This is a genomic window from Borreliella burgdorferi B31 (assembly GCF_000008685.2).
Classification (GTDB): domain Bacteria; phylum Spirochaetota; class Spirochaetia; order Borreliales; family Borreliaceae; genus Borreliella; species Borreliella burgdorferi.
Window position 1 is genome coordinate 865,073 of sequence record NC_001318.1, and the last position, 45,652, is coordinate 910,724.

General features: G+C 27.5%; 28 protein-coding genes and 3 pseudogenes (1 of these 31 only partly in view). 17 read left to right on the forward strand and 14 right to left on the reverse strand.

The genetic code is table 11. The annotated features are described in order from the left end of the window. The 4 genes in view from BB_RS04150 to miaA are tightly spaced (at most 35 nt apart) and all read left to right on the forward strand, a layout consistent with a single transcriptional unit that may run on beyond the window. Positions 1-847, forward strand: the 3' portion of a protein-coding gene (locus BB_RS04150; RefSeq protein ID WP_010889828.1) for a YicC/YloC family endoribonuclease. The gene continues 20 nt to the left of window position 1, outside the view; only the last 847 of its 867 coding nucleotides appear in the window; the start codon falls outside the window, past its left edge; it ends in the stop codon at positions 845-847. Next, positions 844-1,386: a (d)CMP kinase gene (gene cmk / locus BB_RS04155; RefSeq protein ID WP_010889829.1), complete on the forward strand. Its 543-nt coding sequence runs from the start codon at positions 844-846 to the stop codon at positions 1,384-1,386. The genes BB_RS04150 and cmk overlap by 4 nt, the downstream gene beginning before the upstream one ends. A 35-nt stretch (positions 1,387-1,421) precedes the next feature. Continuing rightward, positions 1,422-1,622, forward strand: coding sequence for a DNA-directed RNA polymerase subunit omega (locus BB_RS04160; RefSeq protein ID WP_002557409.1), 201 nt, complete (start codon positions 1,422-1,424; stop codon positions 1,620-1,622). Beyond that, positions 1,609-2,529: a tRNA (adenosine(37)-N6)-dimethylallyltransferase MiaA gene (gene miaA, locus BB_RS04165; protein WP_010889830.1), complete on the forward strand. Its 921-nt coding sequence runs from the start codon at positions 1,609-1,611 to the stop codon at positions 2,527-2,529. The genes BB_RS04160 and miaA overlap by 14 nt, the downstream gene beginning before the upstream one ends. Positions 2,530-2,670: 141 nt before the next feature. Here the strand turns inward: miaA and BB_RS04170 are convergent, their stop codons facing one another. Then, on the reverse strand, positions 2,671-3,042 hold the full coding sequence (locus BB_RS04170) for a lipoprotein (RefSeq protein WP_002557412.1): 372 nt from the start codon (positions 3,040-3,042) through the stop codon (positions 2,671-2,673). 80 nt (positions 3,043-3,122) lie between these two features. Between BB_RS04170 and BB_RS04175 the strand changes: the two genes are divergently transcribed. Continuing rightward, positions 3,123-3,668, forward strand: coding sequence for a hypothetical protein (locus BB_RS04175; protein WP_002655947.1), 546 nt, complete (start codon positions 3,123-3,125; stop codon positions 3,666-3,668). On the opposite strand, the gene BB_RS04180 is transcribed toward BB_RS04175, so the two are convergent. The 4 genes from BB_RS04180 to topA all read right to left on the reverse strand — a co-directional run bounded on the left by BB_RS04180 (position 3,661) and on the right by topA (position 10,060). After that, the gene (locus BB_RS04180; RefSeq protein ID WP_002557414.1) at positions 3,661-4,443 is read right to left on the reverse strand and encodes a phosphodiester glycosidase family protein; all 783 of its coding nucleotides are present in this window, start codon (positions 4,441-4,443) and stop codon (positions 3,661-3,663) included. The two genes, BB_RS04175 and BB_RS04180, sit on opposite strands and share 8 nt — an antisense overlap. Continuing rightward, positions 4,436-4,951: a hypothetical protein gene (locus BB_RS04185; RefSeq protein WP_002656362.1), complete on the reverse strand. Its 516-nt coding sequence runs from the start codon at positions 4,949-4,951 to the stop codon at positions 4,436-4,438. Before BB_RS04185 ends, BB_RS04180 begins: the two co-directional genes overlap by 8 nt. A gap of 88 nt (positions 4,952-5,039) precedes the next feature. Beyond that, positions 5,040-7,511, reverse strand: a complete 2,472-nt coding sequence (locus tag BB_RS04190; RefSeq protein WP_002660733.1) for an ATP-dependent RNA helicase — start codon at positions 7,509-7,511, stop codon at positions 5,040-5,042. Between the two features lie 2 nt (positions 7,512-7,513). Next, positions 7,514-10,060 carry a type I DNA topoisomerase gene (topA, locus tag BB_RS04195; RefSeq protein WP_002657022.1) on the reverse strand — a complete coding sequence of 849 codons (2,547 nt, stop codon included), beginning with the start codon at positions 10,058-10,060 and terminating at the stop codon, positions 7,514-7,516. Between the two features lie 74 nt (positions 10,061-10,134). On the opposite strand from topA, the gene BB_RS04200 reads away from it, so the two are divergent. The 3 genes from BB_RS04200 to BB_RS04210 are packed head-to-tail and all read left to right on the forward strand — an operon-like array spanning position 10,135 to position 15,178. Beyond that, complete coding sequence (locus tag BB_RS04200; RefSeq protein WP_010889831.1) at positions 10,135-11,376, forward strand: exonuclease SbcCD subunit D; 1,242 nt, start codon at positions 10,135-10,137, stop codon at positions 11,374-11,376. Continuing rightward, on the forward strand, positions 11,363-14,209 hold the full coding sequence (locus BB_RS04205; RefSeq protein WP_020948810.1) for an AAA family ATPase: 2,847 nt from the start codon (positions 11,363-11,365) through the stop codon (positions 14,207-14,209). Before BB_RS04200 ends, BB_RS04205 begins: the two co-directional genes overlap by 14 nt. A 33-nt stretch (positions 14,210-14,242) precedes the next feature. After that, positions 14,243-15,178 carry an ROK family protein gene (locus tag BB_RS04210; protein ID WP_002660752.1) on the forward strand — a complete coding sequence of 312 codons (936 nt, stop codon included), beginning with the start codon at positions 14,243-14,245 and terminating at the stop codon, positions 15,176-15,178. Positions 15,179-15,194: 16 nt separating this feature from the next. On the opposite strand, the gene BB_RS04215 is transcribed toward BB_RS04210, so the two are convergent. From BB_RS04215 to BB_RS04230, 4 genes are read right to left on the reverse strand one after another with little or no spacing between them, the layout of a single operon-like run. Next, on the reverse strand, positions 15,195-16,019 hold the full coding sequence (locus BB_RS04215; protein WP_002662320.1) for a lipoprotein: 825 nt from the start codon (positions 16,017-16,019) through the stop codon (positions 15,195-15,197). Further along, a complete protein-coding gene (gene ileS / locus BB_RS04220; RefSeq protein ID WP_010889833.1) occupies positions 16,013-19,141 on the reverse strand; it encodes an isoleucine--tRNA ligase in 3,129 nt (1,042 codons plus the stop codon). Before ileS ends, BB_RS04215 begins: the two co-directional genes overlap by 7 nt. 14 nt (positions 19,142-19,155) lie before the next feature. After that, positions 19,156-21,375 (reverse strand): AAA family ATPase, encoded by a 2,220-nt coding sequence (locus BB_RS04225; protein ID WP_010889834.1) that lies wholly within the window; start codon positions 21,373-21,375, stop codon positions 19,156-19,158. A gap of 22 nt (positions 21,376-21,397) precedes the next feature. After that, positions 21,398-23,107 (reverse strand): phospho-sugar mutase, encoded by a 1,710-nt coding sequence (locus tag BB_RS04230; RefSeq protein ID WP_010889835.1) that lies wholly within the window; start codon positions 23,105-23,107, stop codon positions 21,398-21,400. A gap of 132 nt (positions 23,108-23,239) precedes the next feature. On the opposite strand from BB_RS04230, the gene uvrB reads away from it, so the two are divergent. Genes uvrB through BB_RS04245 form a run of 3 tightly spaced genes read left to right on the forward strand, consistent with a single transcriptional unit; the run spans position 23,240 to position 31,497 of the window. Further along, positions 23,240-25,246 carry an excinuclease ABC subunit UvrB gene (uvrB, locus tag BB_RS04235; protein WP_023003309.1) on the forward strand — a complete coding sequence of 669 codons (2,007 nt, stop codon included), beginning with the start codon at positions 23,240-23,242 and terminating at the stop codon, positions 25,244-25,246. A 3-nt stretch (positions 25,247-25,249) separates the two neighbouring features. Further along, positions 25,250-28,102 (forward strand): excinuclease ABC subunit UvrA, encoded by a 2,853-nt coding sequence (uvrA, locus tag BB_RS04240; protein ID WP_010889836.1) that lies wholly within the window; start codon positions 25,250-25,252, stop codon positions 28,100-28,102. Then, complete coding sequence (locus BB_RS04245) at positions 28,057-31,497, forward strand: LPS-assembly protein LptD (RefSeq protein WP_010889837.1); 3,441 nt, start codon at positions 28,057-28,059, stop codon at positions 31,495-31,497. Before uvrA ends, BB_RS04245 begins: the two co-directional genes overlap by 46 nt. 9 nt (positions 31,498-31,506) lie before the next feature. Here BB_RS04245 and BB_RS04250 read toward each other — a convergent pair whose 3' ends face one another. From BB_RS04250 to BB_RS04260, 3 genes are read right to left on the reverse strand one after another with little or no spacing between them, the layout of a single operon-like run. Next, entirely contained in the window at positions 31,507-32,055 is a 549-nt protein-coding gene (locus BB_RS04250) for a hypothetical protein (RefSeq protein ID WP_002657290.1), read from the reverse strand. Beyond that, a complete protein-coding gene (locus tag BB_RS04255; protein WP_002657293.1) occupies positions 32,024-32,623 on the reverse strand; it encodes a ribonuclease H family protein in 600 nt (199 codons plus the stop codon). Before BB_RS04255 ends, BB_RS04250 begins: the two co-directional genes overlap by 32 nt. An 8-nt stretch (positions 32,624-32,631) precedes the next feature. Next, complete coding sequence (locus tag BB_RS04260) at positions 32,632-34,248, reverse strand: lipoprotein (protein WP_002657295.1); 1,617 nt, start codon at positions 34,246-34,248, stop codon at positions 32,632-32,634. A gap of 178 nt (positions 34,249-34,426) precedes the next feature. On the opposite strand from BB_RS04260, the gene arcA reads away from it, so the two are divergent. The 3 genes from arcA (at position 34,427) to BB_RS04275 (ending at position 38,186) form a co-directional block, all read left to right on the forward strand. Then, complete coding sequence (arcA, locus tag BB_RS04265; RefSeq protein WP_002557431.1) at positions 34,427-35,659, forward strand: arginine deiminase; 1,233 nt, start codon at positions 34,427-34,429, stop codon at positions 35,657-35,659. A 67-nt stretch (positions 35,660-35,726) separates the two neighbouring features. Next, a complete protein-coding gene (argF, locus tag BB_RS04270) occupies positions 35,727-36,710 on the forward strand; it encodes an ornithine carbamoyltransferase (protein ID WP_002657012.1) in 984 nt (327 codons plus the stop codon). Positions 36,711-36,761: 51 nt separating this feature from the next. Then, positions 36,762-38,186 carry a YfcC family protein gene (locus BB_RS04275; RefSeq protein WP_010889838.1) on the forward strand — a complete coding sequence of 475 codons (1,425 nt, stop codon included), beginning with the start codon at positions 36,762-36,764 and terminating at the stop codon, positions 38,184-38,186. 670 nt (positions 38,187-38,856) lie between these two features. Here BB_RS04275 and BB_RS04280 read toward each other — a convergent pair. Next, entirely contained in the window at positions 38,857-39,828 is a 972-nt protein-coding gene (locus BB_RS04280) for a P12 family lipoprotein (protein ID WP_010889839.1), read from the reverse strand. A gap of 1,176 nt (positions 39,829-41,004) precedes the next feature. On the opposite strand from BB_RS04280, the pseudogene BB_RS04285 reads away from it, so the two are divergent. Further along, positions 41,005-41,220 (forward strand): annotated as a pseudogene (locus BB_RS04285) (helix-turn-helix domain-containing protein); the annotation flags it as partial. A 180-nt stretch (positions 41,221-41,400) separates the two neighbouring features. On the opposite strand, the pseudogene BB_RS04290 reads toward BB_RS04285, so the two are convergent. Next, positions 41,401-41,711: pseudogene (locus BB_RS04290) on the reverse strand (plasmid maintenance protein); the annotation flags it as partial. Positions 41,712-42,100: 389 nt separating this feature from the next. On the opposite strand from BB_RS04290, the pseudogene BB_RS07775 reads away from it, so the two are divergent. Beyond that, positions 42,101-43,192: pseudogene (locus tag BB_RS07775) on the forward strand (class I SAM-dependent DNA methyltransferase); the annotation flags it as partial. Positions 43,193-43,334: 142 nt separating this feature from the next. Further along, positions 43,335-44,519 carry a type I restriction endonuclease gene (locus BB_RS04300; protein ID WP_002665626.1) on the forward strand — a complete coding sequence of 395 codons (1,185 nt, stop codon included), beginning with the start codon at positions 43,335-43,337 and terminating at the stop codon, positions 44,517-44,519. The last annotated feature ends 1,133 nt before the right edge of the window (positions 44,520-45,652 follow it).

Consider the following 45,652-nt stretch of genomic DNA (forward strand, 5'->3'; position numbering starts at 1 on the left):
TTTTTATTTGGAAAAGATAATTGGTAACTATATGTTTAGTGTTAATTTGAAATCTTATAATGGAAAGTTTTTAGAATTTAAATTTAGGTTACCAGAAATTTTTTCTGGCTATGATCTTGATATAAGAAATTTGATTTCAAAATATATTAGCAGAGGCAATGTTTTTTTAAATGTAGGATATAAAGAATTGGTTCCTAGTGTGAATTTTACGATTAATCCCAATTATATTGAGGCTATTTCTAGGCTTAGAGATTCTTTGGCACATACCAATCTTAATATTAAAAACGAACTAAGTTTGGGCGATTTTTTATCATTAAAAGGAGCTTTGATAATTGATGAGGATAGTGAACATCAAGAAGAGATTTATGGGTTGTTTAAAGGTGTTCTAGAAGAAGCTTTATTACATTACAATAATGGAAGAAGTTTTGAAGGAGAAAATACCAAGTCAGACATAGTGTCAACCCTTGTGTTAATAGAGCGGGACCTTAAAATTGTTAAAGATGCTTGCAGTGATATAAATGTCAAATTATTTGCAAGTATTAAAGAAAATATTTCTAAATTAATGGATGAATTTAGAGATTTAAATATTGCAGAAGAGGCAGCTAAAATGGCAATTCGTCTAGACATTAATGAAGAGATCATGCGCTTAGATTCTCATATAGAAACTTTTTATAAAAATCTTGAATATGAGATATGTGGTAAAGCTCTTGAATTTATTTCTCAAGAAATGCACAGAGAAATAACAACCATGAGTAATAAGGCGGTTGATCTTGATATTAAGAATTTGATTTTGAATATGAAGTTAAATTTAGAAAAAATAAAAGAGCAAATAAGGAATGTTGAATGAAAATAGCACTTTCTGGTAAGAGTGGTTGTGGCAATACTACTGTAAGCGGGATGATTGCCAAACATTACGGTCTTGAGTTTATTAATTATACTTTTCATGATATTGCAAGAGAGCATAATATTCCTTTTTCAGAGTTTTATGAAAAAGAGATAATAGGCAGAAATGATTATTATTGGGATAAATACCTTGATAATAGATTGTCTGTGCTTTCTAGAAAAAATAATACAGTGCTTGCATCTCGTCTTGCTATTTGGATTTCTAAGAGTGCTGATTTAAAAATATATCTTTATGCTAAAATGGAAGTTAGAGCTGAGAGAATAATGACTAGAGAGGGGGGCATGTATTCTGACGTTTTAAGCAGTACTTTTATTAGAGATGAAAATGACAAAAAAAGATATTTAGCTATTTACAATATAGATATTGATGATTATTTTTCAGAGACCGATTTAGTGATTGATGTTACAAATATTAATCCAAATGAAGTTTTTGAATTAATTAGAGATGAAATTGATAAAAGAAACTTGAAAAAAAATAGCTAAACTTATTTAATATGTTTGGTTTATAAGGAGATTAAATGACTAAAGTGCCTTTAAAAAAAATACAAGATTTTGATGGAAATTTTTATGAACTTGTTGTTGCAACTATAATGCGCACTGAGCAAATTATAGACAATATTTCTTTAGCAGAACACGCTATTTTTGATGATAAAATATTAGGGCAAGCTTTTAATGACGTTTTGACTGGTAAATTTAGATATTCAATTGAAGGAAGATAGAGTAGTTTTTATTTTTGGCCCTACAGCTGTGGGCAAAAGCAATATTTTATTTCATTTTCCAAAAAATAAAGCAGAAATTATTAATGTTGACTCTATTCAAGTTTATAAAGAGTTTAATATAGCTTCTTCAAAGCCAAGTAAAAATTTAATGAAACATATAAAGCATCATTTAGTAGATTTTTTAGATCCCGAAAAGGATTATACTATTGGAATTTTTTACGAACAAGCTTTAAAAATAGTAAAAGAAATAAGACAGAAAAAAAAAATTCCTATATTTGTAGGAGGTACTGCTTTTTATTTTAAGCATTTAAAGGATGGATTTCCTTCAACACCCTTGGTTACTTCTAAAATAAGAATTTATGTAAACAATCTTTTAGAGCTTAAGGGTAAATCTTATCTTTTAAAAGAATTAAAAAATGTAGATCCCATCAGATTTAATATGTTAAATAAGAATGATATTTATCGCATTAAAAGATCGCTTGAGGTTTACTATCAAACAGGAATTCCTATTAGCCAATTTCAAAAAAAACAAAGTAGCGAATTTAAAAATATTGTGATTATAGGCCTTAAGAGATCTTTTGAAGATTTGAAAACCAGAATATCAATAAGAATTAATGAAATGCTTAATAGTGGACTACTTTCCGAGATTAAAGGTTTATTTAGCAAGGGTTACAATGAAAATACTCCGGCTTTTAAAGGAATAGGCTATAATGAGTTTTTGTTATGGAAAAGTAGACCTTGCTATGGTTTAAATGATATAATAGGTTTAATAAACAAAAATTCGTTTTTATATGCAAAAAGGCAAATGACCTTTTTTGCCAAAATTTCTGATGTTTTATGGCTTCATCCAGAGGATGATTTAGATAACATTTTGAATTTAATTTTTAAGGTTGATAAGGAGATTTAGGGAGTGCCTTGCGGAAGAAAAAGAAAATTAAAAAAAATTTCTACCCATAAAAGGAAGAAAAAAAGAAGAAAAAATAGACATAAGAAAAAAAATAAGTAATTTATTACATTGATCGGACTTTTGTCCGGTTATGTAGTAAAGCTATTTAGAATGATCAATTATTAAATTGTTGACTATATTGATGTCTTTGCTAAAGATGTATCTTTTAGTTCCCTTGTAATTGACTAGGATCCAATTTCCTTCAATTCCATAGCGCTCTGTTTTTTCTAGTGTTTTTTCAATTTTTACGACTTCGTCTTTTCTGAGTAGAATTGCGTAATCATAATCCAATTCGCTATTTTTCTTAGTGCTTTTACTAAGAAAAGCATAATCTTTTATTATTATGCCCATTTTATTGCTAAAGCCAAGAATGCTGCTTTTGGGCAAATCTAATTTTTGAATGAGAGGAATTTTGTTATTTTTATTGCAAGCTAAAAGAATTAAGGATATTAAATATAATGTTTTTGTATTCATAATTTCCCAGATTTTTTATATACTACTTTAGTGTGTTACTATAATAATATAGTATTTTTTAGAATTTTTAAGGATTGTTAATGAAGAAATATCTTTTTTTTATTTTATTTCTCATCTCTTCTAATAATTTAATTGTTTCTTATCCACTTTCTTTTGGTGGAGGTTTTTCTTATCAATTTACTAATTATACTGATAAAACAGGCGCCACTAAATTTGCTCCAAATTTTACCAGAGCAGATCATGGGATTAATTTGAATTTATTTTTTGATGCAAATTATGTACTTTTTGAAATGTCTTACAAAGAGGCTTTTGTTGTTACTCACAATGGGAGATATTTCTCGCTTGGGCTTTATGGAACATATCCAATGGTTTTCAAAGAGCAGGTTAGAATGCTTTTCCCATTAATTGGGTTTAAATATGCTTTTGATTTAAGCTCTAATAACTTCAATCTCTTTTTTTTAAGCATGGGGCTTGCTGCTGATCTTTTTATTCCCGATCTTGATGGTTTATATATTAGGCCTTTGTTTATGCTTTCTATTTCTCCATTTTCTAATTATAAAAATTTTTCTGGGTTAACAACTGAGATTATGCTTGGATTTAATATCGGTTGGAGATTTTTCAATTAGGAAGTTTTATTCCTAAATGAAATGGGACAGGTCTTTCCTGTCCAAAGATGTTTGCTGTGAAGTTTAATTTGTAAGGAGCGTTATTTGATTTTACAACAAGAGTGCTTGAGCCCCCCCCGTCTAGATTAATAGCGTTAGTCATGCCGTAGCTTAATGCAAAATCAATAGCTTCATTAAGAGAGGCCCCTTTGCTATTATTGACACCCCTTCCTTCTATTGTAACAAGAAATAAATGCTTGTTATTTTTATCAGTTCCTATTATTGTTCTTGGGTGCCTTGTTTCTTTAAAATTTTTTTTATACTTTCCGTTTTTGATTAAAACAAAAAATCCGCTAAATCCATAATCGCAGTTTTCTATTTCGTCTTCCTTGGGATTTAATATAATTTTGTTGTGCTTTATTACAATCTCTCCGTAGTTATTTATTTGTTTTGAAATCATTTTTTTATTATATATGTATAGTCCTTTTGGGAAAAACATGTTTTGTTTAACTTCGTATGGACTTGTGTTAATTGCAATGTCAACATTGTTAGAAATTAAGAAATGGCTTGTTGTTTGGCCTTTAAAGAAGTAATTATTTAGCTTTTTGTCGTAAATAGGTTTTGATATGGTAAATTTTAGATCTTTATTTTCAATTTTCACCAGAACATAATTGCTGTTTATGAAATAATCCCTAATAATTTTGTATTTGGATTTTTTGGTGATTGATTTGGACAGCATTAGTACTGATGAAATACTTAAAATCAATACTAGCAGTGTTAATATTTTTTTATTCATTTCTTTTTATTTTATAAGAATAAATGCTTTTGGGATAGTTTGTTAGTATTATGTTTTTAATTTTATTTGCTAATTTTTTATTTTTAAATTTTATAAGACTGAATATTTGATAAATTATTTTGACATCTATATTTTTTTCGTTATTTAAAATTTTTTTGATTTCTTCTTCATTAATATTATCTTCATTTATTCTTAATTTTAGCGAAATGATTTCGTTTTTTATTTTTTGATTTTTGATCTTTTTTTGGTTTATTTTTTTTAAAAAATCATTAGCTTCTTTATATTTTTTTATTTTTAGATAATATTTTGTAATTAGCAGATAATGTTGTTCTAAGTCAAAATTTTTAATTTTATTTATTGTTTCTAATTCTTTTGACAGGTTATTGGTTAAATCATAAAGCATATGTAGCTTTATTAAATTTTCTATATTTTCTTTATTATTACTCTGTAATTCAAAAGGAAAAATTAATAAAAATAATAAAACATAAAAAAAGGATAGCCAGTTCATAATTTATTATAAACTTCATTGCTGTTAACTTTGAATAATATTTGATTATTATATTTTATATTATAACAAGGCTTTCAAAGTTTAGTTTTTAAAAAAAGTAATTTAATTTTTTGTAAACCTTATTTATTAATTTTTTTATAAAATGTAACTTTTGTATGTATTCTTTGTTTTCTATAAGGCTTTTTATGCTTTCTATAGATTCTTCTATTGCCATTATGAAATTTTGTTTGGGTTTTAGTCTAAAATTTCCAGAATAATCTGTTTCCAACGATAAAAAAAGAGCGTTTTTTTTGGGGGGAAAGCTTATAAATTGCATTGTGCATTCTAAAAGATTTTTCATTTTTTCAGGTTCGTCAATGTTTACATTCTTTGTTTCATATTTTTTTATACAATGCCAATCTTTTCCCATGTTTTTGACTATTTCTATAGTTTCTAAAAATTTTTTGTTGTTAAAAACCGTTATATTTTTATGCATCAATTGTATTTTAATTTTTTTGAGATCTTCATTATTTTGATTGTTTAGTTCGTTTTTAAAAATTATTTCTTTTAGCGTTTCTAGGTTAATTTTTATTACATAAATGTTATTTTTGTATTCCGCTTTGAAAATTTTTTTCCCTATTTTGATTTCATTGATAATTTTTGTCTGCCCGGTATTTGTTATTTGGTTCTCTTTGCTAGATATGTCGTTATGTTTAAACTCTTCATTAAGGATAATGTCATCAATCCATTCTTTTTTTAAGACACCAATAGATCTTGCATACATTTTTGTAGTTTCTATAATTTCTCCTGCAACAAAATATTTCACAGAATCGGTGCTAATAAGTGATCCAGGATGAATTATTACGTTTTGAGCCTTGATGGTTTTATATTTCTTTTTTGAAGTTTTAAAGCAAATATAATCCCTCATTCCTCTCATTATTGATTTTAAATATCCTTCGTTGTCAAAAACACCTTTTTGTATTATTGGTATATTTAATTTGCTAATAATGTTTTCAAGCTGCATTTGCACATTTGCTATCTCTTCAAGTCCTTGTAGATCTAAATAATTTTCCTTTGTGAAAGCTTCTTTATTTAGAGCTTTTTTAAAATCTTCAAAGATATTAACAAACCCAATTAAATCTCCCATTGGATTTTTATATTTTAAGTGAGCTTGTCTAGCTTCCATTTCTTCATTTTGGGGTAGTAGAAAAATTCCACTTGTGGATAAAAATGATAGACCTATTGTGGTTTGATAGATCGCTTGTGGGTAATTTATCATTGCTTCGACTAATGCTCTTGAATGTGCTGGTATTAATGGGAATAGTATCATATATTTCCCAATTTCTGTAAGTTCGTTTTTATTGTTTATAGCATCCAGAGATTTTAATATTTTGCTTGCAGTTTGAATCGAATGCGTTGATGGTTTTGAGATAAAGTCAAAGTGGGTAAAATCTCTAATTCCAATATCTGCCATTCTCAACACTACCTCAGATAGGTCTGTTCTATATATTTCTTCTTTTTGATAATCTTCTCTTAATTGATAATCTTCTCTTTTGTAAAGTCTGTAGCAAGTTCCTTTTGAAAGTCTTCCTGCTCGACCAGCTCTTTGAGTTGCTGATGATTTTGAAATTGGAACTTCCTGGAGCGAATAGGTATGAGTTTTTGTTTGGAATTTATTTGTTTTAACTTTTCCACTATCTATTACTATTTTAATATTTTCAATTGTGATTGAAGTTTCTGCTATGTTTGTTGACACTATTATTTTTCTTTTATTTTTAGGAGTAGTCATAAATATTTGCTCTTGAGCTTCTTTGGGCATTCTGCCGTATAAAGGAAATATTATTAAATTTTTTTTTGAGTTTAATTCTTGTAATTCTTTTATAGTTTCTTTTATTTCTTTCTCTCCAGATAAAAATATAAGAATATCTCCCGCTTTTTTTTCTTTTATTACGTTTAAGACAATTTCTTTTATTTTTAATATCATTCCTTTTGATGTGTTTAAAAGAGGAGGATTGTATATTATTTGTACTGGGTAAGTGATAGTTTCAATACTAACAACCGGTGCATTATTAAAATATTTTGAAAATATTTTTGTGTTTATTGTAGCAGACGAAACTATGATTTTAAAATCATCCCTTTTCCTTGAAATGTCTTTGATAAGACCCAATATAAAATCAATGTTTAAACTTCTTTCGTGTGCTTCGTCTATTATTATTACATCATATTCATAAAGCAGTGTATCTTTTTTTAGCTCTTGCAGAAGCACTCCGTCAGTCATTAATTTGATTTTGGTTTTTGGGCTTGTAATTTCTTCAAATCTTATCTTATAGCCAACTTCTTCTCCAACATTTACGCCAATATGCTTGGCAATATATTCAGCTATTGATACTGTAGCTATTCTTCTTGGTTGAGTTACTCCAATTTTTCCTAATTTTGCAAAACCCGCTTCATATATTATTCTTGGTAGTTGGGTGGTTTTTCCGCTACCTGTTGGACTTTCTACAATTAAAACATTGTGGTTTTTTAGTACTTTAATTAATTCATCTTTGTATTTATAAATTGGGAGTTTGAAATCATTCATATTTATAACAAGCTGAATACATATTTCTCATTTATTTCTTCAAGATTAATGTTATCAGGTAAATCAATCTTCTTTCTTTTAATTTTAGCATAAAATTTGTCGTTTTTTTTGTAAATATATATTTTGTTGCCAATTTTGTTTTTAGAAAATGTGATTGTTTTAACGATTATACCCACTTTATTGGCTCTTTCGTTGAGTAGGCTGATGGCCTTGTCTAGTGTTATGTCATATGCTTTTAAATCTTTTTTTAGCGAGCAAGCAATGCTTCCGCTTTCAGTTTTAATATAATCCCCAAAAACACCAGTTGCAGCAATGATTTGTTCATTGGTTTGGGGATGTTTGCCAATTGGTTTTGGCAGTGAGAGCAATTTTAAAGCAAGCTCCAATGTTATGTTTTCAGGGTCAATTTTTTTAGTTGATGCTTTTTTTGCTTTTATTATTTTTAATTTTTTAGGTTTTCCTTTTTTTGTATATTCTTGAGGGGCATGGGTATCTTCTCCAAGTTGAACAATGTTTCCGTAAATTGTATTTTTAAAGATCACATTAAGTCCTGTTAAAGGATCAACCCCAAGTATATTGGGTTTTAGCTCTTTTTCATTTATTATTTTTTCTATTTCATCTTTTTTGTACAAATTTTCTAATGGAGTTTTTGCATTAATTGAGTAATTATGTCCTTTGAATATCAAATAAGGCCCATATTTACCAATGTTTATTGTGTAATTAATGCTATTTTTATTTTCTATTTTTTGACTTTCAATAACGGTTCTAAATTCAGAGGAATCAATTTTAGGCTCTAGTTGCATTACTGTATCTTTTAGTCCTTTTTTGCCATTATAAAATTTACTTAGATATTTTATTTTATCTAGTTTTCCTATTGCTATTTTGTCTAATTTTTCTTCCATATTAGAGGTGAAATTTAGTTCAATGAGTACTGGAAAATATTTCTCAAGAAGATTTATTACAGCAGCGCCTTTTATAGTTGGCATTAATGTGTTGTTAAGTTTGAATGCATATTCTCTTTCTAAAAGTGTTGATATAATTGTAGAATAGGTCGAGGGACGACCTATTCCTTCTTTTTCCATTTTTTGCACAAGAGACGCTTCTGTGTATCTAAATGGAGCCTTTGTTTCGTGCTCACTTGTTTTCATTTTAACTATGGAAAATGTATCTCCCTTTTTAATTAAGTCAAAATTTATGTTAAGATGTTCATCTTGTTCTTTAGTGTGTTTAAGAAATCCATCAAAAATTATTTTTGTAAAACTTGATCTGAAAATTAAGTTTTTATATTTAAAAGTCAGTTTTATATTTTCTTTTATTGCATCTTTCATTCCAGAAATAATGGTTCTATCCCATATTATTTTGTAAATTTCTTTAGCGGTTTTGCTTTCTATTTCTATGGTTTCATTTGGAATAAATATTTCAGAAGGCCTTATTGCCTCATGTGCATTTTGAGCCATTTTTTCTTTTTCATAAATTCTATCTTTTTCCTCTATATACTCTTTCCCATATTTATTTTTTATTATTTTTGTTATTTTATCTTTTGCAATTTTAGCAATATTATGAGAGTCTGTTCTCATATAGGTAATGTATCCGTGTTCGTAAAGTTTTTGAGCGTGTTGCATGATTTGCTTTGTTCCAATTTTAAGACGCTTATTTATTTCTTGTTGAAGTGTAGAGGTGGTAAATGGCTTTGGAGGAGGTATTTTTATTTTTTTAGTTTCTATTGAAATTAATTCAATTTTTTGTCCATTTTTTAATTCTTTTTCAAGCTCTATCATTAAATCTTGGGTTATTATTGTTGTTTTGGCAATATTTTTAAGTTTTCCAGTTTCATTTACAAAGTCTTTACCCTCTGCTATATTTTTGCCGTCAATTTCTTCTAATTTTGCTTCAAGCAACAAGTTTTTTTTCTCGTGTTTACATTGAAGTAAAATTGAATAATAATTTGCCTTTTTGAAATTTATTCTAGTTTTTTCTTTCTCTATTAATAATTTTAATCCAACAGATTGTACTCGCCCAGCAGAAAGTCCATAAGCTACTTTTTTCCAAAGTAGTGGAGAGATTGTATACCCGTATAGTCGGTCCAATATTCTTCTAGCTTCCCCGGCATTAACAAGGTTCATGTCTATATTTCTAGTATTTTTTAGTGATTCAGTTATTGCGGTTTCTGTGATTTCATGAAATATCATCCGTTTGTAGTTTTTGATTTTTAATACTTCTTTTAAGTGAAATGCTATAGTTTCTCCTTCTCTGTCTTGGTCGGTTGCAAGATATATTTCATTTATTGTTTTTACTAATTTTTTTAGTTTTGATACAATTGGTTTTTTATTGCTGGGAATAATGTAAATTGGATTAAATCCATTGTTATAATCTATAGAAATATTTGCCCATTCGTATTTTTTATATTCTTTTGGGATTTCTTTTGCGTTGTTTGGTAGATCTACTACATGTCCAATGCATGCTTCTACTAGAAATGATTCATCGAGAAACTTCTTTATTGTTTTGGCTTTTGTTGGCGATTCAACTATTATCAACTTTTTATTTTGCATAAATTCCCTATGTTTATATATTGTATTATAATATATAAATATAATTTAAGAATTAAAAAAAGTGAGAGTATTTTGTGAGCAATTATAAAATTCTGCATACTTCAGATTGGCACATTGGAAAAAAAATTGAAAATTTTTCAATTCTTAAGGAGCAGAAAAATTTTTTATATTTTCTTTTAGAATTTATTAAAAAAGAAAATATAGATCTTTTACTTGTTGCCGGGGATGTTTATGATTCCAAAAGGCCTGGGTTTGAAGAGCAAAGATTAGTGAATAATTTTTTTTATGAACTTTCTTTTACTTCTTGTAAATGGTGTGTGGTTATTTCTGGAAATCATGACAAAAAGGATTATTTGAGTATAAATAAAAAACTTCTCTCACGGTTTAATTTTTTTTTAATAACTGAATATGATTCTGATGAGCAAATAGTTTTATTAAAAGATAATGGAAATCTTAAGTTTATTGTTGTTTGTCTTCCGCATATAAATGAAAGGCTTATTTTAGGTCAAAATTTTGACAATATTTTTGGACTGGAAGATCAGTATTCCAGCAAACTATTTCTTGAAAATTTAGAAAATGCCTACAGAGAAAAAATATCAAATTTATCTAATTTTTTAGAAAACAAGTATAAAGGAATTCCTAAGATATTAATGGCGCATTCTTTTTTTGGCAGCAGTAAAAAGATTGACACCTTGGGAGGTAGTTATATTATCCCTTTTAATGTTTTTGGAAATGGTTTTTCTTATGTTGCTCTTGGGCATATTCATAAGTTCATGAAACTAAGAGATAATATTGTTTATTCAGGATCTCCTATGCAATATTCATTTAATGAGACCTGTGATAAATACATAAACGTTTTACATTTTAATGACAATAAATTAATCTTGCAAGAAGCATTTCCGGTGCCGATTTTCAATAAATTAATCTTTGCTAAAGGTTCTTTAAATGAAGTTCTTGATTTTTTGGCTAATTCCAAAAAAGAAGAGTCTTTTACTATTTATTTGAAAATTGAACTTAATGAGGCAGTTGATACTAGCGCTGAGGAGTCTATTTATGATTTAGCAAGGCTTAATTTTATGAATTTAGTTTCTATTTCCTATTCTTTACCCTCAAGTCAGGATTTGCAAGACGATTCCAACTTTATTGGAGAACTTGAAGTGCTTGAAATGGATGAAAAATATTTTTTTGAGAAAAAGTTGAGATGGGATTTTGAGAACGGTGTTATTAGGGATATCAAATTTAAGGAAGAAGAGCTTATTTCTCTTTTTAACGAGGTTTTAGCTAACGGATATTTGGGTGAATATGAGGATAAATAAGCTCATATTTAAAAATATTGCTTCTTATAAAGGCGAACATGAGTTGAATTTCGATACACTTCTTTTAAGACAATCGGGCATTTTTTTAATTTCTGGTAATACTGGATCAGGCAAAAGCACCATTTTAGATTGCATAACTTTGGCACTATATGCTCGTGTTTACAGACTTGGAAAAAAAATTGTAGATATTATATCAAAAGGCGAGACTAGCGCTTATGTTAAATTAACGTTTACTATTTCTGGGAAGATTTATGAATCTTTTGTTGAGCTTAATGTAAAAAATATAGAGACTCCTAAGAGCATGTTGCTTAATTGTTTTTTTGATAATAGGATTATAGAGGGTCGAACCGATGTTTTAGAGCATATTAAAAGTCTTTGTCGATTAGACTTTAACCAATTTTGTCAAACTGTAATTTTACCACAAGGCAATTTTCAAGAATTTTTAACGTCAACTCCCAAAGAGAAAGCTGCAATAATTGATAATATTTTTAATTTGAAAAAATATGATAATTTGGAATTTTATTTAAAAAGTGATTTTGAGCGCACAAAGTTTAATATAGATAAATTGTTGAATTCTGAATCTTATGAAAAATCAATTCTTGATTATGATGAGAGTGAGTGTAAATCCCTTAAAGGTTATTTGGATTTGGTTGATATTGATCGATTAGAAATTGATCTTGAAAATATTAGAAGAGCTATTTCTTTATGTAATCAGGCAATAGCGTCTAATGAGAGATATTTGGGCTTGGAAATTGAAATGTCTTCTCTAAACGATCAATTATCTTCTCAGATTAAATATTTAAATTCTTTAGAGAAGGATCATTCCCTTCAAAAGAAATTAAAAGAAAATTTGGATTTGGATCGAAAAGTTTATTTATGTTCAGATTTTTGGAGTTTGAAAAATTTAGTTGCTGTACAAGGCGAATTGTTTAATGATATTGGATTGCTTGATTTAGAACTTTCAAAAGTGATGAATAATTTAGAAGAAATTAAAGATTTGTATAGCAATGATTTTAATTTTAATTATGTTAAGGAGCTTTATAATAAAAATTGCAATCTTTTTAATTTAAAACTTGTTGAGAATGATTATCAAAGCTTGCTTTTAAGGAAAAATAGTCTTGAGGATGAAAAAAAAGAATTATTAAGATCTCAGAGCAAAAAAAATGATGAGATTAAAAGCATTTCTTCTGAGAAATCTAATTTTGATTTTGACAAATATGTTTACTATGAAGCATTAAAATTGTTCCAAACTTTTAATGATGAGTTGATTTCAAAATATAGAGATAGGCTAGAATTTTTATTAAAATCTACTGGCAAAGAAGATTTTAATAAAAATAAGGAAAAAAATATTATTAAGATTGACTTGTATAAAGAGTTGTTAAAATATCTTGATGATAAAAATTTTTCTATTGAGAGTGATAAAGAGAAGCTAAAATATATTGAGGCTGAATATAAAAATTATCAGCATAAAGATAAATTATCGCTTTGCAGTTTGAAAGAGCTTTACGCTTTAAATTCAAAGCTTCATTTGATACAAAATCAAATTGATGAGCTTAAATATCAGCTATCTTGTAGACAAGAAGAAATCTCTAAACAAGAGGTTAATGCTTTGGAGTTTGAAAAGAATAATGCTGAAATTTTAAGATTGATTGGAAAAAATTTATTTGACAAATACATAAATTATTTTGACAGAGAAAAAATTTTAGCATTTGAAAATAAATTAGAAAAGCTTGAACAATTTAAGGCTAAGAAAAAAGATTTAAAAATTGAAATTTCTTTGAAAAATAAAAATTTTGATCAAAATCTTTTAAAGATTAAGGATTTATTGTTAAAACTTAATTTAAATTTAAGTTTTAATGATTATTCTTCTTTGGAAAGGGAATTTAATGTTGTTTTGGCTAAGCAGAAAAGTGTGGAAAATGAATGGAATATGCTTGTTTTAAATCTTAAAAATTTAGAAGATTTAAAAATTAAAACCGAAACACAAATTAAATTTACAAAGGAATCTATATTGACTTTAAAAGCGAGATTAAATGAAGAGCAAAATAATTTTATTAATCTAATTTCAAATTTAAAAAATGTTTTTTTTAGTTCATTTTCTTTTGAATCAACAACTGACTTAGAGCAAATTAATAAGAATAGTCTGTCTTTTTTGCAAAAATTGAGTTTATCAATTAGTTCTAAGCTTGAATTTTTATCCAGAGATATTGAAAAGTATAAAATCAAGCTTTTAAATTTTCAAACTCTTCAAAAAAAGATTAATCAACAAAAAATTAATTTAGACTCGCTAAGGGGTGAATTAAATCTTGCTAAAGAAAGGAAAGATAAGCTAGATGTATTAAGGAAGGTCGTTATTAGATCTTCTGGATTGAAATATTATGTTCAAACTTTTTTAATTAATGATATTTTAAGACTGGCAAATGAAAAGTATTTAAGGTGGATTTTTCCTGATTTTGAGCTCAAAACGAACAAAGAGAGCAAAGAGTTTGATTTTTTAATTGAAGACAAAAAAGATGTTAATAAAATAAGAACGGTAAAAACTTTGTCTGGGGGTGAGAAATTTCTTGTGTCTTTAGCTTTGTCCTTAGCTTTATCTGATAAAATAAGGGATAGTGAGTTAAAAATAGAGGCTTTTTTTCTAGATGAAGGTTTTGGCAATCTTGATGAAGATACTTTGGCTCAAGTTATGCCTAAGCTTTCTAAGTTTCAAATGATGACTGGGCGACAAATTGGCATAATTTCCCATGTTTCTTATTTGAAGGAGATGATTAAAGCGCAAATAGTTATAAACAAGATTTCTAAAATTTCTTATATTGCTATAGAAAATTTATGATCATTTATGTACAATTAGGCCTTGAGGATAAATATGAAACATTATTTAGCGATTGATATTGGCGGGACTAGTACCAAATATTCGCTTTCAGATTCAAGCGGTGTTTTTTTTGATAAAAATGAAATAAGCACAGGTGCTACTTCTGACGAACAAGTAAATATTTTAGTTAATATTATTAATTCTTACAAAGAATCAAGTGATATTGCGGGAGTTGCAATTTGTATTCCTGGGTTTGTTGATCTTAAGGGAAATGTTCTTAGGGTAAATGCTATTTCTGGATTTGTTAATTATCCTTTAAAAGAGCGATTAGAATCTTTAACCGGAGTAAGTACAGAGATTGAAAATGATGCTAATTGTGTAGCCTTAGCAGAAAAATTTAAGGGTAATGCTATTGACTCTAATAATTTTATTGCTATAACTCTTGGCACAGGAATTGGTGCTGGAATTTTTGCAAATGGCAAGCTTTTAAGAGGAAATTCTTTTATGTCCGGAGAGGTTGGATTTATGATTACTGGAGGTATTAGCAACAATATTCCCTTTAATTGCAAATGGGAATCCATTGCGTCTGTTTCGGCTTTAAGAAAAAGAGTTGCTATGCGATTAGGAAAACCTTTAAAAGAGGTTTCAGGAGAATTTGTTTTTGATCTAGCTGAGAATGGGAATATTCATGCCAAAAATGAAGTTGATAGATTTTTTGAGAATTTGTCATTTGGTATTTTTAATTTAACTTTTATTTTGAATCCTGAAAAAATTTTGATCGGAGGAGGAATAAGCGCAAGACCCGATTTAATAGATAGAATATATGAAAAATTAGAAAATTTATGGTCTTTAGAAATGGCTTTTGATAATAATAATAATATAAAAAATCTTGTAGCACTTGAGCCTACTAAATTTAATAATGAATCTGGTAAAATTGGAGCTTTGTTTCATTATTTTACTTGCAAAAATCAAAATAATACCTCATTTTAGTGGAGTGGCAGAAATTTTAGGTTTGAATATTTGAAGCTAGTTTTTCTATAAGGCTTTCAACACTAGATTTTTGAATATTAAATTCTATTTCAACCGTATTTTGGTCTTTTATTGTGGTCTTTATGTGGCTTGATATTGTGAGGTTTGTCATGTTTGTCAAGACGGTTGGAATTAACTTTTTTGACAATATTTTTAGTATTGGTGGATTATTTGTTTTGATTAAGGATTTAAAAATATATTCTTCTTGATTTAAGCTGTTTATAGACAAAGTTCCACTGCTAAAGGGAATTAAATTTTTGCTGCTTACTATTTGGTTTGGGAGCAATAATGTTGGATCTTGAATCCAAAAAAACATTTCATTTTTTTCTATTTCCCCAATATATTTTGTTGTTAGCATATTATTGTCTTTTGCGGTTATATCTTTTTGGGTTATTGCAATGCTAGTTCTAGCTTTGTTTGGAATAATGTATATATTTGAATTTTTAAGTTTCCATTTTGGATTTGTAAATATATTGCCTATTGATTCTGTATTTCTATTTTTATGAATTCCCCAGAAAATATCTTTTGGGAAATTACCCATTATTAGTAGAGCAAAATCGTTATTTTCTTTTTTATAGCTAAAGTATAAATTGCTTATAAGCCCAAGAACTGATTTATATTTAGGGCTTAAAGAGTTATAAATAGACCTGTTTTTAATTAAATTTACATGGGCGTATAAATTTGCGCCAGGTAAAAGTTCCATTAAGTAATTTAGATTTTGTTTTGGAGGAGTGTAAGGCAGGCTTGCGCATCCCACTATGAGGCATGAAATGGTAATTATTTTTGTTAATGTTTTTAACATTTTTCAATTCCTATTAGTGTAAATATGTCATCGGCAAGGTTTATTTTTTTTTCTAGCTTACTTTTGTTTAATATGATATTTAAGGCTAATGTTTCAGTTTTAATGTATTTTTCAAATTTATTTAGCATTTCTTTCAAAGTTTCATTATTTTCTATGTATAAATTTATTCTATCGCTAACATCAAAATTTTTTTCTTTTCTTAAATTTTGTATTTGCCTTACAAATTCTCTTGTCAGCCCTTCCAAGTACAACTCTTTAGTGATTAGTGAGTCTATTCCTATTGTAATGGATTCTTCATTTATTACTTTTAAGTTCTCTTTTTCTTCTCTTTCTAATATTATATCATTTAATGATAAATAATGCTTTGCATTGGCTACTTTTATCTCGTAGGATGTTCCATTTATTATTTTTATTATGTCTTCATTTTTTAGCTTGCTAATTTCAGTAGATACCGCTTTCATATCTTTTCCAAGCTTTTTCCCAAGTTCTTTAAAGTTTGCTTTTGCTTTGTAAGTTATAAGCTCCTCTTCGTTAGCTTTTATTTTCATTTCTTTTGCATTTATTTCATCTAATATTATTTCTTGCATTTCCATTAGCATATTTTGTTCATTTTGATTTTTTGTGACGATATATATCGTACTAATAGGCATGCGTATTTTTATATTGTGCAATGATCTGAGTGATCTTGCCATTGAAGTTATTTTTCTTGCGAGATTTATTTTCTCTTCAATTGTTTTGTTAATGAAATTTTCATTTGCTTTTGGATAATCGTTAAGGTGTATTGATTGTTTGTCTTCATCAGTTTTTAAATTTTGATAAATCTCTTCTGTTATAAATGGAATAAAAGGTGCAAGTAAAATCATTAAAGTTTTGATTGCATAATATAATGTTTCGTAGGCATCATTTTTGTCTTTATCGTTTTCTGATTTCCAAAATCTTCGCCTTGATCTTCTTATGTACCAATTGTTTAATTTATCTATAAATTCAAGTAAAGATTCTATTGATTTTGTTAGATTGTATTTGTCTATTTCTGTATTTAGTATTTTTTTTAGACTTTCAAGTTCGCTTATGATCCATTTGTCAAGGTTATTGTTTTTAGCCAGGCTGAGATTTTTTGGAGGTTTGAATTTATCAATTATTGCATAAGTTGTGAAAAATGAATAAGCGTTCCAAATGGGTATTATTATATTTTTAAGAACGTCTCTTACTCCATTGTCGCTATATTTTAAATCATCAGCTTTAACTACAGGGCTCATTATTAAATAAAGCCTTAAAGCATCAGCTCCGAAGGTGTTTATTACTTGCATTGGGTCTGTATAATTTTTAAAGGATTTTGACATTTTTCTTCCATCGCTTGAAAGCACAAGTCCATTTACAATAACGTTTTTGAATGCTGTGTTTTCAAAAAGAGCAGTTCCCAGGATTGTAAGAGTATAAAACCATCCTCTTGTTTGATCTAGACCTTCTGCAATAAAGTCAGCAGGAAATATATTTTTAAAATTAATTTCATTTGTGAATGGATAATGGTTGCTTGCGTAAGGCATTGCTCCAGATTCAAACCAACAATCGAGAACCTCGCTTGTTCTGATAAATTTGCCACCGTCTTTGCTTGGCCAGGTTATTTTATCTATTTGGTCTTTATGTAAGTCTTCGATTTTTTGGCCAGATAGGTTTTCAAGCTCTTTTTTTGATCCAATGCAAATTTTTTTTCCTGTTTTTGAGCATATCCAAATTGGAATTGGATTTCCCCAAAATCTGTTTCTGCTTATTGCCCAATCTTTTGCATTTTCTAACCATTTTCCAAATCTTCCTTTTTTTAAATGGGCTGGCATCCAATTAATTTTTTCATTTACCTCTAAAAGTTTGGTTTTTATTTTTTCTACATTTACAAACCACGAACTTATTGGTCTGTAAATAATTGGGCAGTTTGTTCTATAACAAAATGGATACCTGTGTAGATAATTTTCTCTTTTGAATAAAAAATTGCGTAATTTTAGGTTTTCTATTATTTTTTTATCAGCATCTTTTACAAAAAGTCCTTTAAAATCTTTTACCTGATTTGTAAATTTACATTCAGCATCTAAGGGGTCTATTATATCGACATTTGTGTGTTTTTTGAGTATTCTGTAGTCTTCTTCTCCAAAAGGAGCAATATGAACAATTCCTGTTCCATCGTCAGTTGTAACATAATCAGCTGTGTGTACCTTGAAAGCCCCCTTATCTTTTTGTTCTAAAAAGTAGTTAAAAATAGGTTCATATTCTATGCCTTCAAGCTTGCTGCCTTTGAATTTTTCTATAATAGTATATGAATTTTCATCATCGTAATAGCTATTAAGCTTTTTTGATCCAAGTATTAAAATCTCTTCTTTTGTTTTGTCAAAAATTTTAGAATATTCTATTTCTTGTCCTACTGCAATTCCAAGGTTTGAGGGCAATGTCCAGGGGGTGGTTGTCCACACTAGTAAGTATTCGTTTTTATCTTTTATTTTAAATTTTATTGTTAATGATGGGTCATTGACTTCTTTATATTCTCCAAGATTCACTTCGAAATTTGAAAGCGGAGTTGCAAGCTTTGGGGAATAGGGTAGTACATAGTAACTTTCGTAGATTAAACCTTTTTCATAAAGATTTTTAAATACCCACCACACGGATTCCATGAAGCTTATATCCATGGTTTTGTAACCCTTTTCAAAATCTACCCATCGTCCAAGTCTCAAGATTATATTTTTCCATTCTTCTGTATATCTAAGTACTATTTTTCTGCATTCTTTGTTAAAATTTTCAATGCCATAATTTTCTATTTCGTATTTTCCAGAAATTCCCAATTTTTTTTCTACTTCGTATTCAACAGGTAGTCCGTGAGTATCCCATCCAAAATTTCTTTTAACATACTTGCCTTGCATTGTTTGATATCTTGGAATTATGTCTTTTATTGTGTTTGGAACAAAATGTCCAAAATGAGGAAGTCCTGTTGCAAAAGGCGGTCCGTCATAAAATGTAAATTCTTCACATCCTTCTCTCTGCTTTATTGATTTTTCAAAGATCTTATTGTCATTCCAAAATTTTAATATTTTTTCTTCTATTTTAGGAAAATTTGCCTTGTTTTCTACTTTTTTAAACATATTATAATTCCTCTTTATTCTATTATTATTTTTTCTTTTTCTAAATAAATCGTTATTTTATTTATGTTTTGATTTTCAGCTATTTTGGTGATAATATTTTCTTCTATTTTCCCCTTTATTGCAGCAATTACGCTTCTTGCTCCTGAATTTTTTTTATAGTATTTTGTGGTTATGAATTTGTCAACATCTTTTTTTATTTCTATCTCGATTCCTTTAGAGTGAAATTTTGTTTTAAGGGTGTTTAAGTAGTTTTTGCAAATTTCTTCTACATTTTCCTTTGTAAGGATATTTAGGATGATTTTTTTTTGAATTCTGTCTAAAAAGGATAATTTAAATCTTTTTTCAAGATCTTGGTTTATTTCTTCTTTAAAGCTTTTTGTTTCTAAGCTTTTTTGTTGATTTTTGTTGAATCCAATATTTTTTTCTCCAAGAAGCATTCTAGATCCAATGTTTGTAGTCATTATTATAATTGTGTTTTTAAATAGTATTTTATCTTCTTTGCTGTCAATAAGTTCTCCGTTTTCAAGCATTCGACTTATTAGGTTTAATACAGAGCTGTGGGCATTTTCAATATTTTCAAACAATATTAAAGTTTCAAATGAATGTCTTAATTTATTTGTCAGAATGCCTCCATCAGAGTAGCCTACGTATCCTGGATTTGTGCCAATTAATTTTGAAATAGAGTTTTCTTCTTTATAGTCTGACATATCTAGTTTTAATACTGAATTTTGATCTTTGATAATTTTTTTAGATATTTCATCAGTTAAAGCAGTTTTTCCACATCCACTTGATCCTATTAACAATATTGAAGTTAAAGGCTTAGAATCGTCATTAAGTCCAAGTTTGACTTTAATAATTTCTTTGATAAGTTCGCTTACCGCATGTTTTTGTCCGATCACCTTTTTATTTATTTCGCTTTCTATTTCTTTTAATTCTAAAATTTCTTCTTTAGTGTTATTTGCTGTTTTAATAGATAATATTTCATTTATTGCCTTTTGTATATCATCTGATGTTATGATGTTGTCTTTTGTAAGTTCTTCCTTTTTAATTGCGCCGGCAATGTCTATTATATCTATTGCTTTATCTGGAAATCTTTTATTTATTAGATATTTGGATGAAAGTTTTACTATATTTAAAAGCGCGCTTTTTTCATAGATCACTCCATGATAGTCTTCAAAATTTTTTGCAATATTTTCGATTATTTTTAGTGTATCTTTTTCATCAGGCTCTTTTACGGTAATTGTTTGGAATCTTCTGGCGAATGCTTTGTCTTTTGAAATATATTTTCGATATTCATTGTAAGTAGTTGCGCCAATAATTTGTATTTCAGCTCTAGAAAGTGATGGTTTTAGTATATTTGATGCATCAAGAGCTCCTTCAGAGTTTCCAGCTCCTATTAGAGTGTGTATTTCGTCAATAAATATGATTGTGTTTTTGTTTTTTTCAATATACTTAATTATATTATTTAAACGATCTTCAAACTCGCCTCTATATTTTGTTCCCGATACCAAGTTTGAAACCTTAAGCATTAGAATTGTTTTGTCTTGTAGTTTGCTACTTATTTTTTTTTGCACTATGCTTGATGCAAGGCCTTCAACTATTGCTGTTTTTCCCACACCAGGTTCGCCTATTAGCATTGCACTATTTTTATTTCTTCTCAAGAGTATATTTGTAAGAGTTTTAATCTCTGCTTCTCTTCCAACCAAGGGGTCTAATTTTTTGGCTTTTGCAAGTGCTGTTAAATTTTTGACATACTTTCCAATTTCAAAGTGCTCATTTTCAAGTCGTATTTCTTCATCAAATTCTTTGTAGGTTTCAATTAATCTTATTTTATTTTTTTCCATGTATTCTAATATATTTTGATCTTTAAAGTTAAAGCTAGATTTACTTAGTTTATGTTTTTTAAGAAGTTTTTTATTTTTTAATATTTGATAAAAAATTTCTTTTGCCCCTATTAAAGGTTTGGATTTAAATTCCTTTTTAGCTTCTTTTATGAGAGCAAAGATTTCTTTATTGATTTTGGGAATAATTATTTCGTTTTTTTCTATTAAAATTTTCTCTAATTTATCTATTTCAGATATAACTTCTTGTTTAATGTTTTTTAGAGTTTTGCTATCTATAAATTTTATTTCGGATTTTTTGGGAGTGGTAATTATAGACATTAATAAGTGCCAAATTGAAACCTCTTTATTTTTATTTTTTCTTGCAATTTCTTTTGAGTCTATTTCTACCAAATTTATTAAATTTTCTGTTATGTTAATATTTTTTTATCTCCATCTTTATTGCATTTATTATATCAAATATTTTATGTTTTTCCTTATACTCTAGTTTTACAGATATGTAAAATTTAATTTTCGGCTCTGTTCCAGAGGGTCTTACAATTATTGCAATTTCGTTTTCAAGTATAAATTTTATTGCGTTTATGGGGTATTTATATTCTTTAATTTCTGAAATTTCATTTTTAAAGTTAATCTTTTTAAGAGTTTTATAGTCTAATTTTTCAATTATTTTAATTCCTGCAAATTGTACTTTTTGTTCTTTTCTTAGTTTTAGCATTAACTTTTCTCTTTGAATTTCTCCATTGGCCCCCTCAAAGTTTTTTTCTATATTAAATTCTTCATAATATCCAAATTCTTTGTATATCTTTTCAAGATAATCCTTAATTGTTTGTTGTTTGGCTTTTAAGTCAAGTGCTAAAGAACAAATTCCTTTTATGGCTGAAAATGCATCCTTATCTCTAACCTTTCTTCCTATTAGATATCCATGACTTTCTTCGCATGCAAAAGCAAATTTTTTATTTGGTTCATTTTTTTCCATTTCATTAATTAAGCTTCCTATCCATTTAAATCCTGTGTAAGTTCTAAAAATTTGAGAACCATATTTTTTTGCAATTTTTTCTAGCATTGGTGTTGTTACAAACGATGATATTACAAATGTATTTTTAGGATTTTTTTCTTTTGAGAGTATATAGTTCATTAAAATGCATGATATTTGATTTCCGTTTAAGAATATCCATTCGTTTTGATCTTTAAATGCAATCCCTATTCTGTCGGCATCTGGATCTGTTGCAAGGGCAATGTCACAATCTTTTTTTTTTGCAAGCTCTATTACTTTAAGCATTGATGTTTGTTTTTCTGGATTAGGATAATTTATTGTTGGAAATTCAGGGTTTGGTAGTATTTGATTTTTTTCTAAAAAAAGCCGTATTTTGCTATTTGCAAAGAGTTTTTTTATTATGGTCCCACCGGTGCCATGTAATGCTGTGTAGGCTATTTTTAAGTTTGTTTCTTTGCTATTCTTTTCAAAATCAGGCAATTCTTTGTTTATTGCTTTCACATACTCTTCGTCTATTTCATTGCCAAGTTCTTTGATGATCCCTTTTTCAATGCCTTCTTTTATGGTAATTGTATTTATTATGTTTTTTGTATTTTTAATTTCATTAGTTATTAGTGTGTCATGAGGTGGTATTATTTGGATTCCACCTTTCCAATATGCTTTATATCCATTATATTCTTTTGAATTATGACTTGCTGTTATCATAACGCCAGCATCACAGTCAAATTTTCTTATTGTATAAGATAGTTGTGGGGAAGGTCTTAAACTTTTATATATATATGTTTCAAAATTATTTGAGGCAAAAATTTGAGCAGCATTGTAAGCAAATTCTTTTGAAAAATATCTTGAATCATAGCTTATTGCAACTTTAGGGTTTTTGTTTATTTTAAGTATGTAATTGCATATTCCTTGGCTTATTTTTTTTATATTATATGTGTTCATGTAACATGTTCCAGCTCCAATGATTCCCCTTATTCCAGCAGTGCCAAATTCTAGATCTTTGTAAAATCTATTTAAAATTTCTGTTGAATTATTTGTTTTTTGAATTTTTATTGCTTCTTCTTTAAAATGCATATCTTCTTCAAGAAGAATATAATTTTTCAATTTTCTTTTAGCTTCGATTTTTAGCATCAATATTTCCTTTTATTTTATTAAACAAAGATTAATTAAATTATATTGATTTATAATGAATTATATACTTGATATAGAATTTATTATCATATAATTTATAAGAATGTGTATTAAATTTTGGTCGTTAAATTAATGATAGATTTTTTTTTGAAGTCAGAATATCTTCCTGCTGGGGATCAGCCTAAGGCAATAAAAGAGATTGAAAATTCTATTTTGCTTGGAAATAAATATCAAACTTTAAAAGGTGTTACAGGCAGTGGAAAGACTTTTACAATTGCAAATATAATAAAAGATCTAAACAGGCCTGCCTTAGTTGTCAGTCACAACAAAACATTAGCAGCACAGCTTTATAGAGAGTTTAAAGATTTTTTTCCAAATAATGCTGTTGAGTATTTTGTTTCTTATTATGATTATTATCAGCCAGAATCTTATGTTCCTTCAAAAGATTTATTTATTGAAAAAGAAGCCACTATTAATACTGAGATAGAAATTAAGCGAATAAGAACGGTAACGTCTCTTGCTAAAAGACGAGATGTAATTGTTGTTGCAACCGTATCTTCAATTTATGCTCTTGGATCTCCAGATTTTTTCAAAAAATCAGCACGAGAATTTTTTGTAGGTCAAAAGATTTCTATTAAAGAAATATCAGATATTTTTGTAGAGCTTTATTATGAGAGAACTTTAATGAATCTAGAAAGAGATAAATTTTCGATTAAGGGAGATATTGTTGAAATTTGGCCTAGCAGTGAACATGGAGAGTTTGCTTATCGAATTTGTTTAGATTTTGATGAAATTGTTGAAATATATAGAGTTAGTTCATTTTCTAAAAAAAATTTAGGAGCTACAAATAGTTTTACTCTTTTTGCTAAATCTTATTTTGTAATTCCTTATGAAAATGTATTAGAAGCGATACCCAAAATATCTCATGATTTAAGTCTTCAATGTCAATATTTTAAAGACAATGGCAAACTTGTAGAAGCCGAGAGACTCAAACAGAGGGTAGAGTATGATTTGGAAATGCTTAGAGAAACAGGGTTTTGTTCGGGCATTGAAAATTATTCTAAATATTTGAGTGGAAGTACAATGGAAAGACCTTATTGTCTTTTTGATTTTTTTCCGAAAGATWACTTATTATTTGTAGATGAATCTCATGTTACATTGCCTCAATTTAGGGGAATGTATAATGGAGATCATTCTAGAAAATTAAATCTTGTTAACTTTGGGTTTAGACTTCCTGCAGCGCTTGAAAACAGACCTCTTAAATATGATGAATTTGAAGCATTAATTAATCAGGTTGTGTTTGTATCTGCAACCCCGGGTGTTGAAGAGAATGAGAAAAGTAGTGTGGTTGTTGACCAAATAATTCGTCCAACAGGTCTTGTTGATCCTGAAATTATTACTAGGCACTCTGATGGGCAAATGGAAGATCTTTACAGCGAAATTCAAAAAAGAGTGGCTCTTAAAGAGCGGGTTTTAATTACTACTTTGACAAAAAAAATGTCTGAGGATTTGACTGAATATTTGGTAAATCTTGGCGTAAGGGCAAAATATTTACATTCAGAGCTTGATACCCTTGAGAGAGTGGAAGTTATTTCGTTGCTTAGAAAATCTGAAATCGATGTTATTGTTGGGATTAACCTGCTTAGAGAGGGCTTAGATATTCCAGAAGTATCTCTTGTTGCAATATTAGATGCTGATAAGGTGGGATTTTTAAGATCTACTACTTCATTAATACAAACAATTGGTAGGGCTGCTAGAAATTCTAATGGACTTGTAATAATGTATTACGACAAAATTAGTTTAGCTATGCGGGAGGCAATTGAGGAGACTAATAGAAGACGTCAAATTCAGATTGATTATAATAAAAAAAATAATATTACTCCTAAGACAATTGTTAAAAAGATTCAAAATATTTTAGAAAAGGAACTTAATAATAAAAATAAAAATGTTGGCTATGATTTTGAAAAAATTATTTCGGGTGAGAGATTGTCTAAAAAAAAGCTTATTGATAAGCTTAAATTTGACTTAGAAGAAGCTGTTAATGATGAAAGATTTGAAGACGCAATTGTTTTAAGAGATAAAATAAAAGAGCTTAGTAGCAAAATTAGTATAGCTCGTAATAAAAAAAGAGAGGTGTAATTTTTGGAAAAAAGTTTGAAAAAAAAAATTATTGTCAGAGGAGCAAAAGAACATAATTTAAAAAATGTTGATGTAGATATTCCAAAAGATGGTTTAGTTGTAATATCTGGCAAGAGTGGCTCTGGCAAGTCTTCTCTGGCTTTTGATACTATTTTTGCAGAAGGGCAAAGAAGGTATATGGAATCTGTTTCAGCTTATGCAAGGCAGTTTTTAGGTGTAATGAAAAAACCCAATGTTGATTATATAGATGGACTTTCTCCTTCTATAGCTATTGAGCAGAGAACAATAAGCAATAATCCCCGCTCTACTGTTGGAACAATTACTGAGATTTATGATTACTATAGACTAATATTTGCAAAAATTGGTAAAGCATACTGTCCAAATGATGGTAGATTAATAGAAGAGCAATCTTTAGATAAAATAGTTAATACTATTTTAAGTTATTCTGAAGGATCCAAGGTTATACTTTTTGCACCAATTGTAAGGGGGTCTAAAGGCTCTCATAAAAAGGTTTTAGAAAAAATATTAAATCAAGGTTTTAATAGAGTTAGGATAAATTCTGAAGATTATTTAATAGAAGATGCACTTAATTTAAATTTACATAAAAATAAAAAACATACCATTGAAATTATAGTTGATAGGATTAAGCTTGGTAATAATGTTCGAGTTAGACTTGCGGAATCTATTGAGACTTCTCTTGCTGTTTCTAATGGATATTTAAGAGTGGAAATTGATAATGATTTGGAAAAAATAGACAAACTATTTACAGAGCACAACAGTTGTCCTTTGTGTGGATTTTCACTTCCTCTTATAGAACCCAGACTTTTTTCATTTAATAGTCCATTTGGTGCTTGCAGTGAGTGCTCTGGTCTTGGCGTTACACTTGAGTTTGATTTTGAGAGCATTTGTCCTGATACTAGTCTTTCTTTTAATGATGATGCTTTTCTTACGTTTAAGACAAGTTCATCTTGGTCTGTGGCTATTTTTAAAGGACTTGCTAAACATTATAATTTTGACTTAAATACTCCCATAAAAGACATTCCAGATAAAGTTCTTAAACAGATTTTATACGGCTCAAATGAAAAAATAGATTTTATTTACCAGTCCAAAGAAATGGAAGCAAAAGAGCTAGATGGAGGATTTCATTATTCTAAAACATTTGAAGGACTTTTGCCCCTTTTAAAAAGGCGATATCTTGCAACAGAATCAGAGAGTACTAAAATTTTTTACGAAAATTTGATGTCTAAAAAAATATGTAATTCATGCAAAGGTAAACGCCTAAGCGTTGGAGCTTTAACTGTGAAAATTAATGGAAAAGACATTCAAGATCTTACCAATTTGTCAGTATTTGATTCTTATGTATTTTTTGAAAACTTGCAGCTTGATATGGTGGACGAAAAAATATCTAAAGAAATTTTAAAGGAAATTAAAAGTAGGCTTAAATTTTTAATTGATGTTGGCCTTTCTTATTTATATTTAAATAGAATATCAGGTAGTCTATCTGGTGGCGAGGCTCAGCGTATTAGGCTTGCTACTCAAATAGGATCAGCACTTTCGGGTGTTATTTATGTTCTTGATGAGCCAAGTATTGGTCTTCATCAAAGAGATAATGAAAAATTAATCTCTACTCTTGTTAATCTTAAAAATCTTGGTAATACTGTAATTGTTGTTGAACATGATGAGCAAACTTTGCGTACTGCGGACTATATTATTGATATGGGTCCTGGTGCTGGAATTCTTGGAGGGGAAATAGTTGCAAAGGGAGCCTTGATTGATATTTTAAATAGCAAAAATAGTTTAACTGGTCAATATCTTAGCGGCAAGTTTAAAATAGATGTTCCAAGCTCTAGAAGAAAGGCAGATAAGGGAGAAATTTTGCTTTTGGGCTCTAATAAAAATAATCTTAAAAATATAGACTTAAGTATCCCTTTGGGAGTTTTTACCGTAATAACAGGTGTTTCTGGTAGCGGAAAAAGTACTTTACTTAACGAGGTGTTATATCCAGCTCTTGATAGTAGATTAAAGCTTAATGAAAAGTATTGTGATGGCTTTAAAGATATTGTTGGGTATGAAAAAATCGATAAAATTATTCAAATAAATCAAAAACCAATAGGGAGAACTTCAAGATCAAACCCAGCAACTTATGTTGGATTTTTTACAGAAATTAGGGAGCTTTTTGCCAAGCTTCCAGATGCAAAGTCAAGGGGTTTTAAAGCCGGCAGATTTTCTTTTAATGTTAAAGGTGGAAGGTGTGAGAAATGTCAAGGAGATGGGTATCTTAATATTCAAATGCATTTTTTACCAGATGTTTTTGTTCCTTGTGATTTATGTAAGGGTAAAAAATTCAATGAAGAAACTTTAGAAGTTAGATACAAAGGAAAAAATATACATGATGTTTTAGAGATGAGTGTTTTTGAGGCAAGTAAATTTTTTGAGAATGTCCCAAAAATTAGTCATTATTTAAAATTTTTAATTGAAGTTGGACTTGAATATATTAAATTAGGACAATCTGCAACAACTTTATCAGGAGGAGAAGCTCAGCGCATTAAGTTGGCTTTTGAGTTAAGTAAAAAGAGCACGGGTAAAACCTTTTATATTATTGATGAACCAACAACTGGGCTGCATTTTGATGACATAAAGAAGTTGTTAGAGGTTTTGCAGCGGTTAGTTTCCAATGGTAATACAGTTGTACTAATAGAGCATAATTTGGATGTAATTAAACAGGCAGATTATATAATAGATTTGGGTCCTGATGGTGGGTTGGCAGGGGGAAATATCGTTGTTTCTGGTATTCCTGAAGAGGTTGCAAAATGCGAGAATTCCTATACAGGAATGTTTTTAAAAAATCTTTTATAGTATTTTTAATTTTTTTAACATTTTCTAATGCAATTTTTGCCCAGACTATAGATGATGAAAATTCTAAAAAAAGGGATAAGCTAACTTTAAGTCAAAAATCTTATTTAAGAGAACTTGAGCTTTCAACCGATGAGGATTTAAAAAAATGGGCCTTAAAAGAGGGTTTAAAAGAAACAGATGTTTCAAAAATACGAGAATTGCTTTTAAAAAAGTTTGGAATAGATCCTGAGCTTTTTATCAAAGGAAAGGGACTTGCCGGATCTGGTAGATATAAAATAATCATTGAAACTGCAGATAATCTTGAAAATTTCACTTATGGACTTACTAAAGATGAAAGTATTATTTTTGAAGGAAGAGTTAATATCTTGGTTGAAGATATTAAAGAAAATAAAAAGCACAATATTAAAGGCGACAGAATAGTCCTTAATAAGAACTCTAAAAAACTTTATGCTATTGGAAATGTTGAATATATTCTTGATATGGATACCAATGAAAAGCTTTATTTTTATGGCAATGAATTTCTTGTCGATTTTGATTCTCAAAATTTTTTATTAAAAAATGGTATTCTTCAAAAAAAAATGCAAAAAAATCAAATAGATCATATTCTTTCGTTTGGAGGAAAGGTTTTAAAAAAGATAGACAATGATGTTACCATTTTGGAACAAGCTTTTGCAACAACTAGTAAAATTCCAGAGCCTTACTATTCAATCAAGGCTTCTAAAATATGGGCATTGCCCTCGGGAGATTTTGGGTTTTTAAATGCCATATTTTACATGGGAAGAGTTCCAGTATTTTATATTCCTTTTTTTTTCAGACCGGGAGATAGTTTGTTTTTTAATCCATCTTTAGGTCTAAATCCACGAAAAGGTTTTTCTGTTTTTAATACCGTTTATCTTTTTGGTAATAAATCTTCAAGTGAAGATTCTTCTTTTTTGGATTTTGATTTCAATTCTGTTTATAATTCGGGTAAAAAACCTTATATAAGAAATGGATATTTAACTTATTTTTTTGCAGAAAATTTAGCACCCAGTGTTAATAAAGATTATGTTAAGCTTATTTTTGACATTTATGCTAATCTGGGATTTTATTCTGGAATTGATTTTAATTTGGGCAATACTTTGGGGCATTTTAAAACTTTGGAAGGAAATTTTGGATTGGGTTTTACCAGGAATGTTTATAGTTACGATGGAGGATATTATCCTTTTGATAATAGGACTTTAAAACAATCTCTTTTTAGTTTTTCCAATCTTAACAAAGGAGATGTATTTGGGTTTGAAGTTCCTTTTAGATATTTATTTAAATTTAAAACAGAATTTCTTTTAAGTGATGCACTTTTCTCGGTTGTTTTAGAGCACTATTCTGACCCGTATGTTAATATTGATTTTAGAGATAGGATAGAAAGTGCTACATTTTTTTCTCTTTTAAATTTAGATAAAGATTCGGTTAAAGAGCAAACTAGCATTAGCACTTTTGATTGGAATTTATCTTCTTTTTATAAGCGAACATTTAATGACGGTTCGATTTTAGATTATAAATTAAATAATTTAGGTTTAAGTTTTAAATTGTCGGGCTATGAAAATCTTTATGTTAAATCTCCTTTAGAGAAACCAAAAGATGTTAATGATCCTACAAGAAAATGGTTTTATTTGGAGAGAATTTATGCTCCATATATTGATTTGAATTTTCAAAAAGATCTTTACAATAACCAATGGACATTTCCAGCTGATACTAAAGAAATGATAATGCGCCCAGAAATTAAAAATCTAGAAGATAAAGATAATGATAAAAAGAGTGTGAAGGAGAAAAATACTAAAAAAACAACAGAATTAACCAAAGATTTATATATTCCTCCAGAACCAATTACTTTAAAAAATATTGATCAATCCGATTCTTTTTTTATTAGGTTTGGCATTAATCCTTATTTAAGAAATAATGTTTTTTTTGATAATTATGGCATAACAAGTCCAAAGGACTTTAATTATGAAATAAAAAATTATTTATTTGATATAAAAAATAAAACGGATATAAAAATTCATGCTGATTTTTACAATCGTTTAATTACTTTTGAAAATTTATTATATCTTAATACTATTGAGTATAGTCCTTTAAATAAAGATTTTAAAGTTGAAGATAAAGATAAAAAAAGTGAGCACTCTATTATTAACCAAATAAATTTAAACTTGCTTCCTTTTATTAGATATCCTTTATTTTCTAGAAGTACTTTAAAGTTTGAAAATAAGGCTACTTTATATTCATTTAATAAAAAATATGATTCTGATGTAAAATCTTTGGTTAATAAGAATAGTAGTATTTTTTTATCTGATCCGGAAACTTTTTATCAAAGTTTAACAGCCTCTTTAATTTATGATTATGATTATTTTACTACTGAGCTTTCAGGTGAATTAAAAAATAGTTTTGAAGATATTAAAGCTTCTTCTGAGCTTAAACTTTCTTTAGATTTTCCTTATTTGCTACAAGAAGCTGGGATTGGAATTAAATATTATAAAAAGTTTAAAGAAGATGCTATGAAAAACTCTGGAATTTCTGCTGTTCAAAGTCCTTTGGAGCCTCAAAAACCATCATCGCCTTATAAAAATTTAGAAATGTCTCCTGCTTTGTATTATAAAATTGAGCCGAGATATTTGGATTATTTTAAATTTAGTTTTTTAGTCGCCTATGATCCTTTGATAAATAGAGTTTCTGAACTTTCTTTTAAGCTTAATGTTTTTGATTTTCAATTTTTGTTTGCTATGAAAGACGACTTTGAATATAATTATGATCCTTTAAAAGGAGATTTTTCCAAGATTGGTACTACAACCAAACTTGTTCCATATTCTTTAGATTCTAGTTACAAAAAGGAATTGTACGTTTTAACTTTTTTTGACAATAAGCTTTCTTTTACCTTGGGGGTAGATGTTGGTTGGAAAATAAATTTGCAGAAATTTACGGATAATGAACTTCGATCTGCATTGACTTTGAAGTTTAAATATACAGAATTTTTAGAAATTTACTTTTCTACTTTATCTATTAATACTAAGACTTTTAAATATTTTAAAGGGTATATGGACCAAATTGGTCTAGAACCTGTTAATTTCTTTGTTGATTTATCAAAATCTTTCAATTTCTTTAATTCTCAAGACAGAAAAGATTCACTTTTTAAAATTAAAAAATTTTCATCAGGCTTTAAATTCAATTTTTATGATTGGAAATTTGTTGGAGAATATAATTTAGAACCAGATTTATTAAGGGGATCTGATGGGATTTATTCTCCTATTTGGAGAAATAATTTTACAATTTATATTTCTTGGAACTTTTTTGCTCCTATAAAAGCGTCATTTGAAAACAACAAAGATACAAACTACGAGTTTATTATTAATAGAAAAACAAAAAAATAATAATGATTTTCATTTATTAGTAATATTAATTTTTGTAGTTCTTGTTATTAAAACATTTATTGTTTTTTTTGCTTCAATTCCTACTTTTGTTATGTTGAGCTTAAAAATAGACGGATATTTAATAGTTGAGCTTAAGTTATTGCTATTTTTGTTTTTAGAATGAATTTTTAGTGGATATACTTTAAATTTAAATGAAGTTTTAGGACCAATAAAAAACTCTCTGTATTTATTTTTATACCCTGTTTCATTGTTTATTGTAAGATCTTCTTTTTTTAAGACGATCTTATCGTTGTTAAGACTAGTGTTTTGCCAATTTATTTTTACTACGTCTAAGCTATTGTTTGTAATTTGAATATAAATATATTCATTTGTAGCTTTAATTACATCTATATTGATGTATTTAGAGGGAGATTCTAGAACTTTAAAATCAGTTTCATAATCATGGTTTATTTTTATTGTCGTACAACAATAAAAATAAACCATTGAAATCAGAAATATTGTTTTTATGTATTTTTTGACAATATTTCTACTTAGTTTTATGAAAACCAAGATCTGCAATATTTTCATTTCCTGGAATAAAAGAAATTTTTCCACCTTGTTCTTCAAATTTTTTCCTTAGTTCAGTTGTCTTTTTGATTAAATTAATAGTAATTTGTGTTAATTTTTTGCTATTATAGATTCCTTTTGACCAATAGTCAATTATTAATTTACTGTCCCCAAATATGTTTATTATATTTTCTTTTAATGCTATTTTGAGAGCTGTATATAGGGCAAGCAGTTCCCCAAAATTATTGCTAATTCCTTGAAAATTTTTGACATAATAATTTCCATATTCATTAATCAAGGATTTATCTAAGATTTTATCCAATATTGAAATTCTTTTTTCGTTTACAACTCTAATTTCTATGCCCTTTCCTCTTCCCGTTCCAGAATCAAAATATATTCCATTTGGGTGATGGTGAATTTTATTCTCATTATTAAATAGCCAATTTTGAGCTTGTTCTATTGTTTTGAAGCTTTTTATTTTATTGTTTTTTCCTTTAATAGCGGTTTTGCATTCTTCCCAGGATTTGAAAATAATTTTTTCATTGCTGTTAATCAAAATACAGGCATAATATTTGTTCATGGGTAGTATTAACTTCCTGAGCACCAGAGATTTGTAATGTTGCAAGCTCTCCCAAAAATTTTTTCTTTCGATTTTTTTAATTCTATTGCATCTACTATTTCTTTATTGTAACCAATGAATTTTTCTTTTAATGTTGGTTTAATGAGCCTTTTTGGAAGCACGCTTGGAAGTATTCCTGCAATCGTATAAGACATGTAAAAATTGTAAGCTGCTGCATTTATTTCTCCAGGAGTAATTATTCCCGAAATTTCGTAATTTCTTGATACATTAAGTCCTGCTATTTTATATATTCTATCAACCATTAAAGAGCAATAGGTTTTGTTGTGAATTTCTTCAAGATTGAATGAATCTGTCCATAAATTAGAGGATATTAATGGAACCATATATCCAAAGTTATTGTCAATGTATCTACTTCTTCCAAAATTAATAGCTTTTTGAATTGTTCTTATGTCTGTTATTGGTGAGAATATTTTTAATATTCTTGATTGTACGTATGTTGAAAGCTTTTCGTATCCTGAACCTTGAGTAGATGCTGTATCGAATTTGATTTGATTGCTTGTAATTATTGATTTTATATCAAAGCTATCAATTCCATTGAATGCAATTTTTTTAGTGGCTTCATATTTTTCTTCATCAAATATTCCCACATGTTGCCAAAAATAAAAAAATTCTGTCCAATCTATTTTTGGTTTTATTAGTATTATGTCGCCATTTGATAAAATAGATCTTAAATTTTTAGGAGTTATTTCAATGCCTGTATTTGGGTCTATTATTTTTGGTATTATATCGTATTTATTGTTATTATCGGAATCGGCAGTTGACCTTTTTCTTCTTCTGGGCGGGGATTGTTTTGAATAATACAGTTCATTGTGAAGATCTGAAATTTTTTGTTTTTCAATTATTGTTTTTATTTTGCTGTTTTCAACTTTTAAAAAGTGCATAAATTGTTCAAAATATTTTTTATCTTTTATTTTTAATAATTGATTTGCTATTATGTGCGGTGCAATATATTCTTTTCCATCTATTATTTCTTTTGTTATTGAGTTTATATTTTCTTGAGGAAAGAATGAGTTGATGTGACTTAATTGTATATATCCTAAATTTTTATCATGAAATGTTTGCTCAATTAAGTTTAAAATTTCTTTTTCCAGATGCATTTGTAGTTCTATTAGTTCTGTTAAATTTTCATTATCTGAATTTGTATGATTAAAATTTGTTTTTTTTTCAAAAGCAGTATCAATTTTAATTGTTAAATTTCCATTGACGCTACTTTGATCTATAAACTTTATCCATTCTGTTTCATTATTTAGATAATTTTTATAAGCATTTAGATAGTTTTTTATTTCTTCAAGTTTTTGAGGGCTTATTTTGATTTTTGCTGCTGTTTTTTTTATTAAAAAAGAATCATTGTTATTGTTTAAAATTTCTTGGATACTGGATATTGGTATTCGATATTCTACATTAGAAGGATTTTTTATTAAAGAGCTTTCTAGTAGTGTTTTTTGTGTTAATATGATTTCTGATGTGCTTAAATTTTTTGACTTATTATCTGCAATTAAGGCACAAGAGAATAATAAAGTGTGTGTAGTTAATATTAATAATATTAATCTATTAATATTCTTCATGATTAGTATTTTAGCATAATTTTTTGTTTATGTTTTTGATTTGAAGTTTTTTAGAACTTTTATTTTTTCAATTTTTTATATTTATATTATATTTTTAATATTATTAAAAATAGTTGATGTTTTTTAATATAAACTATAGTATTTTAATATATGACAATTTTCATAAAGGGGGAAATCGATGGAAGAAGAATATTTAAATCCAATAAATATATTTTCGGAAATAGGTCGTTTGAAAAAAGTTTTGCTTCATAGGCCAGGAGAAGAATTAGAAAATTTGACACCCTTGATTATGAAAAATTTTTTATTTGATGATATTCCTTATCTTAAAGTTGCAAGACAAGAGCATGAAGTTTTTGTAAATATTTTAAAAGATAATTCAGTTGAAATTGAGTATGTTGAGGATCTTGTTAGTGAAGTTCTTGCTTCTTCTGTAGCGCTCAAAAATAAATTTATATCTCAATTTATTCTGGAAGCAGAAATAAAAACAGATGGTGTAATTAATATTTTAAAAGATTATTTTTCTAATTTAACCGTTGATAATATGGTTTCTAAAATGATTTCCGGCGTTGCAAGAGAAGAGCTTAAAGATTGTGAATTTTCGCTTGATGATTGGGTTAATGGTTCAAGTCTTTTTGTTATTGATCCTATGCCCAATGTTTTATTTACCAGAGATCCTTTTGCCAGTATTGGCAATGGAATTACAATAAATAAAATGTATACCAAGGTTAGACGTAGAGAGACAATATTTGCAGAGTATATTTTTAAATATCATTCCGCTTACAAAGAAAATGTTCCAATTTGGTTTAATAGATGGGAAGAAACTTCTTTGGAAGGTGGGGATGAGTTTGTTTTAAATAAAGATCTTTTGGTTATTGGAATCTCAGAAAGAACAGAAGCGGGGTCTGTAGAAAAACTAGCTGCTAGTCTTTTTAAAAATAAGGCTCCATTTAGCACAATTTTGGCTTTTAAAATTCCAAAAAACAGAGCCTATATGCACTTAGACACAGTTTTTACCCAAATTGATTATAGCGTTTTTACAAGTTTTACAAGTGATGATATGTATTTCTCAATTTATGTTTTAACTTACAATTCAAATTCTAATAAAATTAATATTAAAAAAGAAAAAGCCAAGCTTAAAGATGTTTTGAGCTTTTATTTAGGCAGAAAAATTGACATAATAAAATGTGCGGGTGGAGATTTAATACATGGTGCAAGAGAACAATGGAATGATGGTGCTAATGTTTTGGCGATAGCTCCAGGAGAAGTAATTGCTTATTCTAGAAATCATGTAACTAATAAGCTGTTTGAAGAAAATGGTATTAAAGTTCACAGAATTCCGTCTAGCGAGCTTTCAAGGGGTCGTGGTGGGCCAAGATGCATGTCTATGTCTTTAGTAAGAGAGGATATTTAATATTTAAGCATGTTTAAGCATGAGTTAAATGAGTTTTTAAAAACTTGATTGTAAAGGTTGGTGGTTGATGTATAATTTACGAAATAGGAGCTTTTTAAATCTTTTAGATTTTACAAGCAAAGATATTAAATATTTACTTGATTTATCGATTAATTTAAAAAAGTCAAAATATGCAGGAATTGAAGTGCAAAAACTTAAAGGTAAAAATATAGTTATAATTTTCGAGAAAGATTCAACAAGGACCCGGTGTGCTTTTGAGATCGCAGCCTATGATCAAGGGGCAAATATTACTTATTTGGGATCTAAGGGTAATCAAATGGGCTCAAAAGAGTCTATGATAGATACCGCTAGAGTTTTGGGACGCATGTATGATGCTATTGGATTTAGAGGCTTTTCTCAACAGACTGTTGAATGTTTGGCGAATTATTCTAATGTTCCTGTTTACAATGGATTGACAGATATTTCTCACCCAACCCAAATACTAGCCGATTTAATGACAATAAAAGAACATAAGGGGAGTTTGAAAGGGATTAAAATAGTGTTTTGTGGCGATGGTAGGGGGAATGTTGCTAATTCTTTATTGAAAGGCTGTGCTATTATGGGGCTTGATTTTAGAATTTTTGCTCCCAAAGAGCTTTTTCCAGACCCCGATTTGACGCTTAAGGCTAGGTCTTTAGCCCTAGAGAGTGGGGGTAAAATTACAATTACAGATTCTAAAGAAGAGGCTGTTAAATGTGCTGATGTTGTGTATACAGACGTGTGGGTATCTATGGGGGAGAGTAATTGGGAAGATAGAATAAATCTTCTAAAGGCTTATCAGGTTAATAAAGAGATAATGTGCATGGCAAAAGATGATGCAATATTTATGCATTGCTTGCCTGCTTTTCATGACTTAAACACTGTGATTGGTAAGGATATTTTTGATAAATACGGACTTGATGGAATTGAAGTTACAGAAGAAATTTTTGAAAGTAAAAATTCAGTTGTTTTTGATGTGGCTGAAAATAGGGTGCATACCATTAAAGCTATTATGGTATCAACTTTGGGATAACAGTATTTTTTATGTGAAATTAAATTTATGAAATTATTTAGGAGAAACGTTATGATCAAAATGCCAAGTAGTTTTACAATAATATTTTCTTTAATTGTATTTGTTACCATTTTAACGTATGTGATTCCTGCCGGTAAGTTTGATAAAGAATTTAAGCAAATGGGTGATGGATCTAAAAGGGAAATAATTGTTGCTGGAACTTATCAATATGTAGATCGAGGCTCTAGGGGATTTTTACATCCTATTATGACTATTTTAACCGCAATGTCAAAGGGGATGGAACATGCAGTTGAAGTTATTGTTTTTGTTTTAATTGTTGGGGGTGCTTATGGGATTATTATGAAAACTGGAGCAATAGATGTGGGAATTTATTTTTTAATCAAGAAGTTGGGGCACAAAGATAAGTTGCTTATTCCTTTGTTAATGTTTATTTTTTCAATTGGTGGAACTGTAACCGGAATGAGTGAAGAGACCCTTCCTTTTTATTTTGTTATGATTCCCTTGATAGTAGCTTTGGGTTATGATAGTCTTGTTGGAGCGGCTATTATTGCTTTAGGAGCTGGAGTGGGAACTATGGCTTCTACTGTAAATCCATTTGCGACAGGAATTGCATCTGCAATAGCTTCTATTAGCTTGCAGGATGGATTTTATTTTAGAATTGTTCTTTATTTTGTATCAGTATTGGCTGCTATAACCTATGTTTGTGTTTATGCGTCTAAAATTAAAAAGGATCCCTCAAAATCGCTTGTGTATTCTCAAAAAGATGAACATTATCAATATTTTGTTAAAAAAGATGGACTTTCTACCGGAGATAATGCTCAGAATGCTCTTGAGTTTACTTTTGCTCATAAATTAGTTTTACTTTTATTTGGATTTATGATATTGATTTTGATATTTAGCATTGTTAATCTTGGTTGGTGGATGCAAGAAATGACAATGTTGTATCTTGGAGTTGCTATTATATCGGCTTTTATTTGTAAATTAGGTGAAACTGAAATGTGGGATGCGTTTGTGAAAGGTTCTGAAAGTCTGCTAACCGCTGCTCTTGTTATTGGACTTGCTAGAGGTGTTATGATAGTATGTGATGATGGGTTGATTACAGATACTATGTTAAATGCTGCTACTAATTTTTTATACAATCTTCCAAGACCCCTTTTTATCATATTGAATGAAATTATTCAAATATTTATAGGATTTGTTGTTCCATCTTCATCAGGACATGCTAGTCTCACTATGCCAATAATGGCTCCTCTTGCCGATTTTTTGTCAATTCCAAGAGCTTCAGTTGTTATTGCCATGCAGACTGCATCTGGGCTTATTAATTTGATAACACCTACCAGCGGAGTTATAATGGCTGTATTGGGGATATCCAGATTGAGTTATGGTACGTGGTTTAAGTTTGTTTTACCATTATTTATGATTGAGTTTTTTATCTCTATTTTAGTTATTATAGCTAACATTTATTTAAGTTTTTAGGGCTTTGGGTTATTTCTTTTCTATTGTAGAAAACTAGTTTATAAAAAATAGAAATATTCTTAAAAAAAGTAGAAGGCTTGATTTATAAAGAATACAAATATATCAAGGCAAGATACATTTTTATAATAGTATAAAAGTTCTTATAAATAAAAGATTAGAACCTTTTTTAAGAGAAATATTATTTTCGACAAGTTCTTTTAAAGTTTAGGCTTTTAGAAATTTAAAGAATTTATTACCTTGTTTGATAGGATTAGAACAGAGGGTAATATTTTATTTAAACTTTAGTTTGTTTGATTGCAATCTGTAATGCCTTTTATTGTATTGCTAAATAGCAGCGTTTTAAAATAGAAATTATAAAGAATTTTTACGTATATTCAATAAATAAAAAAAGTTAGATACAATTTACTTTTACAAGTGACCAAGTATGTTTTAGGTTTGTATTAATGCATGGTTTTAGATTATGTTTATCTATAAATTTTTTAAAATATTGAAAAATTCTTTTATAGAGATACTAAATATAGTCATTTTTGAGCTCTGTTTAGTAAACATATTTTTAATAAAAAAGATTTTTTAACTATCAAGCTTTTCGTTATTTAAATAAAATTATAAAAAAGTCTTCCTTTAACAGAAGACTTTGATTTTAAGTTATTAGCCTTTAAAATATATTTTTTTATTTACTCGTCTCTAAAAAATCATATAATCTATCGCCACTAGAAAAGATTTTGCTCTTTGAAGAATCTAGAAAAGATTTTACTTCTTCAAGAAGCTGTTTTACATCTTCCTTTATTTTCATTGCTTCAAGTATCCTAAAAGAAGAAGTACTTAATTGGTTTAAAGCATCCTCTGCCTCATTTTTTGCCTGTATTGCTAAATTACTATGTGTTCTTCTTGCCCACCATGGCCGATTTTTACGTTTGTTATTTAATCTTTCAGTAATAGCAGCTTTTAAAGTTTCTTTGGCTTTCTCAAAAAAGTATTTTGCAGATGCTCTCTCGCTAAGTCCACTATTTAATTGAGTATGAAGATTTTCAATATCGCCTCTTTTTTCTAATAACTGATTGAACAACTTAATTAGAGCCTGTTTTTCTATCTTATTCTTAATTTCTCTCTTCTTATATTCTTTTTCTTTAGTGGTCTTTCTTTTTTTTATATAGCTATTTATCCTTCCTGCAACATGCACCTCTGCTTGTATTAAATCTGCAAGTTCTAAGATTTCTTTATAAACATTATTAAAACTAGATTCTAATTGCGCAGATTCATTTTTAAGTTTATTTTCATCATCAACTAATTTAGCAAATTCAAGACTCCCATCGCTAATTGCCTTCTCTGCCTTCTTTTCTTCATCAGTATTTGGAACCAACTCTTCTTCTTTTATCTCTATTTCTTCTTGAAGATAATATGGGAAATTACTCTCTACATTAATAGGTGCTACAGAAGCAGCCTGCACCATTTGTTTTTCTTTTTTTTCTATATGTTTTTCAACAATTTCTTTATTATCTGCTTGAATTTTCTCTAAAAATCCTAAAATTTTCACGTTCTTGTCTTGCATTTTTTTACGAGTTAATTCATTGGGGTCACTTGTATTACATGATAATAAACTTATTAGCATTATCATGTAAATTGATAAATTTTTTTTTTTCATATTTTCTCTCCTACTAGAATCTTTATAAATTCATAGTTGTTTAATGCAAATATATTTCTATTTCTATAAAATACAATTTTTCCATATCGTTAATTTTTTGTTTTAATTTTTTATATTTTTGACTATGTAACTTATAAAGTTTTTATAAGTTACTAATAATTCTTAATAAATCATTTTTATTTTTATTGTGTAATTAGTAGATGTTATAATGAAGGGTATGTGCAAATGTATATATTCTTTAAAACTATTTATAGAAACAAAACCATCTTGTTGCTTAATTTGATTTTCTTTAACATTTTTAGCTTTAAAAAGCCTCTTTCATATTGAATTAGACTTTTAAGTCTATAAACATCCTCTTTAATAAGAGTTTTTTAGCTTACTATACCCCCTTTTAAAACGATTCACCAAGAATACCCTATTTTTTCTTCACCCAATATGTTTGATTGATTATTTGATTGAGTCTTATTTAAATTAATTTAAATAAAATGAAAAAAATAATAAAATAAGTATATGGTGTTTATAGCTTTGCCTTTTATTAAATATTTTAAATCTAAGTCTTTGATATAATTTAAAGTTAATTTATGTTATTTTAGCTATTATATTTTTATTATCAGTTTTAATAAAAATAGCTTTACATATTTATTACTATAATAATATTTTTGGTAATTTTAATTTCTATTTATTTTAATAATTTAGAATTTTTTTAAAGAAAAAATGTGGATTCAAAAGTTTTAGTAGCCATTAATTTTTATTAATAGCATATTATCTTGTACATTTTCATTTTTAGTACTAGCCATATGCTCAATAATTGTATAGGTTCTATAAATGTATTTGTTTTATTAATACTTATTTTATGCATTATCTATTGTTGTGACATGTAAATTTAAAAATAATATAAAAAGCCAAGCTATAGGGTTTGAAAAGTTGTAGGGGGGATCGTGTTGATTGGAATTCTTTATTACCATTATTTAAAAACGCCAATAAAAAAAGATTTTAGGGGGTTGTTTTTAAGCTTGGGATTCTTATATTGTATTTTTGTATTATAGATCTTGAGTTTGTTGGGGTTTTGCCTTATTTTTTTATTTATAAGTTTGGAGAGTTTTATTTTAGTTTTTTTGGTAAATGGAGATAAATTTTAAAAATAAATTAAATATAATATATTAATTTAGTAAAATTATGAGTGCTAATAAAGTTTATAAATATAGAATATATTCTAACACTAATCAAATTTTTTTAAAAAGTATTTAGATGTGTAAGATTTTTGTATAGCAAAATGTTAAGTGATAGAAGAGATTATTATGAAAAGAATAAAAAAATCTTAATATTAAGCCAAGTAAGTATAAAAATAAATTTTCATTCTTAAAGGAAGTTTATAGTTTTACTCTTTGTAATTTCTAAACTTGACTTAAACTCTTTGCCTTTAGCATACTGAGCAACTTTTATATTAATATTTTTATTATTAAGATCTTCTCTAAATCTATATCTTCTTCTTTAGTAAATTTGTATTTTGGGTATAGGTTTAAATCAGAGCATTTTGTTTTTTTAAGGCATTCTTTAATTTAAGGCAATATTTTTTTTAGAATAATTGAGTTTATAGTAAATTTCAGTTCCAGAATTTACTACCAAATTTTTATGGTAGTTGTTTGTGACTTTTAGTTCTTTTGCTAATTTATAAAGATATTTTTGCATTGGTTTTAGCTTAATGAGAGTTTAACCATTCCTTTTAAGGTTTTCATTAAAACAATGTAGTATGTTGTTCTTATATATTTTTGATATTTGATGTTTATGTACTTTAGTGTTGAGATAAGAACTATTAATTTATACTGGAACTTGTTGTGGTAATTTGTGCCTTTTTTATTAAAAAATAATCTACAAGAAAAAATTAACTTTATAAAAGATAATATAAATATAATTGTTTAAGCGATACGTGCTAAAATAAGTCAGCTTTACATGGGTAGCGAGTATATATTTTCATAGAGAATTCCAATCTTAAGTATAGAGCATTAAGCGTCCCTATAAAGGACTATTCCATATTACAAAAATAACAATTTGATCACATATTTGCATCTTTCTATTAATATAGAGATGTAAATAAAATTATATTCTTATAATTATAAGATCCTATGCTTAAAAAGATTGAATAAGGGTTTTAAAAGAAATTAAATATCTTGGTTGTTTATAGCAACCTTATTTAAGGTTAAAGACGATATGATAACTACTTTTTGTATTTTGTTTATTGAGAATTACTTCTATTGTGATATTTGGTCTTAGCTTGCTAAGAAAGCATATATTTAGTAATTATAAACTTAACTTATTTATCAGTTTGAAAACAAAAAAAGGTTTTAAGATATGCATTCAAGTTTTAAATTTGCGATATTTCCTCGTAGTAATAAACTTTTACATTAAATTTTAAAGCAAAATTTGTTATTCAAAGTAGTGATAATATTATTAAGGAATAACTAGAGACTTAAAAGACTGCAAAGAAAATCCTTATAAAGGAATTGAATTAAACATGGGCCAAATTAAACAAAATATTTAGTTCATTTAGTATTCTTAGTAAAGAAGATATTAATTTTAAAAAAGGGCCAGATCCAAGTATAAAGAATCGCAAATCTTTATTAAAGGAATATAATAATGAAAACTTTATATTTCTTTATTCTGGGGCTAATATCTATCAATTTAATTTAAGATTTTTTACTTATGATTATGTAAAAGAAGGTTATAAGCTTTTATGGATAGGATATAAAGAAGATTTAGAAAAAATCTTAACTAAAGATGATCAGTACCCAAATGAAAGAATATTTTATAGAAGAATTGCAAGCAATACAAATGAAAGAACCATGATTAGCACTTTATCTCCTAAAAATTATTATTGTGTTTCTATAAAATAGATATGAATTGTGAGAAAATACCAATATCTTTTTATAAAAAATTGTTTATTATATCTATTTTCAATGCACTGTATTTGATTTTATGATTAGAAGATTTGTTTTAAAATACCGACATTGTAAAATCATTTCTTTGTCAATGTCCAATGCCTCAACCCAAAGAAGAAATTTTGGCTAGTTCATTATGTCTAACTTTGGTAAAAAACACTTCTCTGCTAATAGCTAAAAATGATCCTTTGAATTTCTCTAATTTGCTTTATTTAGAGCATTTTGAATTTAGTAAAGAAAAATAAAATAATTTTATTATAGCTAGTCTTTTATTCATTAACCAAAGAAGACTTTATTACTTTGCTTAGTGATTTTAAGGTATTAAAAAACAAAAAAGAGAAAATCATATTTTGTCTTTAATAAAAGGATATGAAAATTATTCGCTAAATACTAAAAATTTTAGTATAAATAAGGTAAGGAAAAAATAATAAAATTAAAAAATAAGATTTTAAACTAAAAAATTAGGTAGAAAAAAGAATTAAGGTATCAGTTAAGAGTTTAAAATAGACAACATTTTGGAAATTTATTTTTAGAATTATTAATTTTTAATTTTATTGGTAAAATATAATTATGCCAAATGAATACAAAGATATAAATTTTGAAAATTCAATAAAAGCTGTAAGTAGAAAAATTCAAAAGGATAAGGATCTTATTGAAAATGAAGCACAAACAAGACAAAATCTTATTGATCCATTTTTAGATGCGATGGGCTATGATCATACTGATATTTCAATTGTTAAAGTTGAAGAGAAGGCAGATATTCTTAAAGATGGACTAAAAAGGGTTGATTATGTTATTTATCCAACAAAAAAGGATGAAGAACCCACTATTTTAATAGAGGCCAAATATCATAATAGCAGGGAAAAGCTTGAAAATCATCTAAAGCAATTAAAACCTTATTTTGAAAATATTCGTTCTCAAGCAAAGAGAGTTGAATTTGGTATATTAACAGATGGCATAGAATATAGATTCTATACTGACCTAGATAAAGATAATTTGTTAGACAATGAGCCTTTTATGGTTGTTAATTTAGAAAAATTAACATCTAAGGATTTTGAATATCTTAAAAAGTTTTCTAGAAATTCTTTGAATGTTGAAGAGGCTAGATCTTTTGCATTAGAAAAAAAATATACAGACAAATTTTCAGCTTATTTAAAAAAGGAAACAAAAAATCCAAGTGTTGATTTGCTTGATTTTTTTAAAGCTAAAATTGGTTTTAAAAAAACATATTCAGATAAAATATTTAATGATATTATTAAAAATATTTTTAGTATGTTTTTTGATGAAAAAAAAAGCGATGTATTAGTAAACAGCAAGAAAAGTGACATAGAAGATGACACAGATTCTGGTATAAAAGATAATAATATTAAAACCGAAAATTTAAAAAAATTTGAAAAATTAAATTCCGATATGAAAGCAATATATAAAGAATTAGAAGATTTTATTTTTGTTTTAAATTTTAATGAAATTGAGAAAGTTGAAACACAGTGCTATACAGGATTTAAAGTACAGGGCGGATATTTTGTAGATTTTAGCTTTAGACCTGGGGTAAATAAAATTAATATTACTATTACTGTTGCTCTAGATCAAATAATTTTAAAAGAGGGTTTTACTAGATATATTAAGAATATTGGCAAATGGGGCAGAGGAGATGTTCAGATTCTATGTACATCGGATTCTCAAGTTGAAGAAATCAAATATCTTATTAAGTTAAGTTATAACAATATTATTTCAAAAATGAAAAAAATACATTAAATAATGTATAAATATTCTAAATGTTTTATTGAACTACTAATGGCAGGATTGATATCTTGTAATCTAGATTCTTGAATTATCTTGTAATAATAAAGAATAAAATAATAATAATGTAAAAAAGTTTAGGATAGTGCCCAAGAAGATGCCTTTAATAATGTATATGCTAATCAAGAAAAGTAAAAGGCCCCTATTTAAACTTTTGGAGAACTGAAATATGAGGATTTAATTATTCCTTTAGAGTCTGTAGGTTATGTGGTGTTTTCTATTTATAGTAGTCCTTAATTTTTATGTAACGCATTTTTAAGGTGTAATTAATTGTATAGTTAAAGTTTGAATATATTTTTTTCAACGTTATATTTATTAGTTATGATTTTTATTCTGTTTTCTAAATTATCGAGATTCTTTTCTAATAAAGATATTTCAATCTTTTTATTATTGCAATATTTTCTTATGTTATCATTAAACATGTGGCGTATAAAGCCCCTATATTATAGTAGCCAATATTTGAGTTTATACTAATGTGGTCTAGTAAACAAGAATTATTAAGTGACAATTAGCTTATTGTGGCAATTCATGCTTATTGTTTTTTCAATAATTTTTCCAAATAAGTATCCTATTAATTTTTATTATTGATCATATAAAAATATATATCTTTATAATTTATATTTATAAATTTGCTTAATTTTCAAAGAAATTGTTTGTTTACATGATTTTATTGTAGTTTGTTGTGAAAAATTGTAAGTTTTTGCATGAACTTATTTTATAATACATTTACAATAAAATAGTAGTAAGATTTTTTTCTTGTAAAGGTTGTTTTAATCTATCTGATAGTGATTGATAGTAGTCTTGTAGTTTTAAAAACTAATCTTTTCAAGGGAGCAATTAATTTCATAATAAATTATAGATTTGGGGATTGTTATCAAAAGATGATTTGACTATGACTTTTGGTTTTTCTAATATACCAAGGTATTCTTGCTGCAATAAAAAATATTTTGATCCCTTTATCTACTAATTACCGTTGGTTCAGTTATGGCTTTGTTTAATTCTAATCGTTTTTTCTATAGAATATACAAATAGAGTAGAAAAATTCAAGGGTAAAGTTTAACATATTCTATACTAATTAAAAATTATAT

Bases quoted from the DNA above. Each gene is read 5' to 3' on its own strand.
- BB_RS04230 (WP_010889835.1), bottom strand. From the start codon at position 23,107: ATGCTAAAAATCGAAGCTAAAAGAAAATTGAAAAATTATATTCTTCTT.
- BB_RS04170 (WP_002557412.1), bottom strand. From the start codon at position 3,042: ATGAATACAAAAACATTATATTTAATATCCTTAATTCTTTTAGCTTGC.
- BB_RS04160 (WP_002557409.1), top strand. From the start codon at position 1,422: ATGACTAAAGTGCCTTTAAAAAAAATACAAGATTTTGATGGAAATTTT.
- BB_RS04215 (WP_002662320.1), bottom strand. From the start codon at position 16,019: ATGTTAAAAACATTAACAAAAATAATTACCATTTCATGCCTCATAGTG.
- BB_RS04185 (WP_002656362.1), bottom strand. From the start codon at position 4,951: ATGAACTGGCTATCCTTTTTTTATGTTTTATTATTTTTATTAATTTTT.
- BB_RS04180 (WP_002557414.1), bottom strand. From the start codon at position 4,443: ATGAATAAAAAAATATTAACACTGCTAGTATTGATTTTAAGTATTTCA.
- argF (WP_002657012.1), top strand. From the start codon at position 35,727: ATGTATAATTTACGAAATAGGAGCTTTTTAAATCTTTTAGATTTTACA.
- BB_RS04190 (WP_002660733.1), bottom strand. From the start codon at position 7,511: ATGAATGATTTCAAACTCCCAATTTATAAATACAAAGATGAATTAATT.
- BB_RS04175 (WP_002655947.1), top strand. From the start codon at position 3,123: ATGAAGAAATATCTTTTTTTTATTTTATTTCTCATCTCTTCTAATAAT.
- BB_RS04255 (WP_002657293.1), bottom strand. From the start codon at position 32,623: ATGAACAAATATTATGCCTGTATTTTGATTAACAGCAATGAAAAAATT.
- BB_RS04275 (WP_010889838.1), top strand. From the start codon at position 36,762: ATGATCAAAATGCCAAGTAGTTTTACAATAATATTTTCTTTAATTGTA.
- ileS (WP_010889833.1), bottom strand. From the start codon at position 19,141: ATGTTTAAAAAAGTAGAAAACAAGGCAAATTTTCCTAAAATAGAAGAA.
- cmk (WP_010889829.1), top strand. From the start codon at position 844: ATGAAAATAGCACTTTCTGGTAAGAGTGGTTGTGGCAATACTACTGTA.
- BB_RS04260 (WP_002657295.1), bottom strand. From the start codon at position 34,248: ATGAAGAATATTAATAGATTAATATTATTAATATTAACTACACACACT.
- arcA (WP_002557431.1), top strand. From the start codon at position 34,427: ATGGAAGAAGAATATTTAAATCCAATAAATATATTTTCGGAAATAGGT.
- BB_RS04245 (WP_010889837.1), top strand. From the start codon at position 28,057: ATGCGAGAATTCCTATACAGGAATGTTTTTAAAAAATCTTTTATAGTA.
- BB_RS04300 (WP_002665626.1), top strand. From the start codon at position 43,335: ATGCCAAATGAATACAAAGATATAAATTTTGAAAATTCAATAAAAGCT.
- topA (WP_002657022.1), bottom strand. From the start codon at position 10,060: ATGCAAAATAAAAAGTTGATAATAGTTGAATCGCCAACAAAAGCCAAA.
- BB_RS04205 (WP_020948810.1), top strand. From the start codon at position 11,363: ATGAGGATAAATAAGCTCATATTTAAAAATATTGCTTCTTATAAAGGC.
- BB_RS04280 (WP_010889839.1), bottom strand. From the start codon at position 39,828: ATGAAAAAAAAAAATTTATCAATTTACATGATAATGCTAATAAGTTTA.
- BB_RS04210 (WP_002660752.1), top strand. From the start codon at position 14,243: ATGAAACATTATTTAGCGATTGATATTGGCGGGACTAGTACCAAATAT.